This is a genomic window from Nostoc paludosum FACHB-159, assembly GCF_014698835.1.
Taxonomy (GTDB): Bacteria; Cyanobacteriota; Cyanobacteriia; order Cyanobacteriales; family Nostocaceae; genus Nostoc; species Nostoc paludosum.
In genome coordinates, this window is the sequence record NZ_JACJTU010000027.1 from 1 (window position 1) to 57671 (window position 57671).

57 protein-coding genes (1 of these 57 running past the window's edge) are annotated in these 57671 nt (G+C 40.9%); 17 read left to right on the forward strand and 40 right to left on the reverse strand.

The annotated features are described in order from the left end of the window. The first annotated feature begins 92 nt into the window (after positions 1-92). On the forward strand, positions 93-614 hold the full coding sequence (locus H6H03_RS24455; RefSeq protein WP_190957655.1) for a response regulator: 522 nt from the start codon (positions 93-95) through the stop codon (positions 612-614). Between the two features lie 815 nt (positions 615-1429). After that, complete coding sequence (locus tag H6H03_RS24460; RefSeq protein ID WP_190957656.1) at positions 1430-3892, forward strand: beta strand repeat-containing protein; 2463 nt, start codon at positions 1430-1432, stop codon at positions 3890-3892. A 276-nt stretch (positions 3893-4168) separates the two neighbouring features. Here the strand turns inward: H6H03_RS24460 and H6H03_RS24465 are convergent, their stop codons facing one another. Together H6H03_RS24465 and pruA are read right to left on the reverse strand one after the other, a co-directional pair. After that, complete coding sequence (locus H6H03_RS24465) at positions 4169-4603, reverse strand: GNAT family N-acetyltransferase (RefSeq protein ID WP_190957657.1); 435 nt, start codon at positions 4601-4603, stop codon at positions 4169-4171. 61 nt (positions 4604-4664) lie between these two features. Continuing rightward, entirely contained in the window at positions 4665-7649 is a 2985-nt protein-coding gene (pruA, locus tag H6H03_RS24470; RefSeq protein WP_190957658.1) for an L-glutamate gamma-semialdehyde dehydrogenase, read from the reverse strand. A gap of 74 nt (positions 7650-7723) precedes the next feature. On the opposite strand from pruA, the gene H6H03_RS24475 reads away from it, so the two are divergent. Together H6H03_RS24475 and H6H03_RS24480 are read left to right on the forward strand one after the other, a co-directional pair. Continuing rightward, on the forward strand, positions 7724-7891 hold the full coding sequence (locus tag H6H03_RS24475; protein ID WP_190957659.1) for a hypothetical protein: 168 nt from the start codon (positions 7724-7726) through the stop codon (positions 7889-7891). Positions 7892-7991: 100 nt separating this feature from the next. Continuing rightward, on the forward strand, positions 7992-8654 hold the full coding sequence (locus H6H03_RS24480; protein ID WP_190957660.1) for an HD domain-containing protein: 663 nt from the start codon (positions 7992-7994) through the stop codon (positions 8652-8654). 601 nt (positions 8655-9255) lie between these two features. On the opposite strand, the gene H6H03_RS24485 is transcribed toward H6H03_RS24480, so the two are convergent. The 10 genes from H6H03_RS24485 to H6H03_RS24530 all read right to left on the reverse strand — a co-directional run bounded on the left by H6H03_RS24485 (position 9256) and on the right by H6H03_RS24530 (position 17462). Next, positions 9256-9975, reverse strand: a complete 720-nt coding sequence (locus H6H03_RS24485; protein ID WP_190957661.1) for a HEAT repeat domain-containing protein — start codon at positions 9973-9975, stop codon at positions 9256-9258. Between the two features lie 167 nt (positions 9976-10142). Further along, entirely contained in the window at positions 10143-10988 is an 846-nt protein-coding gene (locus H6H03_RS24490) for a HEAT repeat domain-containing protein (RefSeq protein WP_190957662.1), read from the reverse strand. A gap of 20 nt (positions 10989-11008) precedes the next feature. Then, positions 11009-11245, reverse strand: coding sequence for a phycobilisome linker polypeptide (locus H6H03_RS24495; protein WP_190957663.1), 237 nt, complete (start codon positions 11243-11245; stop codon positions 11009-11011). A gap of 176 nt (positions 11246-11421) precedes the next feature. Beyond that, positions 11422-12291, reverse strand: a complete 870-nt coding sequence (locus H6H03_RS24500) for a phycobilisome linker polypeptide (protein WP_190957664.1) — start codon at positions 12289-12291, stop codon at positions 11422-11424. Positions 12292-12415: 124 nt separating this feature from the next. Next, entirely contained in the window at positions 12416-13228 is an 813-nt protein-coding gene (locus H6H03_RS24505) for a phycobilisome rod-core linker polypeptide (RefSeq protein ID WP_190957665.1), read from the reverse strand. A gap of 265 nt (positions 13229-13493) precedes the next feature. Further along, a complete protein-coding gene (cpcA, locus tag H6H03_RS24510) occupies positions 13494-13985 on the reverse strand; it encodes a phycocyanin subunit alpha (protein WP_190957666.1) in 492 nt (163 codons plus the stop codon). An 88-nt stretch (positions 13986-14073) separates the two neighbouring features. Further along, complete coding sequence (locus tag H6H03_RS24515) at positions 14074-14595, reverse strand: phycocyanin subunit beta (RefSeq protein ID WP_190957667.1); 522 nt, start codon at positions 14593-14595, stop codon at positions 14074-14076. A 466-nt stretch (positions 14596-15061) separates the two neighbouring features. Further along, positions 15062-15805 (reverse strand): phycoerythrobilin:ferredoxin oxidoreductase, encoded by a 744-nt coding sequence (locus tag H6H03_RS24520; protein WP_190957750.1) that lies wholly within the window; start codon positions 15803-15805, stop codon positions 15062-15064. A 157-nt stretch (positions 15806-15962) separates the two neighbouring features. Next, the gene (locus tag H6H03_RS24525) at positions 15963-16691 is read right to left on the reverse strand and encodes a 15,16-dihydrobiliverdin:ferredoxin oxidoreductase (RefSeq protein ID WP_190957668.1); all 729 of its coding nucleotides are present in this window, start codon (positions 16689-16691) and stop codon (positions 15963-15965) included. Between the two features lie 189 nt (positions 16692-16880). Then, the gene (locus tag H6H03_RS24530; protein ID WP_190957669.1) at positions 16881-17462 is read right to left on the reverse strand and encodes a phycobiliprotein lyase; all 582 of its coding nucleotides are present in this window, start codon (positions 17460-17462) and stop codon (positions 16881-16883) included. 270 nt (positions 17463-17732) lie between these two features. On the opposite strand from H6H03_RS24530, the gene H6H03_RS24535 reads away from it, so the two are divergent. Next, entirely contained in the window at positions 17733-18557 is an 825-nt protein-coding gene (locus H6H03_RS24535) for a pentapeptide repeat-containing protein (protein ID WP_190957670.1), read from the forward strand. A gap of 180 nt (positions 18558-18737) precedes the next feature. Here the strand turns inward: H6H03_RS24535 and H6H03_RS24540 are convergent, their stop codons facing one another. The 3 genes from H6H03_RS24540 to H6H03_RS24550 form a co-directional block, all read right to left on the reverse strand. Beyond that, the gene (locus H6H03_RS24540) at positions 18738-18938 is read right to left on the reverse strand and encodes a hypothetical protein (protein ID WP_190957760.1); all 201 of its coding nucleotides are present in this window, start codon (positions 18936-18938) and stop codon (positions 18738-18740) included. A 414-nt stretch (positions 18939-19352) separates the two neighbouring features. Then, positions 19353-20015, reverse strand: coding sequence for a HEAT repeat domain-containing protein (locus tag H6H03_RS24545; RefSeq protein WP_190957671.1), 663 nt, complete (start codon positions 20013-20015; stop codon positions 19353-19355). 29 nt (positions 20016-20044) lie between these two features. Further along, positions 20045-20251, reverse strand: a complete 207-nt coding sequence (locus tag H6H03_RS24550) for a hypothetical protein (protein ID WP_190957672.1) — start codon at positions 20249-20251, stop codon at positions 20045-20047. Between the two features lie 25 nt (positions 20252-20276). Here H6H03_RS24550 and H6H03_RS24555 point away from each other — a divergent pair, with 25 nt between their 5' ends. From H6H03_RS24555 to H6H03_RS24585, 7 genes are all read left to right on the forward strand, one after another. After that, on the forward strand, positions 20277-20855 hold the full coding sequence (locus tag H6H03_RS24555; protein ID WP_190957673.1) for a phycobilisome protein: 579 nt from the start codon (positions 20277-20279) through the stop codon (positions 20853-20855). Positions 20856-21244: 389 nt separating this feature from the next. After that, the gene (locus H6H03_RS24560; protein WP_190957674.1) at positions 21245-22108 is read left to right on the forward strand and encodes a phycobilisome linker polypeptide; all 864 of its coding nucleotides are present in this window, start codon (positions 21245-21247) and stop codon (positions 22106-22108) included. A gap of 36 nt (positions 22109-22144) precedes the next feature. Next, entirely contained in the window at positions 22145-22903 is a 759-nt protein-coding gene (locus H6H03_RS24565; RefSeq protein ID WP_190957675.1) for a phycobilisome rod-core linker polypeptide, read from the forward strand. A gap of 173 nt (positions 22904-23076) precedes the next feature. Then, positions 23077-23613 (forward strand): phycobiliprotein lyase, encoded by a 537-nt coding sequence (locus H6H03_RS24570; RefSeq protein ID WP_190957676.1) that lies wholly within the window; start codon positions 23077-23079, stop codon positions 23611-23613. A gap of 144 nt (positions 23614-23757) precedes the next feature. Beyond that, positions 23758-24387 carry a chromophore lyase CpcT/CpeT gene (locus H6H03_RS24575; RefSeq protein WP_190957677.1) on the forward strand — a complete coding sequence of 210 codons (630 nt, stop codon included), beginning with the start codon at positions 23758-23760 and terminating at the stop codon, positions 24385-24387. Then, positions 24381-24719 carry a CpeR family transcriptional regulator gene (locus H6H03_RS24580; RefSeq protein WP_190957678.1) on the forward strand — a complete coding sequence of 113 codons (339 nt, stop codon included), beginning with the start codon at positions 24381-24383 and terminating at the stop codon, positions 24717-24719. The genes H6H03_RS24575 and H6H03_RS24580 overlap by 7 nt, the downstream gene beginning before the upstream one ends. 645 nt (positions 24720-25364) lie before the next feature. After that, the gene (locus H6H03_RS24585) at positions 25365-26369 is read left to right on the forward strand and encodes a phycobilisome rod-core linker polypeptide (RefSeq protein ID WP_190957679.1); all 1005 of its coding nucleotides are present in this window, start codon (positions 25365-25367) and stop codon (positions 26367-26369) included. Positions 26370-26476: 107 nt separating this feature from the next. Here the strand turns inward: H6H03_RS24585 and H6H03_RS24590 are convergent, their stop codons facing one another. The 7 genes from H6H03_RS24590 to H6H03_RS24620 form a co-directional block, all read right to left on the reverse strand. Then, complete coding sequence (locus tag H6H03_RS24590; RefSeq protein WP_190957680.1) at positions 26477-27178, reverse strand: zinc-dependent metalloprotease family protein; 702 nt, start codon at positions 27176-27178, stop codon at positions 26477-26479. 8 nt (positions 27179-27186) lie between these two features. Then, on the reverse strand, positions 27187-28590 hold the full coding sequence (locus H6H03_RS24595; protein ID WP_190957681.1) for a TerD family protein: 1404 nt from the start codon (positions 28588-28590) through the stop codon (positions 27187-27189). A 125-nt stretch (positions 28591-28715) separates the two neighbouring features. Then, the gene (locus H6H03_RS24600; protein ID WP_190957682.1) at positions 28716-29288 is read right to left on the reverse strand and encodes a TerD family protein; all 573 of its coding nucleotides are present in this window, start codon (positions 29286-29288) and stop codon (positions 28716-28718) included. Positions 29289-29454: 166 nt separating this feature from the next. Then, complete coding sequence (locus tag H6H03_RS24605) at positions 29455-30057, reverse strand: TerD family protein (RefSeq protein WP_190957683.1); 603 nt, start codon at positions 30055-30057, stop codon at positions 29455-29457. Positions 30058-30092: 35 nt separating this feature from the next. Next, on the reverse strand, positions 30093-30668 hold the full coding sequence (locus H6H03_RS24610; protein ID WP_190957684.1) for a TerD family protein: 576 nt from the start codon (positions 30666-30668) through the stop codon (positions 30093-30095). Between the two features lie 777 nt (positions 30669-31445). After that, on the reverse strand, positions 31446-32918 hold the full coding sequence (gene dacB / locus H6H03_RS24615; protein ID WP_313931911.1) for a D-alanyl-D-alanine carboxypeptidase/D-alanyl-D-alanine endopeptidase: 1473 nt from the start codon (positions 32916-32918) through the stop codon (positions 31446-31448). Positions 32919-33425: 507 nt separating this feature from the next. After that, positions 33426-33629 carry a hypothetical protein gene (locus H6H03_RS24620; RefSeq protein WP_190957685.1) on the reverse strand — a complete coding sequence of 68 codons (204 nt, stop codon included), beginning with the start codon at positions 33627-33629 and terminating at the stop codon, positions 33426-33428. A gap of 748 nt (positions 33630-34377) precedes the next feature. Between H6H03_RS24620 and H6H03_RS24625 the strand changes: the two genes are divergently transcribed. After that, positions 34378-35187: a PEP-CTERM sorting domain-containing protein gene (locus H6H03_RS24625; protein ID WP_190957686.1), complete on the forward strand. Its 810-nt coding sequence runs from the start codon at positions 34378-34380 to the stop codon at positions 35185-35187. Between the two features lie 199 nt (positions 35188-35386). Here H6H03_RS24625 and H6H03_RS24630 read toward each other — a convergent pair whose 3' ends face one another. From H6H03_RS24630 to H6H03_RS24640, 3 genes are all read right to left on the reverse strand, one after another. Further along, on the reverse strand, positions 35387-37162 hold the full coding sequence (locus tag H6H03_RS24630; protein WP_190957687.1) for an SWIM zinc finger family protein: 1776 nt from the start codon (positions 37160-37162) through the stop codon (positions 35387-35389). 398 nt (positions 37163-37560) lie between these two features. After that, positions 37561-38004, reverse strand: coding sequence for a hypothetical protein (locus H6H03_RS24635; RefSeq protein ID WP_190957688.1), 444 nt, complete (start codon positions 38002-38004; stop codon positions 37561-37563). A gap of 526 nt (positions 38005-38530) precedes the next feature. Beyond that, on the reverse strand, positions 38531-41146 hold the full coding sequence (locus H6H03_RS24640) for a penicillin acylase family protein (RefSeq protein WP_190957689.1): 2616 nt from the start codon (positions 41144-41146) through the stop codon (positions 38531-38533). 217 nt (positions 41147-41363) lie between these two features. On the opposite strand from H6H03_RS24640, the gene H6H03_RS24645 reads away from it, so the two are divergent. Continuing rightward, complete coding sequence (locus H6H03_RS24645) at positions 41364-41831, forward strand: hypothetical protein (protein WP_190957690.1); 468 nt, start codon at positions 41364-41366, stop codon at positions 41829-41831. Positions 41832-42165: 334 nt separating this feature from the next. On the opposite strand, the gene H6H03_RS24650 is transcribed toward H6H03_RS24645, so the two are convergent. Further along, positions 42166-43539 (reverse strand): DUF2252 domain-containing protein, encoded by a 1374-nt coding sequence (locus H6H03_RS24650; protein WP_190957691.1) that lies wholly within the window; start codon positions 43537-43539, stop codon positions 42166-42168. Positions 43540-43782: 243 nt separating this feature from the next. Between H6H03_RS24650 and H6H03_RS24655 the strand changes: the two genes are divergently transcribed. Beyond that, complete coding sequence (locus H6H03_RS24655) at positions 43783-44130, forward strand: winged helix-turn-helix transcriptional regulator (RefSeq protein ID WP_190957692.1); 348 nt, start codon at positions 43783-43785, stop codon at positions 44128-44130. Between the two features lie 14 nt (positions 44131-44144). Here the strand turns inward: H6H03_RS24655 and H6H03_RS24660 are convergent, their stop codons facing one another. From H6H03_RS24660 to H6H03_RS24670, 3 genes are all read right to left on the reverse strand, one after another. Further along, a complete protein-coding gene (locus H6H03_RS24660) occupies positions 44145-44534 on the reverse strand; it encodes a salt stress protein, Slr1339 family (RefSeq protein ID WP_190957693.1) in 390 nt (129 codons plus the stop codon). A 132-nt stretch (positions 44535-44666) separates the two neighbouring features. Then, positions 44667-45272: a vWA domain-containing protein gene (locus tag H6H03_RS24665; protein WP_190957694.1), complete on the reverse strand. Its 606-nt coding sequence runs from the start codon at positions 45270-45272 to the stop codon at positions 44667-44669. A gap of 120 nt (positions 45273-45392) precedes the next feature. Next, positions 45393-45998, reverse strand: a complete 606-nt coding sequence (locus tag H6H03_RS24670) for a vWA domain-containing protein (RefSeq protein WP_190957695.1) — start codon at positions 45996-45998, stop codon at positions 45393-45395. A gap of 1110 nt (positions 45999-47108) precedes the next feature. Here H6H03_RS24670 and H6H03_RS24675 point away from each other — a divergent pair. Both H6H03_RS24675 and H6H03_RS24680 read left to right on the forward strand, forming a co-directional pair. After that, positions 47109-47993, forward strand: coding sequence for a pirin family protein (locus tag H6H03_RS24675; protein WP_190957696.1), 885 nt, complete (start codon positions 47109-47111; stop codon positions 47991-47993). Positions 47994-48202: 209 nt separating this feature from the next. Next, positions 48203-50101 carry a DUF3370 family protein gene (locus tag H6H03_RS24680; protein WP_190957697.1) on the forward strand — a complete coding sequence of 633 codons (1899 nt, stop codon included), beginning with the start codon at positions 48203-48205 and terminating at the stop codon, positions 50099-50101. Positions 50102-50346: 245 nt separating this feature from the next. On the opposite strand, the gene H6H03_RS24685 is transcribed toward H6H03_RS24680, so the two are convergent. The 11 genes from H6H03_RS24685 to H6H03_RS24735 form a co-directional block, all read right to left on the reverse strand. Further along, positions 50347-50493, reverse strand: coding sequence for a hypothetical protein (locus H6H03_RS24685; RefSeq protein ID WP_190957698.1), 147 nt, complete (start codon positions 50491-50493; stop codon positions 50347-50349). Positions 50494-50538: 45 nt separating this feature from the next. Further along, positions 50539-50769 (reverse strand): hypothetical protein, encoded by a 231-nt coding sequence (locus H6H03_RS24690; RefSeq protein ID WP_190957699.1) that lies wholly within the window; start codon positions 50767-50769, stop codon positions 50539-50541. Continuing rightward, complete coding sequence (locus H6H03_RS24695) at positions 50769-50996, reverse strand: type II toxin-antitoxin system MqsA family antitoxin (protein WP_190957700.1); 228 nt, start codon at positions 50994-50996, stop codon at positions 50769-50771. The genes H6H03_RS24690 and H6H03_RS24695 overlap by 1 nt, the downstream gene beginning before the upstream one ends. A 17-nt stretch (positions 50997-51013) precedes the next feature. Further along, the gene (locus H6H03_RS24700; protein ID WP_199339081.1) at positions 51014-51295 is read right to left on the reverse strand and encodes a DUF4258 domain-containing protein; all 282 of its coding nucleotides are present in this window, start codon (positions 51293-51295) and stop codon (positions 51014-51016) included. A gap of 103 nt (positions 51296-51398) precedes the next feature. Then, positions 51399-51611 (reverse strand): type II toxin-antitoxin system HicA family toxin, encoded by a 213-nt coding sequence (locus H6H03_RS24705; protein WP_190957701.1) that lies wholly within the window; start codon positions 51609-51611, stop codon positions 51399-51401. Beyond that, positions 51601-51822, reverse strand: a complete 222-nt coding sequence (locus H6H03_RS24710; RefSeq protein WP_190957702.1) for a type II toxin-antitoxin system HicB family antitoxin — start codon at positions 51820-51822, stop codon at positions 51601-51603. Before H6H03_RS24710 ends, H6H03_RS24705 begins: the two co-directional genes overlap by 11 nt. 293 nt (positions 51823-52115) lie before the next feature. Further along, the gene (locus H6H03_RS24715) at positions 52116-52304 is read right to left on the reverse strand and encodes a hypothetical protein (protein ID WP_190957703.1); all 189 of its coding nucleotides are present in this window, start codon (positions 52302-52304) and stop codon (positions 52116-52118) included. A 103-nt stretch (positions 52305-52407) separates the two neighbouring features. Further along, complete coding sequence (locus H6H03_RS24720) at positions 52408-53556, reverse strand: hypothetical protein (protein WP_190957704.1); 1149 nt, start codon at positions 53554-53556, stop codon at positions 52408-52410. A gap of 253 nt (positions 53557-53809) precedes the next feature. Continuing rightward, on the reverse strand, positions 53810-54253 hold the full coding sequence (locus tag H6H03_RS24725; RefSeq protein WP_190957705.1) for a DUF29 domain-containing protein: 444 nt from the start codon (positions 54251-54253) through the stop codon (positions 53810-53812). A 73-nt stretch (positions 54254-54326) separates the two neighbouring features. Continuing rightward, a complete protein-coding gene (gene acnB, locus H6H03_RS24730) occupies positions 54327-56957 on the reverse strand; it encodes a bifunctional aconitate hydratase 2/2-methylisocitrate dehydratase (RefSeq protein WP_190957706.1) in 2631 nt (876 codons plus the stop codon). Between the two features lie 247 nt (positions 56958-57204). Then, positions 57205-57671 carry the 3' portion of a DUF4351 domain-containing protein gene (locus H6H03_RS24735; RefSeq protein ID WP_190957707.1) on the reverse strand. The gene runs 442 nt beyond the window's last position, so 467 of the gene's 909 nt are visible here — the last part of the coding sequence; its start codon lies beyond the right edge, outside the window; its stop codon occupies positions 57205-57207.

The window sequence follows — 57671 nt, forward strand, 5'->3', positions numbered from 1 at the left end:
TTCAGTTGCAATTAATCCTGGCTGAAGCGTAATTATAGTTGCAGTTAATCCTGGTTTGAAAATCTCTTGATTGCAGGTTTGAGCGATTAGTATTGCAGGTCGTTACAGGTAGCAAGTTTACTTTATTTTTACCAAATCGATTGCATCTGGAAGATGAGGTCGATGAAGGAGAAAATTGTACTGTCTCTACATTGCCTTCTCTAGCCATTCCTCAAAATAAAACTATTTTGCTTGTGGAAGACGAGCAAAATACTGGTATTGTGCTACAAGATTATTTGCAAACAATTGGCTACCAAGTTAAGTGGATCAATAGCAACGATGATTTTTTGAAGCAGGTGCAAATTCTAGAGCCAGATTTAATTTTGGTAGATGTCCAGTTAGTAGGTGATGCCAGTGGCTGGGATTTATTAAATATTCTTAGACAAGAGCTTTCTTTAGAAGATTTGCAGGTGATAATGATGGGCTTTGGGGAACCTTCAGAAGATAAAATTTCTATTTTGCAAGCTGGTGCTAACGACTATCTTCTCAAACCAATTAGAGTATTTCAATTAGAGTCAATGTTAATGCGATATTTGGGTGAGAGTGATTTTGATATCAACCAAACACCAATATAAATGCTTGGCGATCGCACTTACATTTTTAGTCCCCAAGAGGTATTGTAAAATAATACCAAGCGATCGCTTGATGTTGTTCATCCCTTTGGTATAGTCCAACCCAGACATCGCTGCAATTAATATAAAAATATAAAGATTACACAAAGCTCTGTATTTCTATATACAGATATAACTCACAAATATGAAGAGTATGCAAAGATGCCTATTTAAGTATAGACATCTAAGTAATATTCTGTACTTAATTATTATTAGCTTATTCAGATGTTCCCTATTTTCAAGCCAAATACTACGCGCACATAGCTGAAAGCCAGAGCATCAAAATCGCTTTGTTTCCTATGTAAGCTATTTCCTATTCTATTGTCAAGATAGCTGATAGCGGGAAAATACCACAACCAAGAGTAAAAAAGGAATGTAACCTACTCCCTTGGCAAGCTAGTGAGACTTAGGCATTGACAAAAAACTAGTGTGAATTTGAAATATTCAAGGCTGATTCTACGACGCTTTGCCAGCGATGCCTGCGCCAGGCTACTAAATCAAAGATAGTTGAAAAAAGCCTGAACTAGCTATTTTCGTGAATTCACACACTCAAGAATTTGACAGTGCCTAAGACTTAGATAGTCCGAGATAGTTACATAAGCATTACTTACAAGCTACTCAACAGTGCAAATATTTGGGAAAAATTGCTAACTCTCAAAGGTGAGATAAGTATGCCAAAAGCATTAACTCTTGGCGAGTTCATCGTGTCCTAAAACAGCATTCATAGCAAGTTGAGAACTTAAAGTTACTGAAAAAATCGATTCAGGTAGGTAAAAGTTATGGCAAATATCAATGGAACCAGCGGTAATGATACTCTAGTGGGTACTTACGATGCTGACAAGATTAACGGTAAAGCTGGGAACGATATCATCATAGGTTATGGAAATAATGACACCCTAACTGGTGGGGGTGGCAATGATAGATTTATTTTCAGCTCCTCTTTCGACTCCCAGTACGAACCTGACACCATCATTACTGATTTTGGTGGCGTAGGTAAAGGCTCAAATCCCTCGGCAGCAGTCGTAGCCGAAGTGGATACATTGATATTTCAAGGTTCTGGGTTGACTGTCCAAAATCTGCTGCTTACTCAGAATGGCAGTAATCTGGAAATTTCCTTTGGCGGTAAAAAAGTTATCCTGCAAAACTTTACCTTGGAAAACCTAGATAACCTTTCAACGCTGGGCAATATCCTGTTTAATGGACAAATCAGCATCACCGACAGCTTTGATGTCGTCAATGCTAACTCCACCCAACAGAACCCGTTCCGCAAGAACACAGTCACCTTCTTTAACGACCTGAATAACTATGTCAACGGCTTTGACAAATCAGATGATGTTATTAATGGTCAAGGTGGTGATGACTACATCAACGGCAAGAGTGGCAATGACCTGCTCCGTGGCGGCGCGGGTAATGATACTCTCATTGGTGGTGCGGGAAATGATGGTCTCAGCGGTGACGAGGGTAATGATGTTCTCAGCGGTGGTGCGGGGAATGATGGTCTCAGCGGTGGTGAGGGGAATAACACCCTTAATGGTGGCGCTGGTAACGATACCTTTAGTTTTAGCTTTTCAACAGGCGATAACCTACTAAATGGAGATGATGGCAATGATTATTTTTCTGCCTATGTCTTCTATCGCGACGGTGATGGTGCTTCTGGAAATAACACACTCAACGGTGGCGCTGGTAACGATATCTTGAATATTGACAATTCAAGAGGCGATAACCTACTGTTTGGGGGCGATGACGATGATTATCTCTCTGCCTCTGGCGATACAAATAGATACGGCAACTATGCAGCATTTGGCAATAACACCCTAAACGGTGGCGCTGGTAACGATACCTTGAATGTTAACTTTGCAAGAGGCGATAACCTACTGTTTGGGGGTGATAACAATGATTATCTCTCTGCCTCTGACTTGAATTTCCTTGATGGTTATGCCACTTCTGGCAACAATACCCTCAACGGTGGCGCTGGTAACGATTTCTTGGGTGTTGACTTTTCAACAGGCGATAACCTATTGAACGGGGGCAGTGGTAATGATTATCTTAGAGCTTCTGCGTACTATCCCGACGGCTACTTATTCCCCTACGTTGGCCCTACCGGCAAGAACACCCTCAACGGTGGTACTGGTGACGATACCTTGAATGCTGACTATTCAAAAGGCAATAATCTGCTCTCTGGTGGCGATGGCAATGATTCTCTTTCTGCCTCTGGCTACTACCAAGATCAACCAACAGACTCTTATTTTGTTACTGCCTCAGGCAATAACACCCTCAACGGTGGTGTCGGTAACGATAAATTAAATGTTGACTTTTCAACAGGCGATAATTTACTAGATGGAGGGTATGGCAATGATTCTCTGAGTGCCTCTGGTAAATACGGGTATACTCCTGGCTCCTTTGGCAAGAATACTCTTAACGGTGGCGCTGGTAATGATAGGTTGAGTGTTGACTATTCAACAAGCGATAATCTGCTCTCTGGAGGAGATGACGATGATTATCTCTCCGCTTACTATACTGCTTCAGGTAAGAATATTCTCGACGGTGGTGCTGGTGATGATAACTTGAAGGTTGACAATTCAACAGGCAATAATACCCTCAACGGTGGTGCTGGTAATGATGACTTGAGTGCTGACGATGCAAGAGGCAATAATCTGCTCGTTGGGGGCGATGGCAATGATTATCTCTCTGCCTCTGCCTTTGGCAACTACAGCGGGATTGATTTGGGCAATAATACCCTCAACGGTGGTGCTGGGAACGACTTCTTGGATGTTCAGTTTTCAACAGGCCATAATTTAGTTGATGGAGGTAATGGCAATGATTATCTCGTCGCCTCTAACGCCTCAGGCAATAACACCCTCAAAGGTGGTGCTGGGAATGATACCTTGGTCGGTGGAAATGGTAATGATACCCTCTATGGAGGGACTGGTACTGATACCTTTGTTTTCAATGGTTACGGTCAAGGTGTTAGTAGTATTTATGACTTCAACGCAAGTAGCGAACTTATTTGGGTATCGGCTAGTGGTTATGGTGTAGACTTATTACCAATTTACCTCTCAGCTAGTCAATTTACGCTTGGAACATCTGCAACGACGAAGGATCAGCGAATTATCTATGATGACACTACAGGTGCATTATACTTTGACGGAGATGGTAGTGGCGGTGCGTCTACTCTAAGAAAATTTGCCCAACTATCTGCTGGACTGTCATTGACCAATAACAATTTTTATGTGACTGCTTAATAGTAATGAGTGCTTCATGATTATAAGCAGAGAATAATAAGAAATTTGGTAAATGCGAGATGCCTTTAATAGCATCTCGTATTTTATATCATGTCCGGTTAATTACTTACTAAACCCGAAGAATCCCAAAGAGCCAAAGCGGTGCTTTGTCTCCCCTAAGAGCTTGCTCTTAGGGGATTAAGGGGTGGGGTCTAATGATTAGCAAAATCATAACTAATTACCCTAACACGATATTATTTATTAATAAACCGATATAGAAATACTAAATTATGAAACCTATAACATTTTTTTCATTTTTACATGAGGAATACCAGCTTCTTCAAATATTTTTCCTTCTTCTACAAACCCCAATTTTAGATATAAATCTTTGACATATTCTTGAGAATGAATCACAACTTCACGAATATTTTTACTAGCTATATATAAGAGTGCATTTTCCATGATTTTCTTACCAATACCTTGCCCTCTAGCTGTAGACAAAACAGCTAGTCTTTCGATTTTGGCAGTTTTTTCATCTAAATATCTAATTCTGCTAGTGCCCACAGCTTTATCATCTAAATAAGCTATTAAATGGTCGGATGTTTCATCCTTGCCATCAAATTCTAAAGCAGGATCTACGCCTTGTTCTTCCTGAAAAACTGATTTTCTAATTGCGGCGATCGCTGGAAATTCTTCGGGTATTTTAGCAACTTTTATAACTAAATTACTCATGAAACTTTTTCTAGTTTTAGAATAATTAAAAAAGGTGGGTTTCCCCACCTAATTCTATACTTTAATCAACTCCGTCAATTGGTGCAAAACCTTGGCGCTGAATATTTTCTGTGATTGCGCGTGGTTCTAGGAATTGCAATAGGTAATCAGGGCCTCCGGCTTTAGAACCTACTCCCGAAAGTTTGAATCCGCCAAAGGGCTGCCGTGCAACTATAGCACCTGTGATGGTGCGGTTGATGTACAAATTCCCCACTTCAAATTCTGCCTGCGCTTGCTGAATGTGGGAAGGTGTTCGAGAATAAAGTCCTCCAGTCAAGGCGTAGTTAGTTCCATTGGCCACTGCTAAGGCTTGTTGGAAATCTTTCACCCGAATTACCGCCAGCACAGGGCCAAAAATTTCTTGTTGGGAAATTACCGCATTGGGGGATACTTCACTAAAAATCACAGGGCCGATAAAATATCCGTGTTCTGGTGCGGGTAACTCCAAGGCTAATTGTGCTTCTGCCTTACCCTTTTCAATATACTCGCGGATGCGATCGCGGGCATTGGCATCAATTACCGGGCCGACTTGGGTACTAGGTAACTCTGCTTCCCCAATGTTCAGGGATTTTGTTGCTTCCACCAACCGCTGCACAAAGGTATCATAAATCGGTTCCAGCACAACTACCCGCGAACAAGCAGAACATTTTTGGCCGCTGTAACCAAATGCGGACTGCACTACCCCGACAACTGCTTGGTCTAAATCAGCACTTTCGTCGACAATAATTGCATTTTTGCCGCCCATTTCCGCAATTACTCGCTTCATGTGCTTTTGTCCGGGTTTTAGTATGGCTGCATCTGCGTAAATTCGACAGCCCACTTCTTGAGATCCAGTAAAAGCAATCACATGAGTATCTGGATGATTTACCAAATAAGCGCCGACTTGGGAACCCTTACCAGGCACGTATTGAAATACACCTTTAGGAAAACCAGCATCAATTAAGATTTCTGTGAGTTTGGCGGTAATTACAGAAGACGTTTCCGCAGGTTTGAGGAGAGTACAATTCCCAGAAACTAGGGCTGCTACGGTCATTCCACAAGCGATCGCCAGCGGAAAATTCCAAGGAGAAATCACCACAGCAATTCCCCGTGGCTGGTAAATATAACGATTAGTCTCACCTGGTATGTCGTAAATCACACCTTTATCTAACCGTTCCATTTCATCGGCGTAGTAGCGACAAAAATCTATCGCCTCGGAAACCTCTCCATCAGCTTCCTTAACTGGTTTTCCAACTTCCAAAACCATCCAAACTGCAAGTTCAGCACGGCGTTCTTCCATCAAATCAGCCGCTTTTCGCAGAATCTTAGCGCGTTCTTGAACTGGTGTTTTCCGCCACCCAGGAAACGCCGCCTTCGCAGCTTGCATCGCTTGTTCGGCTTGTTCAACATTGATTAATCCGACTTTCCCAACTACCTCACTGAAATTAGAAGGATTGAGAGAATCAACAAATTCCGACGTGTTAACATACTCCCCATTAATCAGCGGTAAATAAGTTTTACCCAACTGCTGACGAACCGCTGCAAAAGCCTCTGCTGCCTTCTTCCTACCCTCCTCCTCAGCATAATCTGTATCTGCCGCCCCAACAAAACCTCTATCTTCCTCTCTGCGCCTCTGCGTCTCTGCGTGAGACACATCCACAACAGGCGCCGCCAACAACTCCTCAATCGGTCGATTCTCCAAATTCTGCCGTAAAAATGAACTGTTAGCCGTATTTTCCAACAATCGCCGAATCAAATATGCCATTCCAGGCAATAATTCACCGTAAGGACAGTAAACCCTAACGCGATAACCCCTATCAACCAAAGCCTTGGCGACTTTATCACCCATACCGTAGAGGACTTGCAACTCAAACCGACGGCGGGGGACATTTAAAGTTTCGGCTATGGCAATGGCACGAGCGTGCGATCGCACATTATGGCTACCAATGGCAGAATACACATATTGATGATTTTCTAGCAATAACTGAGTAATGGTTTCAAAGTTAGCGTCAGTTGCGGCTTTATCATTGTAAACTGGCTGTGGCCAGTGCTTCTGTGCTGCTTTAATAGTTTCCTGATCCCAATATGCGCCTTTTACCAAACGGATTGTTAGGGGATAACCGCGCTGTTTTAACCAAGAAATCACGTTTTTAACATCTTCCTCGCTATCACGCAGATATGCTTGGATTGTGATCCCAATGTCTGTACGTTGCCGAAACTCTTCTTCTAGTAAGAGTTTTTTCAAGATATTAAGAGTTATGTCCTTATAGGCATACTGTTCCATATCAAAATGGACAGCTGCGCCTAATTCTTTGGCACGACGTAAGAGAATACGAATGCGATCGCTAACTCTCTCTTCACTACCTTTAGCATCTAATGGGTCAAATTGAGAATAAAACGCCGTTAATTTAACAGAAACCTGGACTTTTGGTAGTGGTTCGCCATCAGCCTCATCAATAGCTGGGATAGCTGCCCAATTCTTCGATGCTGCCACCAATTGTTGCATTAATTCTAGATAGCGTTCTAGATAAGATTGCGCTTCGGCTTCAGTAATTACCGCTTCACCAAGTAAATCAATGGTGAAAGCCATTTTTTCTTTTCGCAGTCGTTCAACTGTTTTGATGACTTGTTTAATATTTTCCCCAGCAATATATTTATGAGCGAGAGTTTCAACCGCCGTACCAACGGTTGTAGCAGCAACTTGTCCTGGTACAGAGTCGGGGTTAGCAAAGTTTAGCATTCCCTTCAAAGCTGCTGGTAATTCTACAGATTCATCGCCTAAATACTCCTGTAAATGAGAGGCAATTTCTGACTTACTGTGCAAAGCAGGTAGCGTATCTATAAACCGAAATAATTGCACCCGCAACCCAGGATTACTCATTGCCCAAGCTAGCAATTTATCATCCCAGCGCATCTGATCTCGTAGGGAAGCAAAAAACGAACGATTTTCTTGGGTAGCTGCTAGAAGTTGTTTAGCAATTTCTTGAGTTTTAGCTTCGTAGGTGCTTGTTTGTACTTGTAATACCACTGATAATAAACTCCTTATTCAAGACAAGGTTTTTTTATAAAACCTGTGTCTTCTATTTTGACGCTTTAATTATATTGGGGCATTGGATATGGGGAGGTGTGGGAGGAGACGGAGGGGTAGGAGGAAAGGGAAGCATAAATTCTTTTTTTCCCCATCTCCCCACACTCCCCTCTCTCCCCACACTCCCCACACCTCCCCATACCCAATGCCCCATGCCCCATGCCCCATGCCCTATTTACTGACAAGTGTTATCCTTTTGTTGATACATTTTTAACTTGATGGGACAGATGTTGCAGTACAAAATTTTAGCTCAGTCATACTAGGAGTGGGGATACCAACGCTATGTTTACAGAAAACCTCACACGTATCTTATTTTCTAACTGGCAACGCACACTCCAGCCTTTTGGCGTTGACGAAGTAGCGGCTGATAAAGCCTTTAATCAGTTGGTTACAGCTTACTCTAGCAGCGATCGCCATTATCACACGCTAAAACACATTCATCACGTCCTCAACATGATTGAAATTTTGCAAGGTTACACCAATAACCTAACTGCTGTTCAATTTGCTGCCTGGTTTCATGATGTAGTGTATGACACTCAGGCTAAAGATAATGAACAAAAAAGTGCGGACTATGCTCTTGAATTGTTGAGTAGTTTAGGTATTTCAGAAGATACCATAGCTACTGTTACGAATCTCATTCTCAACACCAAAGAACACCAGGCTGCGGTGGATGACTTTGATAGCCAAGTCTTACTTGATGCAGATTTAGCGATTTTTGCTGCTAGTCCAGTTGATTATACAGAATACGTCTATGCTATTCGCAAAGAATATGACTGGGTGTCAAAAGCAGAGTATATTGTAGGGCGGCGGCAAGTTTTAGAAAGATTTTTAAAGCGATCGCATATTTACTTTACACCTTTAATGTTGGAGTTTGCCGAACCATTCGCCCGGAGTAATATTCAGGAGGAAATTAAGTATTTAGCTTCGGAATATGTTTTTGATTAAAGCTATGTAATGCTTGGGAAATTTTTCTTTATATTGTAAGTGCGATCGCACTTTCTAATTCTCTACTGAAATCTTTATTGCTCCATCATTTCATGATATGTAGGAATCCGTTTTGATTACTGAACTGATTTGCGTAGGAAGGCAATAGGCAACAGGCAATAGGCAATAGGGTTTTAGAAAATGAATGTGTACTCAGTTTTGTTCAAAAATCAAATAGGAGTCCTATAGATAAACTCTTGTTCCTTCTAGGGTGAATAGCCCTGTGGAGGAAATAGCAAAAACTATCTGGTGTTTGGGAAGCAAATCTTGGCAGTGGTGGTGTATTTGCCACGCTTAGTGATGCCCCAATGACAGCATCAGACTTTGTAGTGCAAGCATAATTTATTTAGAGGCGTTGCTGAATAATCGGATGATTTAGGCTGACGCGGGGACACAAAGAGAAGTCTGAGCGCCGCAAGCCTGCGCTCAGAACTTCGGGAGACACGGGGATTATGTCTTGATGCAAATTCTCAAATCATCCCGCAATTATGCAACGCCTATTTAGAATAAAAAACTCCAAGCTTGGAGCAAAAAACTTCAAGCTTAGAAGATTGAGCTTTGATTAACGTCTACTACCGCCACGATGAGGCGTTTCAGTTTCTTCTTGTTTTGTTTTAAGGGCAAATACTTGTTGATGCTGTGGCTGCTGAATTTTTTGCAGTGCAAATTTGGCACGGGTACGAACTCCGAGATCTGCATCTGTATCTAACATTTGCTGAAGTCGATCTTTAATACCTGAGGCTCGATCTGGTAAGGTAGTTGCAATCGCCGTTGCTAATGCTTCTAAACTCGTGACTACTGCATAGCGCACCACCCACTCTGGATCTTCAGAAATTAATAGTAGTGCCTCTATTACCTGAGTCTGCACAGATTCGATTTTCTGTGATGGTAATTGATACCAACGCAATGTGCCTAGTCCCCTAGCTGCTGCCCGCCGCACACTCAAGGAAAAATCGGTTTTTGCGGCCTCTAGCAAAGTCTCCAAGCCGCGTAAATCCCCAATTCCCGCCAAGGCGCGAATTGCCCAGGCTCTAGCGCCATAATTGTAGTCATCAATCAGTTCCAATAGCGGTGCGACTGCGGGTTCTCCGATGGCAATCAATCCATCTACCGCCGCCACCGCCGCCCCCGGATTATTGTAGCCCAAAGCTGCAACCAAAGTCGGAACAGATTCTTGTATCCGAGCCGCTGCTAACTCTTGAACTGCATCTAACAAGCGATCTGATGAATCTGCTTCTTCCACAGCACGAATCAATATTTGGGCAAGTTCACTGTTATCCATATTAATTTCACGAGTCATTATCAGTCAGCTAATTGTAGCTTAAGTTATACGTAGTCTGTATTATGTATAAACCCCCTAGCCCAAGTTTGACAATGGGTTGGGGGTTTATATATGGAAAAAATTTGATTTTTAAGTATTAATCACAACTCATTTCTAAGGAATTATGACTACAAAAGCGAATCCATCAAATTCATCACTTTAATAGCACCTGCTGATAAACCTCTTGTTGCTGTATGATTGACTTGATGTTCCAGCAATCCTTTGAGAGAGATGAGTTTGAGGCTATTTTCCGCCAAAGTCTCGGCTATGGCCTCAGCTGCGGGTAGATAGCCGATGGCTCCCAAGTCTGCTAACACAGCTCGACGCAATTGCAGTTTTTCTCCTGCCAAAGCCTTTACTAACCGTTCTCCATAAACTGGTTCTTGGGTTAACTGATACATGGCTCGTGCAGCCGCATATTGCACCAGTTCTATGGGATGCTCTAAGAATGGTTTGACCAAAGGAATGGACTCAGTAGCCTGCAAGCTACCCAAGGCTTCGATAATTGCGTCGTAAGGTTGGGATAAATCTGGTTGCTGTGACTTTAGTTTCTCTCCTTGTAAACCTGCTTTTAATAATTCAATCAGTGCAGGAATACAAACCGGATCACCTAGCATATCTAAAGATTGGGCTGCTGCTTCCCGGACATAAAAATCTGAGCAGTCTAAACAAGCAATTAAGGGTTTTACTGCCTGGCTGTCGCCGATTTTCCCTAATGCTCTAGCTGCGTTGCGCCGCAAAGGATATCCGCCTTCTGGCGTTCTATCATCTTCATCCTCTAAGGCTTTAATTAATCTTGTAACCGCAACTGGTTCGCATATCCGAAACCTACCCAACCACCAAGCGGCATAAAACCGCAAACCCAAATCTGTGCTTTGGAGATTTGCGATCGCCTGTTCTACTGTTAACTGTTCGCCTCCAGGTGAATCCCCTGGAGGGGATAAATCTTCAAATTTCTGCGGATTAGAATTCATCAGAAGGAAGATTTACTCTATTAGCTATCTGTTTTCGGCTCAAAACTTAATGGCTGAATGTTAACTATTCTGCCACCCAAACGAGTAATCCGCTGCATTTCTTGATTCATGCGATTCTCAGGCACTATGATAAATACACTGCCACTAGAACGAATCGGATAGCTAATTTTTTCGGTTTCTTCACTTTGGCGCAAACCAACTACTTCATAGCGGAAGTAGCGACTACTAGTTCTACCACCAATAAATTGTCCAACCATAAATCAATCCAAAATTTATTTCAAAATTTATTTTTTATTAGTCATTTGTCTTTTATTAGTTAACAGACGCGATTAATCGCGTCTCTACTAATAACTATTGTACAGACAAGGGTTAATCGCGTCTCTACTAATGACTATTGTACAGACAAGGGTTAATCGCGTAATGACTAATGGCTCTAAAGTGGCTTGACGCTGGCGATTTTACCACCTTGTTTTACCACTCTTTGGAAGTAGCTAGATAGCTCTTCGTAAGGTATGATTACGGCTTGATTAACACGACGTGTCTTAGGATATCCCGCTCCAAAAACGCCTGCTACTTCAATGCGGTAGAGTCTGCCTTCTTTACCAAAAGTTCCTGCGCCACCAAAAGTGCTGTTGGGGGTAACGCCTTTGGCAGAAGCAACATAGGCAAAGCCTGAGGGGCCACCGGAGGGAGGAATCACAGCTGATGCAGCATTACGACCTAATTCGCTAGCCAAACGGGAAGACTTACCTTTGAGTTGGGAGCGATCGCTACTAGCATACCCGCGATAAAGTTGGAATAGGCGGCTAAATCCGACAGTTTTCTGCCCAGTTTGAGTTTCAAAACCGCGATAGTAAGGCACTATATTTTCCCCAAAGTTGGCTTGATACTCTGGCGAATCAATATAGGAATCAATGTCGGCATCGTAACCTTTATTTTGGTACAAGTCTAAGTGATAAACCACATCAGACTCATCGTAAGGAGCACGACCCAACAAATGTTTGTAGTTCAGTTCAATGACGCGAGTTTGGAAATTGTCGTAGAAAAATTTCTTTTTGTACAGTTCTGATTTAGCTACTTGACGCACAAACTCTTGGACGGTGATTTTGCCATCGCGCAAAATAGATTCGGCACTGATGAGGCGGTCAGCTGCCAATATGTAGTCATTGCCCAATAACTGACGATAGACGGCAGAAATTACTCTTTGTATGTCTTCTTTAGTTGCATTTGGACGCAATTCTACAGGAGCGCTATCGATAAAAGGTTCTGCCCCTAGACGGGACGCTGCTGTTGTAATTGTCATCTTCAAAATTCTCCTTGAGTAATACCTAATTCGCATTAGTTAGGGGAGTAAACAATAGGGAATGGAGAGTAATCAAATTCCCTAACTACTCCCTACTCCCTATTCCCCTAACCCTATTCCTAACTTACACAGCTGTGAGGCTAATCACTTTACTGCCTTTACGATTGAGTTGCTGCAACTTACTAGAAAGTTGTTCGTAGGGAACTATCAACTCGGCAGTACCACGCCGTACTACAGTTGAATTGGGAGAAGCTGCTTGTAGGAATCTAATCCGGTATGCTTCTCCACGACTACCTGTAGACAGACCAGTTAAGGCTCCTGAAGATACTGGGTAGATGGGTGAAGCCAGATTCTTAGCTATTTCCCAGGTTAGCTTTCCTTGTTTTGTCCCTTGAGCGCGATCGCTATTCGCATAACCCCGATACAATTGAAACAGCCGGCCATAGCCAACGTTTTTCTTTCCTACTTGGCTTTTAAAGCCTCGGTAGTAGGGCACAACATTTTCACCAAAGTTCTCTTGATATTCTGATGAGTCAATATAAGAATTTATTTCCGCTTCGTAGCCCTTTGAGTTGTATAACTCAACATGGTAGGAAATTTCCGACTCATCTTCCGGCGCACGACCTAATAAATGCTTATAATTCAACTCGATAAATCGAGTTTGTGAGTTGGAGTGGAAAAACTTCTCACGATAGAGTTCTGATTGAGCAATGGCTGATACAAAACCACGGACTGAAATTGTACCCTGCTGTAGCAATGATTCAGCACTTTCTAAACGCTCGCCTTCCAGTAGATATGCATTACCCAATACTTGACGGTAAGCTGCTCGAATCACCACTGCCACATCTGCTTCTGTTCTATCAGGACGTAGTTCTACTACTCCTGAGCTTTCAAATGGCTCAATTCCTAGTCTTGCTGCTTGTCCCAAAGCCGCCATCTTTAACCTCCTCAGTTTTAAGTACAAAACTGAAAACTTTTTAGAAAGTTTTTTTTAATCTTTTATAGCGGTTGAACCATAGTTTAGGACATCAGCTTACAGTTAAACTCAGAATTCAAGAGCTTTCGCAAGCTTGTTGCCTATTGCCTATTGCCTGTTCCCTGCTATAACTGTCTTTTGAAAATAAAACTGCCCGGAGAGGTAAGCAACTCATAGAACTTACTTGTCATAAGAGCTGATTTCCTCTCCGGGCTAAAGCAACACTCTAGCTCAGAGTATTAATTACGTAGTCGATGTAGGAATTTGCTTCAACAGCTGGGTCGCCGCTCAAACCGTGGTTAGCTTTGATGTACTTGAGAGCTTCAATGTACCAGCTAGGAGACAAATCGAATGTTTTGTTGATTTCAGCTAAGCCAGAAATCAAGAAATCATCCAATGGGCCTGTGCCACCAACAACTAAAGCGTAGGTGATAATCCGCAAGTAGTAGCCGATATCGCGTACACACTTAGCTTTACCGCGTTGGTCGTGCGCGAAGTTGGGGCCTTGTTGTTGGGTGGTGTAGGGGAACTTGTTGTAAACAGCTTGAGCAGCACCTTCTGTCAAGCGTGAGGCATTTGCACTCAAGGATTTTGCTGCTTGCAAGCTAGCAGGCGCTTGGCGAAAACGACCAAAAGCTACTTGAAGTTCGGTGCTGCTGAGGTAGCGACCTTGAGAATCAGCCGCTGAAATTGCTTCGGTTAGAGGTGTTTTTGTCATTTTTGGTACTTCCCTTTAACAAACTTTTCGTTGAAATTTTGTTTTGTCTTGCGGACAATTATTTCACCCAATAGCAGCGGTGCTTGGATTAAGCAACAGCAGCAGCGGCGCGATCGAAGTAGCTAGCGATTTCAGCTGCTAAAGCGCTGCAATCTCCTCTGGTGATGCCATTTGGATCGTTAACAATCTTTAAGGAAGCATCTTTGAGCTTTTGAATACCAACAGCAACGGAAGCTCCAGGAGTTCCCAATGCTAAGTAGGTTTCGCGTAAGCCATTGAGGGCGCGATCGTCTAATACGCTAGAGTCACCAGCAAAAACTGCATAAGTAACATAGCGGAGGATGATGTCTAAGTCGCGGATACAAGCAGCAGCGCGACGGCTGGTGTAAGCATTACCACCAGGAGCGATCAATTGAGGTTGTTCTGCCCACAGATCGCGTACCGCAGCAGCAACAATAGCAGACGCATTGCTGGTAATGCGGTTAACTGCATCTGCACGCTTGTTACCATCTTTGACTAGTTCGCTCAAAGCATCCAATTGTGCATCGGTGAGATATTCCCCACGTGTATCGGCTTGGGAAACTACTTTTGCAAATGCATCTAAAACCATTGCGTTAAACTCCTAATTGGCTTGGTTAAGAATTATTTGATGTCAAAACTGAATGGTTCAGTTTTTCTTTTCTTGATGTCAGATGTCTGACCATCTTTAATGAAAGGTTCACAACGGACATCCAAGGTATAAGTCTACGACCTCTAGGGTTTCGGATTAAAACTTTTGTTACAAAACTTCATCTTAATATGAGAGACCAGAAAACCCGCTAGATTCAGCACCCCATCAACCTTGTACTGTTATTTTGCCTTTCAAATTATTTTTATACTATGATGATGCCTTTTGTTTTATTAAAAATTATTATGTTACCTTGTCTTTTTGTTAATTTAACTTAACAAAAACATTCATTTAAGTAATAATACGATTTCCAAATTAAATACCACTACCAATATTTTTTCAGCCCATAGCAATAGTCTTCGCCGACATACAGATTCGCCGAAGCTCGTTTTATTGGTTTTATGTTTACTTAGGCGAGTAGTAATTTTCTCTCTAAATCAAATAAAAAGCCATGAATATACTCCTCAGTCCATTCATCCCCATAGAACCGCTTGAACATTCCTCGTGCAGGGTCTTTTTCGGCTCGATATCGTAGGTATCGCAGTTGTGCTTGTTCGATATCTGCTAGGCTTTGGGAATCAGTTACGGGTTCTGCTTGCTCTACAAAATCGAGGTAAGCTTTGAGATAGTCTTTAAAGGCAGCAAATACTTGATTTTCCACCACGACAGTTTCCTGGGGACGAGTCCACACAAAAGCAGGAGAAAAGAAGGGTCGTGCTTCTTCTGGAAAATCGCCACCCCAGCTCAGGTGCTGTTGATGGGCATGGAAGATAGGTAGGATGGGTTGGGTATACTTTGCCTGATATGCTGGATCGTCTCGGAATAAGGGTTGCATATCCAAGGCGATGAGGTGTCCTCCTGGTAATGTCACCAAATCAGCCCCAAAGAAGGGTAAGTCATAGTTAAGGTGTGGAAAAATCACGAAATTTAGTACTTGGAGGGAATTACCGCCTTGTACGTGTGCTGCTCTAATTTGCCGTAGTTTTGTCGTTTGAAAGGCATAACTAGTGGTGAGAACCTCTTGTTGGTTCTTGCCTTTACCCACGGTAGCAACCTTAGATTCAAATCCTTCTGGAATAGGATATGGTTGCAAATCTAAACGCGATCGCATGTAGGCGATCGCATAATCGAGAAATGGCTGATAAAGTGTCATTTGATGTATAAATATAAATTTTGGGCATTGGGCATTGGGCATTGGGCATTGGAAGTGTGGCCAGATGGGGTGGTGGGGTGAATCTCTCTCCCCATCTCCCCATCTCCTCATCTCCCCAGTACCTAGTACCCACTCCCCAGTCCCCAGTCACCTTTCGTCATCTTCTGCTGATTGCTAAAGGCACAGCATCTTCAAATAAGAACTCGTGGAGAAAGCGTTCTGCCCATTCATGACCAAAGTAACTGCTAAATAGACCAGATGCTGGATCGCGGTCTGCACTATATTGGTCATAGTCTTTTTGAGCTTTGACAATCCGCTGGATATCTTCTGGATCTTCGAGCGGTTCAGCTTTTGCTAACATTTGCCAATACAAGTTTAAGTAATCCTGAAACGCTTCAAAAACTCGCGTTGCTACTGTTTGAGGATCTGTTTTGGCAAATAATAAGTACTTAGAAAAGTACTGATTAGCATCGTAAAATTTCATTTCTAAGTTTTGCGACAGATCCGGGTATTTTTCATGCAGAGATTTCAGCGGCAGTATGTATTTTTTCTGATAATCTTCATCTTGAAATAAAGGCTGAAAGTCAAGAACGATCAGGTTCTTAATTTTACCAAAGGATAAGAAATCAATCCCTAATAAAGGTAAATCGTAGTGATGGCTGGGATAAATCACGCTGTTAAAAATTTGGGCGCTCTCCCCGGCATCAATATAGGTATAGCGAATTTTTCGCAACTCTTGACATTGGTGACACCAACTACGTATGGTTGCTGGGTTTCTGCCGCGATCGCTAACTTTGAATTCCAAACCAGGGGGAATGTCCCTACTTTGTAAATCAAACCGTTCAAATAGCTCTTTTTCTAAAAATTCCAAGAAAGGCTTATACATACAGCATGACTCATTAACCCTTGCATGAAAATAAAGTATGTCGATCGTGCACGTCTCATTTCTTAGAAACAAAGCAACATTCCTTAATGGGGAATGGGGCATTGGGCATTGGGCATAGGAAGTTAGGAGTTAGGAGTTAAGAATTATTCTCCTTGTCCCTTCATCTCTCTATGCCCCATGCCCCATGCCCTATCCCCTAGCCTGATTTTGAGCGATCATTTGCTCTAGCACTTGTTGGGAAACACAACGACGCTCAGAACAATAAGTCATTAAGTTGATTCCGTTCATCATTCGCACGGTACTAACTCTGACACGAAAATCATCCGTCACAAACCAACAACGTTCTTGTCCTTGGTTGTTGTCATAATCAGTGTTAATGGTCAGCACTCCATCATGAGCAAATCGATATCGGCTGACAACCGGAATGCTCTCTACATAGCCTTGGTTGCGGATTAATTTCCCAGAAAGCCTCGTTTCATCGTCGGGAATGTCAACCAAAATAGCAGCATTGTCGGTATTGGGCGGCCTCGTGTCTAGGTTAGCCTGCCATGCAAAGCTAGCACCCCCGGTTGCTTTATCTGGCTCTATTCCTTGTGCTTTACAGACTTCTTGGACTTTGGGATCGTCTTTTTCTATGACTGTAATGATTAAATTCGACTCACCCGACTCATCTGCGGCTGAGTCAAAGTGATGAACTGAACGCTCTGTAAACCACGTGCCTTCACTTTTACGGAAGAAGTCAATCATTGACAAAGGTGGTATTATATGCATCTATGTGGAAGCCTCTTTTTTAAAACAATACTTTACGACAAAATCTTGTTTGTAATCCTACCCGCCAATATCTGATGCAGACAAGCAATGTGCAATAGGCATCAGAATTTTTGACGAATGATTTTAGGACTTTTGTACTACTTTTTTGTATTATTTGTATTAATTATTTTGTTCTTATCTAAAATTTACAGATGACAGGTTGCATTTTATCTTTTTTGGTTCCTTGAGTGAAAGAATTATTTCAATAGCTATTGTTAGTTTCATATCCTAATGACAAATAGTGAAATTCACCTGATTACCAGAGAACGTCCCAGTCTAACTCCAGAAATCTTAACAGCCCTCAAAGCAGGACTTCCTTTACAAAAAGTAGATTTGAGCGAATTCAATCTACAGGGAGTTGATTTAAAACAAGCTAACTTAAGTCAAGCTAAGCTACTACGAGCCGACCTCAGCGGTATGGTCTTGAGTGGTGTAAATCTCAGTGGAGCTGATTTGCGAGGTGCTAACCTGCAAGGGGCGGATTTGAGTGGAGCGAATTTGCAGGGAGCTTATTTAAACCGCGCTGACCTCCAACAAGCGAATCTCAGTGGCGCAAATTTGCAGGGAGCTAAACTGCAAGTAGCGCGTTATGATAGCCAGACAAAATGGCCTGAAGAATATAACTACAAAGGTTCGGGAGCAGTGGGGCCGAGCGCGAATCTTAATGGCGCCTATCTCAACACAGCTTTTTTACGCAATGCAGATTTACAAGGGGCTAATCTGCGGGGAGCTTACCTCAGCGGTGCTGACCTGACTGGAGCCAATTTACAAGGCGCGGCTTTAAGTGGCGCTGACTTGAGTAAAGCTTATTTGACAGGTGCTTGCTTACGGAATGCTCGATTAACTGGAGCGAATTTGCGGGGTACAGATTTACGAGCAGCTGACCTGACTAACGCAGAAATGGAGCATCTTGAGAGTATTGCTGGGGCAGATTTTAGTTTTGCCCAAGGATTGACACAAGCAACTAAAGTCATGCTTCACAGTCGTCCAGCATCAGAACTGGATGTTTGGAACGCCTACACCCGCAAAACAACTCGTGAAAGTTTAAGTGGGTGAGCAGGAGTTATGGCAGGCAATAGGCAAGAGGCAATAGGCTTGCGAAAGTCTTTTGGTGCTGGGGTTTGACGAGCAGTTTATTTCCTAAACCATGTTTCAACTGCTATATCTTCCCCACTCCGTAGAGACGCTATTAACCGCATCTCTACGTACTCTTCTAACTTAATATTGTGAGTTGTTTTATAAAGCTTGCCACTTCTGTTTGAGAAGGGCTAAAAATGTAGCGTATCCTTCGGAAAAACCGGGCGGATCGGGTAGAACATATTGTGGAAATTCTTTATACGATCGCCAAGGTTCAGAAGCATGATGCCGTAAATATAAGGCACATTCTGAGGAACCAGGTAATCGCCAAGTCATTTGACCAGTTGGTATATCAGTCACAAATCTCTCCCGAAGTCGAAGAAATTGATATTTTATTCTAGATTTTCGCAAACTGTCCGGATATTTTGCTCAAATTTCAGATAAAATAAAACATTACCTCTAAGTAGGTCGATGTTGAAAATTGTCTTTATAACAAGGCAGAAGGCAGGCGGCAGAAGGCAGGAGGAAAAAGCTTTTCGAGCAACTTTGCTTTTCGTTATATATTTTGGTTTTTTCGCACCATGTTATTTATCTAAACCTCGTCTAACTTGAGAACTGGAGTTTTCCAAAAGGAAACGGGGTTGTGAGAAGAGGGGAGGATTTGGGAATAAAACCTGATTCTGAAAATCAGGGTTTGAAAGTAGACGCGGTTTATGTTGAATTGGATTGCATCATTAAGTTTATTGACAATAAATCTTAAAGCAGTTTGTTTACCTATTGTGGCAACAAGTCTTCTAAAGCAGCTCCCACAACTCGGTGATCCTTATCTTGTCTGAGTTGGTTGAGGGCTGCTTTTGCTTCTGGTTGGTCAAATCGTTTGAGGGCGTAGGCAACCCGCACGCGCATCCGCCAAGATTCAGTATTTACCAAGCTGAGTATTTGAGACAATGCTGCAACATTGAGGGTGGAGTCAGCCAGTAAGCCTAGTGCATCAACAGAGGATTCCTGAACTGTAAAATCTTCGTCCTTTAAACCCTGAACGCAGATATCAAATAATTCTTCAGGACAACCCATTTCAGCGATCGCTGCGAGAATAGTACGACGGACTAACCAATGGTCATCCTGATAATACGTCAAAACTAAATGAGAAACTGCGACTCTGCCAAATAGTGATAAAGAATTTGCTGCCTCAGCTCGCACGTTAGGTGTATCGTCGAATTTCATAATTTGGATCAAGGCAGCAAAAGATTCTGCTGATTGTTGGCTACCCAAACCCCTGGCCACAAAGGAACGCACCAAGAATTCTGAGTCATGGAGTTTACTCGTTAGCAAAGGGACTGCAACTTCTGATTGATAATCTTTGAGTGCGGCGATCGCTTTCAAACGATACTGAAAATCTGGATTCTCCAATTCAGCTTTAATTTTATCGATTTCCATCGGTGCATTTATTAGGATTATTTTTTACTTTATTTTACAAATGCCAAAAAATAGCGATCGCATTTGGGAAAATTACTAGGGAATGGGGCATAGGGCATAGGGCATTGGGCATAGGGACTGGGGAGATGGGGAAAAAGAGAATTTATGCTTCCCTTTCCTCCCACCCCTCCCACACCTCCCACCCCTCCGTCTCCTCCCACACCTCCCACCCCTCCCACACTTCCTGCTTGCCCCATGCCCCATGCCCCATACCCAAAACCTATGACTCAACTAACCGAAACTGTTAAGCAATTAATAGCCAAAGCCAGAATCGTCAGCTTTGCACAGTGGGAACAGTCTCATCCTCAAGCAGCGATCGCCATATTCCAAGCTGCGGATGATAATCTTCGGTATCTGAGCGACGAAGATTTATTACAGATCCAAACTTTATCACCTAATTATTCTGCCTTAATTCCTGTTGCACAATTATTACGCGATCGGGCAGCCGAAATCGTAGATGAAGCAAGAGTTCAGGTTTTGCTGACTTATCCTGAAATTATCGAGCCTGGAGGAGGTCTTTATCCAGCTGAACGCGCTCAAGCTTGCTGGCGAGATTTTTGGCATTTTCTCCGTTGCATCACCTATGGCATCGCAGGTAGCCACGCTGAATATACTAGTCCCACAGGACTGCACTATATGAATTTGCTTTATCAAGAATTACAAGTTCCTTTGGATGCAATGGTTTTGGGCTTAAAAAGTATTAAAGCTGCTAGTTTGAAACGCTGCCAAGCCAATGACCAAGAAACTCTTACTCCTTATTTTGACCATTTAATTACCCAACTAGCTGCTTTCCAAATTTAGCGCTAAAAAGTTATGCCATTTTGGATATCAAAAAATTGGCGTTACTGATTTCATCTATGAAAATCCTTGTATAGGCTAGCAATTGCAACGTCTCTGCATCTGGATTCATACCACAATTCTGTCTTAGATACCGATAAAAATACTAAAAAAATCTTAAATTTTTCTGAGGTATCATTTAACTTAACAATTTTTAATAAATATGGTTTCAGCATCGTATCAGAATGTGTAAAGGCATAATGATGTAAAAAACTCAAAAAACTTGAATTATGGACGTTAAGAGCAATTTTTAAGACTCTAGCTCTCCCTCTTGTTTAAAGTCATGTAAAGTTTTTTAACATCTGCTGATATCTTTCTCATAAAATTTAGTTGTTAACTGGGAGATAGTTTGAATGGCTTTCGGACCAGCATCACGATTAGGGGTCGCTTTATTTGAAGACACCGATCCCATTGATCTGTGGCCAGGTCGCTCTAATGAGGAAATTGAAACCATAATTAGAGCTGTCTACAAGCAAGTTTTAGGCAATGCGTATGTGTTGGAGAGTGAGCGGCTAGCCGTTCCGGAATCCCAACTCAAACGGGGTGAAATTAGTGTTCGTGAGTTTGTGCGTCAAGTCGCTAAGTCCGAACTTTATCGATCGCGTTTTTTTGATAGCGTTCCCCGCTATCGGTCGATTGAATTAAATTTCAGACATCTTCTTGGTCGTGCGCCATTGGATCTAGAAGAAACCCGTTCGCATAGCACCATTTTGGATACAGAGGGTTTTGAAGCTGACATTGATTCTTATTTAGACAGCGACGAATACCAAGAGACTTTTGGCGAAAACACTGTACCCTACATTCGAGGCTACAAAACTGAAGCAATTCAGAGCTTGGTTCAGTTTAGCCACTTATTCCAGTTAGTACGTGGTTCGGCTAGCAGCAGTCTTAAGGGTGACTTAGCTGGTAAACAACCAAAATTGAACAGCTTAGTAATTCAAAACACCCCTACTCCCGTAGTTTCACCACTCAGCAAGGGTGCTACATTCCGCAATCCAACATCTACTCCTCGCACCCGTCAAGGTGTAGGAGCAAGTGATGACGGTAAGGTATACCGGATTGAAGTCACTGGCTACAAAGCAAATGTGGTAAATAGCATTTCCAAGTTTCGCCGCAGTAACCAAGTGTATTTCGTACCCTACAATCAACTGTCACAAGAGTATCAAAGGATTCACAAGCAGGGTGGTGTAATTGCTAGTATCACTCCTGTCAATTAGAGAATTTATTCACAAACTAAGCTTGGGAAAAGGTACATGGGAAGCATACTTATAGATTCCCCGAAGGTGGAGCTGTGGTCAACTAGCTCTATTGAAGAAGTAGAAGCAGTGATTCGAGCCGTCTATAAACAGGTTTTAGGTAACGCTCACTTGCTAGAAAGTCAGCGGCTGGTGACTGGAGAATCGCAACTGCGCGATCGCAAAATCAGCGTTCGTGACTTTGTGCGAATCGTCGCTAAATCCGAGATTTACCGTAGTCGGTTTTTTGAAACCACTGCTCCCTATCGGTTCATTGAACTCAACTTTAAACATCTACTAGGCCGCGCTCCCCTAGATCAGACAGAGATTTCTGAGCATATCACTCGTACCATTGAAAACGGTTATGATGCAGAGATCGATTCCTACATCGATAGCCCGGAGTATGAGGCTAACTTTGGCGACAACACTGTACCCTACTATCGGGGAAACACCAGCCAAGTAGGACAGAAGCAAGTCGGCTATAACCGAATTTTTGGTCTTGTGCGTGGTGCAGCTGAAAGCTCAAGTACCCTCAAGTCCTCTCAGTTGGTATACTCAGTAGCAACCAACAGCACTGCTAAAATCAAGTTATCCTCTGCGATCGGTAGTACTGAAAAGAGATTTAAGATCCTCGTTCAGGGTGGAAGCGGAAAATTCAATAATCCCCTCCGCAATGCTACAACCGAGTACATTGTTCCTGCTAGTAAGATGACACCGCAAATTCAGCGGATTAATCGCACTGGTGGCAAGATTGTTAGCATCACAGAGATTGTCTAAAAAATAGGGATTGGGCATTGGGCATTGGGCATTGGGCATTGGGCATAAGTTATTCTCATTGTTTTCTCAGTTCCTAGTACCGAGTACCCAATCCTTAATCCCAGGCTTGATAAAAAGTAAAATAAACTACCATATAGACTGATTGTAAGCTGTTTTTTCAAATCGCTTTTGTAATGAAAATTACTGAATTCTTTGAACTTTCAATTGGACGATGGCGATCGCAACGTAGCGGTCATCACTTAGCATTCGCCCATTTTGAAGAAGTCTTGTCTACCATTGACATTGAATCTCTATCTACCAACGATCCGGCAGTGCGAGAAGTATGTAAATTATATGACGTTGATACTAGCAGTATTACTCATCCCTTTCGCATGACTTGGGAAGGTGAATCAGACTGGGACGATAAACCAATCTCTGGTAGTACAGTGCTTGTACCAATTCCCGATATTGAAAACCCTTCTAGAGGCAAACTCTTGCGGGAAAAGGGATACGCCGAAACAATCCCAGCAGTAGGTAAATACCACCTGAGCGATGATGGTGTTTTTACCCTACTGACACAGTATGACCTCGCTGCGGCTGAAGAACGAATTTGGTTTGCTAACCCAAATCTGCGATTTCGCGTATCGATGATAAAAACCAGCGATGGCAAAGGTGTGACAACCGCTTCCTTTTCTTCAGAAATCCGGTCTTTGTCAAGTTCAACAAGTTAGCAATATTTGGCTAGGAGATTAAATTTTGATAACTGATGACTGATGAGTGTTAACCGTCAATAGTTAACAACCAGAAAGAGTATTTATCCTTTTTTAGCGCACACCAAATTACCTAACTTTGTCTTGTCACTCCTGAGGTTGAATATGACAATAGCACCCAGTGACTCCAACACTAAGTCTAGCGATTTGCTCACCTTAGCTTGTTGGATGGCAGGAGATTTTAGCAACCAAAAGCAATCTTTTGCAAATCCTCAACTTTACGCGCACATCCACATTTTTTTTCGTCCTTTACCATTTGAGTTTTTTTCTGGGGTCGGTTTTTATTCTGAACAAGCATATGACCACGATTTATGGACACCCTATCGCCAGGGAGTACATAAATTAGTAGATTTGGGCGATCGCATTTATATCGAAAATTACAGCTTGAAAGACCCTATACTTTATGCAGGTGCAGGTCGTGAATTAGATATCCTCAAAACCATCACCCCAGCAAGTATTCAACGGCGCTATAACTGCTCAATGGTTTTTGTTCGAGAAGGTGAAATGTTTCGCGGTAATGTAGAACCAGGAAATCAATGTTTAATTCCTCGCAATGGCCGCCAAACATATCTTGTTAGCGAAGTAGAAATAACTGAGCATACTTGGGTAAGTCTAGATAAAGGCATGGATATTGAAACCCACGAACAAATATGGGGTTCAACTGCTGGGCCTTTGCAGTTTGAAAAACGAGAAAGTTTTGCTGATGAATTAAATGCGGTAGGCGCATTATGTTAATTCAGCTCGAATCTGTTAAACCCAAAATGTTACCTCCACTAGCTGAAAAAAAAATGCGCTGCTGGATTCGCAGTCGCCACTTAATTTGTTCGGGTAACTTTTTTATCTTCGAGACATTAGAATATACGACGATTGAAAGGTTTTCTGAATGTGTAGCTTCTTTAGGAGGAACAGTAATATCTGTTGACCCCGTTAATAAAATTTGGATGGGCGATCATCGCCAAGTTATTCTATATCAAGCAAAAGCAAGTTTACACACACCTCATCACACATTGAAACAATACTGGATAAAATACGGTGGTTTCTACACTAGATTTGATGTTCGTGTTTGAGAGATGCTATTGCTAGCTTGCTTTGGGTTAGAGGTAGGCTCTAATTGAAGAAGAATACAGAATACAAAATGGGCTACGCCCCGGTGCGCTAACAGAATTCAATTTCTTTTTCTAGTGGCTGACGCCAATATTGCTGTTTTGTTAACAGTTCAAAAATCAGTCTTCAAAAAGGAAGTCAGCAGTAGGGAATAAGCAAGTAGGGGAGAACCCAGTCACCAAGCCCTTACTTTCCGCGCCTATCCCTACTTTCTGATTCTGGTTTCTGAATTTTAATTCCTCCCTCAGATGGTTGACGGTTAACTGTTAATCTATCATTGCCAATTTTTGATGCGATTAGTTGTTACCTATTAACTGTTGGCCATCTGGGTTTGTTAGAAAATGTAACTAAAAAATCTCCCAAAACTTGATAACTTATATCCTATTGTGAAGGGAATTAAAGTTGTTAGTGCTAAATTTGAGTAAATTATAGAACTTACGCACTGGAGCCTGAAACCTAGATCCCCCCTTAAAAATGGGGGAACTTCTAAAGCCCTCTTTTTAAGGGGGTTGGGGTATCTGATTGCGTAAGTCCTGAAATAAACACTAACAAATACTGGTGTCCCATTACTTTTAAAAATATTGTTTTTTCAAAGGTTGTTGAACAGTATGCCAACTCTTTCAGATGATGAAATTAGACAAAGCCAATATCAAGCATTTTCCCAAACAGAAATTATTGAACTGTGGCCTGGTGGTTCAGTTGATGACATCGAAATTGTGATTCGTGCAGTTTATCGGCAAGTTTTGGGCAATGCTTATGTTATGGAAAGCGAACGCCTCATTGCTCCAGAATCGCAACTCAAGCAAGGCATAATTAGTGTTCGTGACTTTGTGCGTCAAGTTGCCAAATCTGATTTGTATCGCTCTAGATTTTTTGATAACGTTTACCGCTACCGTGCTATTGAGTTGAACTTCAAGCATCTTTTAGGTCGCGCTCCTGATGACTACTCCGAGATGATATATCACAGCAACATTTTAGATGAACAAGGTTTTGAGAGTGATATTGATTCTTATCTCGATAGCGACGAGTATTTCAATTCCTTTGGGGAAAATATAGTACCATATTATCGAGGCTATAAAACCCAAACTGGCAAAAAGATATTGGAATTTACCAATATGCTGCAACTAGTAAGGAGTAAATCTAGCAGCGATAAGAACCTAGCATCAAATAATAAACCTCAGTTGGTGCGATCGCTAATTACTAACACTCCTTACGGTAAACTCAAACCCACAGATGTTGGTGCATTGTTAGCTGAATTGTTCAAACCAAAATCAGAATCTGTTGCTGAGGTTAATACATTTGTTGCATCTAATAAAACAGCCGAACAAAGCTTGCGGCAAAAAATTCAAGAGCAAGAAAGTCAGATTACAACTTTACAACAACAATTAGCAGAGTTACGCCCATTTGCCACCATTGGTACAACACAATTTACTAGTAGTTCAGAGCTTTCTACTTTTCAAAGCGTAGATGAATATTCATCTTTGCAACAGCAAGCCGACGCCCAAGCAAAACAAATTACCGCATTGCAAGAGCAAATTGCTGATGCTCGACGCTTGGCCGCAGTTGGAGAAGCTCGTTTAAATAAGTGGCGCAGTCGCGTTTTTAATGGCTAAATTACGCACATAATAGTTTGTAGTGAGGACTTTAGTCAGGAAATATTTCAGCACTAAAGTGCTGACTACAAACTTATTAAATTAATTTATTTGTGTGTTTGGGTGCATCAACTTTTCAAGTCTGCTTGTCTGCGAATGGCATTATTCATTGCGTTGATTTGTGAAGCGTGAAATGATGGCGGCATTGAGCTATGAATAATATGGTCAAGTCCATCATGCATGACATCTGTTGGTAGTGCAGAGTGATCGAGACCTAATGTGTGTCCAATTTCATGAGCGATGGTATTAGCAATTAAGTTAGACAATTGATTAATATTCAGACTGGCATTATAAGAAGCATAAAATACTTGGTCGATGCGAATAATAGCACGGTCTGTAACCATTCCTAATTTAAAACTAGCTACACCTAAATAACCAACTGGTTGGTTATCAGCAAATATATAGACGTGGGTAAAATTATGACCCCATTCCTTTGGTTCAGGCGCATCTGATGTCAAAAAGACATCAACACCTCTAAATGCACCGTAGACTTTGGAGAAAGCATCAAAGAGAATATTATTGATTGCTTCTCTGTTTTCTTGTTCGACGCACATCCCTGATGCATCGACCCAAATACAGCGCCGAAACTCGCTCTTTTTCTCTATGAGAATTGTGCCGCAGGAAGGGCAAAATTCCCACTGAGATTGGATAGGTAAACGACATCCTTGACAACGGAGTTTCGGAGGTCTAGTTAAATCTATACGTTCCCAAATTGGGACTTTGAGGTTACGATTAGGTCTGGTTAAATTCAGGCGATCGTAGAGGGACATTTATTTTTTTATTGTAATAGATTCTTGGTTTTAGCTAATTTGACCCAGTTAGGATATTCAGTCATCAGTAAATCATAAAGTTCTCGATCTGCTATATTTTCTGGATCTTCCAAGCTGAAAAAATCAGAGTTATCAAGATAGCGATCGCTAATTTCATCAAGTCGTTCTAAAAAACTAAAATCACTTGTAATTGCTTGGGAAAACCAGCCTAAAATTCCTTTACTCTTAACATCTTTACGTGACTTACCAATTGCCATAAATTGCCAAAAAATTGGTTCATAGGAAGATTCTTTAAGATACTGTTGTGTTTGTGCTTCATCAGAAGTTGCTCCATCTGTAACGAACATGACATAAACTGGTTTATTTAACGAACCAGGATTGTTTTGGCTACTTTTTTTAAAGCTTGAAAAATAGAAATTTCTAATCATATTGATAGCTTGACCATAGTAAGTACCACCTTCAAGGGAATATTGTTTTAGGATATTTTGAATAAAGCTTTGAAAATTTTCAATAGTCATTTCACCCACATGATGAGCTTTAGCTCCAAAGAGAAATATATCAATAGAGGCGTTATCGTCAAAACGACATCCTAAAGCAAGAATTTTTTCAGCAAGCCGCTGTATTTTACCTGAACTATAGAGCGAACCCATTGAACCAGAGATATCAAGGCAAAGCACAACCTTGGCTTGATGATTTGTCAAATTTACTTTTTGAAGTGATATATCTGCTGTTTTAGCAAGATTAAAAATATGTGGTGCTTGCTGTTCAAGCTTTTTATCTAATGCTATATTTGCTTGAGTTTTATAGTTTTCTTTTTCATCTTCTTTTTTTTCTTCTTGTTTAGTTTCAACAATATACTTATCTACAAAACTTTGTAGCCCCGAACTATACCCTTCTCCTACCGCCTGAAATCTCCATTGATTATCCTTTTTATATAAACGCCCAAATTCCAAAGCCGTCTCTTGAGAAAAAGCCTCTCTTAAGTTGTACCTAGCTAGAGAATTTTTACTTTCCTGGTTGTAAATCTTGATAAAAGCATTTTTGATTTGACTAAAATTTTGATTTTTTTCTTGCCCTTGATGAATAGTAACAACAAAAACTATTTCATGAATAGCTGGATCGACTTTTGCCAAATCAACATAAATCGTCTCATCATCTCCATTACCTTCTCCGGTTCTATTATCTCCTGAATGTTTTAAAGAACCATCGAATGATTGCAGATTATTGTAAAATACAAAATACTTCTCATCAGGAATTTTACCATCTGCGCCTAACATAAATACCGAAGCATCAATATCATAGGCTTGCCCAGCTTGATTTACTTGCCAACCCAAACCAATAGCCACCTTATTTAAATTGGGAGCTTCTTGAGAAAGATTAAATCTTTCACCTTTAGTTAATTCAATTTCCATTTTCGAGACATCCTTAAAATTTATTATTTTATTAACTTCACAAATTCTCAATTATGGTATTTTTTATGCAAAAAAGGGGGCAACAATAATGAATACCCCCTTTTTATTACTCTCTAAAATAACTACTAAGCTGCATATCGGTCTACAAAACTTTGCAGACCTGCTTTATAACCAGCGCCGACAGCTTGAAATCTCCATTCTCCATCTTTGCGATAAAGCTTACCAAATTCAATTGCCGTTTCTGCGGACGCATCTTCATCTAATTCATATTTGGCAATTTGTTTTTCTGTTTTATTGTCATAAATTCTAATAAACGAGTTTCTGACTTGTCCAAAGTTTTGCTTTCTTTGTTCTGCTTCATGAATAGTGACAACAAAAACTATTTCCTGAACGGAAGCATCAACTTTGCTCAAATCAACTTGAATTGTTTCATCATCTCCGTGACCTTCTCCAGTTCTGCTATCTCCCTCATGTTTCACAGAACCATCTGGTGATTGTGTGTTGTTATAGAATATAAAGAATTTTTCGTTAGGAATTTTCCCGTTAGTACCTAACATAAATATAGACGCATCCAGGTCAAAAGCTGAACCTGTATCTGTGGCGTTAAGATCCCATCCTAAACCAATTCCAGCATTTATTAAGCTTGGTGCTTCTTTTGAGAGATTTATTCTTTCGCCTTTGCTGAGGTTAATTGACATAACTACTACCTATTGTTTCAAAATGAATTTTATCCAGAGTTGTTATTGATTAGCTCAATAACTTAGTCAATCATCAAATGATTTTCACTTGTATCATCCAGAAGGGATGAGATATGAATTAAAACAATCTTGCTTACTAACTCACTAATGCTGCACTGTCAGCCATTTAAGCATAAGCTTTCACAAGTCCTTCTAAACCATTAACATTAATGCCATTACCAATAGCTGCCATTTTCCATTCATTATTATGGTTGTAAATTTCAGCCATAATCATTCCGGTCATTCCTTTATATTCAGAACCGGACAGATTATACTTAGCTAATTCTTGATTGTTAGATGTATTAACCAGGCGTACAAACGCATTTTTAACCTGGGCAAACTCTTGTTTACGAGTAATACAATCGTAAATATTCACCGTAAAAACCAGTTTGACTATCTCTTTTGGTAGGCGAGCTAAATCTACAATAACTTGCTCATCATCACCATCTCCTGCACCTGTGAGATTATCGCCTAAATGAGTAATAGCTCCTGATTTGTGAGATAGATTTCCAAAGTAAATAAGGTTGCTTGTATCTCTGATTTTGCCATTTTCATCTAAGCAAAGAACAGAAGCATCTAAATCACAATCTTGAGTGTTACTGAAAGCGCCAAAAACGCCACCGCCTAAACGTTTTGCTGTATCCCAGCCTAGTCCACACATCAGCTTTGTTAGCCCAGGAGCTTCTTTTGAAAGTGAAATACGTTGCCCTTTTTGTAAGTTGATTCCCATGTTAGTTTATGTTAGTTATATGGATTGATAAACTCTTAGCTATAGCGTTCAAGTAGGGCTTTTAAGCCACCTTGATAGCCTGCACCTACAGCATTTAGACGCCATTCGCCGTCTTTGCGATAAAGTTCTGCCATGATTAATGCTGTTTCTATGGAGTAGTCTTCCACAAGGTCATAGCGGATTGCTTCTTGTTTTGTTTGGGCGTTTACAATACGCACAAAGGCATTTTTAACTTGGCCAAAGTTCTGACCGCGTTGCTGTCCTTCATAGATAGTTACAGTAACAACTATTTTTTGAACTTCTGGTGGTACTTTTGTGAGATTAACTTTGATAACTTCATCATCTCCCTCACCTAAACCTGTGAGATTATCTCCCATATGTTGAAGGGATTTATTAGGGTCAGGACTTGTGAGGTTATTGTAAAAAATAAAGTGATTGTCAGAAAGAAGTTTTTCGTCACTCCCTAACATAAATACTGATGAATCAAGATCGAAATCGTGACCTGTATCTGTAGCTTTTACATCCCATCCAAGCCCAATAAAGACATCTGTTAAGCCAGGAGCAACTTTTTCCAGTGAAACTCGTTGTCCTTTAGCTAGTGAAACTGCCATAATTTTTTTCCTGTTTATAGCGAATAGACGTATAAATTAAGCAAGTTTTTTAATTCGTTTTCTGCAAACAAATGAAACTTTTGGAGATCGCAACAAAATTAATCAGCTAGAGTGCTGATTGCTTAAAAAAGATTTCAATATTAATTATTTAATTTTGGATGTAGCTATTTTTTCAGTTTGAATATGTTTATTCTTCAAAAGTTCGCTTTTAAATACACAAGAATTCAGGAGCGAATGGAGACGCTCCGCCTCTGGTCAGAATGGACTAAGCGGCGATACGCAACAAAATTAAAATAGTCTTTCGCCTTAGCTTAAGACTTAGATATAGCAATCCTAAATGAGTCGTGAAAAATATGGATAAGGAAACGAACCGCCAAGGGCGCAAAGGGCGCAAAGGTAAGAAAGAAGAAAGAGATATATAATTTTCACAAATGATTTAGGACTGCTATATGTACTTAATCAACTTGAAATATGCTGTAATTAATGGCAACCAAGCTATTAAGCTTTATTGTGTAAATCCGATTGTTTGCGAGAATTAATTGTTGAGTAACATGCGATTAAATTGATAGTACTATTCTGCGCTCTATCCTATTCATCTGTAAGGAGCGCTGTAATCAGGAAAAATACTTAAACTCTCAAATTTTTGTTTTGATGTCACATAGTTTATTCATAGCAGTATTGTTATCATATTCAATGACAAACAGGCAGTGGTATTGACTGCGATCGCTTTAACAAATTAAATATCGAGAAGCAAAAATTACAATCTCTCAACATTTGTTAACAATGCTGCAATTGAGCTAACAACACGACAATTTCATCAATTGCTTGACGCACAACTGTTGCAGGCTGTTCGGATTGATTGACAATAATACTAAAAACTAACGTTTCATACTTAGGCGCATTCACATACCCAGATAGAGAAACTACACCAGTTAACGTACCGGTTTTGGCTTGGACAATACCTTCAGCTGGTGTGTTTTGAAAACGTTCTTTTAAGGTTCCACTTTTACCAGCTACAGGTAAAGATGCACGATATATCGATGCTCCTGGCGTCCTTGAGATTCCCCGCAAAACTTGTACAAAAGCTTCTGGTGTGACTAGGTTACGACGTGATAAACCCGAACCATCTATCAAAACATAATTTGCTGGATCGACTCCTAATTGAGTTAAACTTGCTTTGACAACTTCCAAACCGATATGAGCGCTAGTCTGATTTTTCAGTCTGGGTTTTTCCACAGCTAATGCTCTTAATAGTGCCTCAGCATAAAGATTATTACTATTAACATTCGTCTCTGCTAATAATTCAGCTAAAGGTGGCGACTCTACAAATGCTATTTCTTCTTGATTAGTACCACCAGATACGACTAATGCTTTTCCCAAAGGTATTTTTTCTTTTGCTAAAGCCGCACGAAAGCGCCGTAAAAAGTAATAATTAGGATCGACTAGAGGTAAATCTAATAAATAAGGTTCAGAGTTTGCTGTTAACTGTCCTTCAATTCGCAATACTGTTCCTGATAGCTCACGGTTAACGTTAATATAAATTGGTTGATTTTGGTCAACAGTTAATGACTGATTAATTGTCCGCCACTGTCTCGCTTCATTAATATCAGTCCAAACTAATTTTAAAGGTTTACCTACAGCCTGAGGTACTAGTTTTAAGCTAAAAATATTTTGATTGGTAATAAAGCTGTTGACTGGTGCGCCGTAGTCTGACTGGACATCTTCCCATTGCCAAGTGGGGTTAACAATATCCCCTTGGATATAACTATCATCGGCGATTAATTCCTGAATTTGAGTAATACCTTTCTGTTTCAACTGTTGTGCTAATGCTTGCAGTTGGGTATCACTTAAACTCGGATCTCCTCTACCGACAACACGTAAAACACCATTGCCATTTTGATAAATAGAAGTACGAATACGAAAATTACCGCCCAACTGCTGTAATGCAGCTGCTGTTGTCAGCAACTTCATGTTAGACGCTGGAGTAAAATATTTCTCGGCATCTCGATTGTAAAGAGTTAACCCCGCTGATAGAGGTTGTACTAAAATTCCCCAACGCATCCGACTAAATAGGGGACGATTAATAACAGAATCTATAGCTGTTCCCAATTGGGTAGAGCAAATTGCTTTTGTAGTAGTTGTAGGTGGGGTTGGGGTTTGTGCTTTACCAACTCTAGAATTAAATGTTATCTGGGTAGTTAAAAATATTAACAAAACACCCAGCGATCGCTTGAAAATCTTAAGTTTCACCAATATACCTTATCCAATGTTCAATAATTTCACTTTACCAGCAACTTCTTTCTTTAAAAAAGAGCAATTGGGTCAGTAAACTTACTTAACTAGTATAAGAGAGATGTTCACATATTTACAGCAATCTTCATCTATTTCAACCAAAATCCTCATTGCTTGTAGCAACTTAGTCAAAATTTCCATCAAAAATGTAAAATCTCAGGCTATAGCAATCCTATTTGAGTTGTGAAATTAGTAGTGTAGGCAGGCAATAGATTTTTTCACGAATGATTTAGGATTGCTATATATACCATTTCACTTTAATGATACAAATATGTGGTTAGGGGTTTAGCAGTGCTAAACCCCTAAGAAAAATGGCATTGCTGAATCTAGGGATGATTTTTACCTCACGCAAAGGCGCAAAGGCGCAAAGAATCTACCTTTAGCCTTCGTCAAAAATCTTAATTCATCCCGCATTTATGCAACGCCAGAAAAATCTATGTGTATCAAGATTTTTCTGAAATGCTATTAGAAGTATTGACTAATATGATAGTCAATGAATTCACTGCAAGTTAACCATTTATCTTGGGGAAACACTAACTTTTTAGTCTTGGTCATAACCTCATTAAAGAAATTGATATAGTCATCGCCTTGCAAAATTAACTCATCACCTGTTATGTGGTCAGTTAACACTACAGACTGACCTACTTTCATGTATGTGTATCGTTGCATAAGTTGTTGCGCTAGTGGTTGTTTAGTTTAAGTAGCCGCTTTCTAGCTATAAATTTGGACACGAAAACGCTAACCATTCCGCAGTTAGGTGACAGATTTTTGATAAAATTTTCCAGCAAAATTCAGTATTATCAAAATTGGCAAGTTAAACAGCTTTTACGATTGGCTTGGAAACTGAAGTTATGTACTTCAGTTGATTTTAAATTTGCTGTATATGCCAATACATTTATGTGCAGTTTTTCCCCCTTGTTTTCGTTGCAGTTTCTAGTTGCTTATTTATAGCAAGGAAGGATATTTTCAAACTGAATCATATCAGACCAATATTGCGATCGCTAAGAGATATAAAACATAATTTTCTCTCAAATCCAACAATGAAACTTTAATCTTAACTTAACCTGAGAGTTCCCTAACTGAACTTCCAACAATCTCCAAGCCCGTCTTTTTGAAGTGGATTTACAGCAGATTTCAAGGAAAGCTAAGTGTGGTATTTATGTCTGAAAGTTAGACAGAGAGCCTCTTGTAATTACGGATTTCGCTCTAGGTTGAAGCCGATAGTTATTTTGATAATAGACTATGCAGACTAATTTAGTAAATAAAATGTTCCAATTTTTTTCAACAAACTTTTTTGTAATTAATGAAACTTAGATAACTAGTTTGGGAATAATAAATCATGCCAGAGAAACATTTTAAATGGATCTCAGCATACTAGGTGTGTCTTTTTATCGGCGATTACAGGAGCAAATTGTTCATGAAAGTAAGTTCATCAGGGGCTAAGCTGGGTAGTGCAATTATTAGCAGTACTTGTTTAACCGCAGCAATTATAGGCTTGGGTGGTTCCGGTGCATTTGCGGCTCAATTCATTACAATTAAAACCACTGGTACATTATCAGGAACTATCGAACTCCCCAGAAATAATCCCAATTTCAATAACAGTATTACTCGTATTGATACTGATGAGACTGGAACTTATTACCGGAACTTAGGTACTACTAATAATCCTAATTACGTTCCTGTGTATCAATCAGACTATTTGCAGGTAGAAACACGCCCTGATGGAAGTCTGCATTACTTCGTTGACTTTAAAGGTATTCCTTTTGTCTCCTTCGATGGCGTTTTGACATCGCCGGTTCTTTCTGGTGGCCAGCTGACTCCCTTCAAATATCAAGGACAATTAGCGGGAACCACATTTCAGGGAGTTGTTCAAGACGAATTTAATTTCATCAAAGCTTTTTACAGCGGTACTGTCACTGACCCAGACACCGGAAAACAGTATCAGGGCACTTTTGAAGTTTATGGCTATGGTGAACGATATAGCGATCGCAATGGTAGTTTAACTCCTACCGTTTTTGATTTCCAGTCTGATATCCCCGGTTCGCCAACAATAACATCTTTGACTTTGAGTAACACTCCCTTGAAAAATTTGAGTATCAAAGTACCCATACCTGTGGATGAAACTTCTATTCCAGAACCCACCAGTATTTTCGGAACCTTGATGGCGGCTGCTTTTGGTATCATCATCAAAAAGAAAAAAGATATGTCTGCTAAAGATTTAGCTTAATCATACATTTGGCATAATTTTGGCAACACTTAACCATAGTCAAGCGTAATATCTAGCTTGACTATGGTTTTATATATTTTTCCTCAAGGCAGTATTTTAGTTGTATAGCGGTAGTCACATAGGTTAGGACATTTTAAAAACTTGAATGCCATGCATAGTAAGACTTTTACCTCCTGCCTCCTGCTATACAGCCAAAATCTCACTCCATATCCCTTTGTTTAAACATTGCCATCAACTTCCGCTTACGGCTGTGGGTTTGCATCAAATTTTCTCGATAAGTAGACCAGTCAGCCTTTCTCCCAGATTGCAAGTAGGCGGTACGTGCTTTTTTTAGCCATTCTACGGCATAGTAGTAGTATTCTGCTTTACCTGCATCCATAATTTTCTCCGCACGATTACAGGCATTGGCAATTACCCAACCAGGATTATGAGGAATAGCAGCATCCATAACTCGGTGAATTAAGTCAGAATTATAAGAACTGAGTTCACTAACGATCGCAATTGCATCATCAATTAGCCCCTCGTGCAATAAAATATCCACTTTGGCTGATTCTGTTCCCCAACCAACATAACTACGGATGATTCTCAGTAAATCTGTTTTGACACTTTCCCAGTTTTCGCCAGCTAATTCTTGCATCTTCTGATAATCAGAAAACGAGGGCTTGACTTGGAAAGCCGCCTTAATTGCTAATAAAGCAGCTTCATCATTACCCAATTCAACAGCTAAATCACCTGCCCAAGTTCCTAACTCATACTGACAATCACCAGGTAAATTTAATCCACTTTGGGCGATATCTAATGCTTGCTGTAATGCTCCCTTATCGGTGAGTGTTTTCGCTAAGGCAAAAGCTTCTTCCTTTGAGTTCATCTGGGTTTGAGCAGCATCAATGGCTTCTTCTACTCTGCCTAAACGCCCCAGCATTGTGAGATATTGCTGGGTTTGCCCTTCTGCTTCAGCCAAATACAGGTATTCTTGGTAACGTTCTTGACGTTCGAGGATTTTCAGGCGAATTAGTGCCAAATCGTCTGCATAGTCAGGGACATCTTCTTCCCAAGCTCCTCTTTCGGTAATATTACCTTGGAGAACTTCCACCAGGGGTGGATAATCCCAACCTTGGCGTAAAGCCTCCATAATCAGACCAAAATCAGCATTCCATTCATCTTGCCATGCTTCTAAATTTATTTGAATATCAACTTTTTCGTCTGGGGTGAGTTCGGCACTTAGAATTGCTTCACACCAACCCTGATTTAATTCTTGGACAATTTCATCATTTTCGGCACCGTATTCTGCAACATCGTGCCAATTTTCCACACAGGTAAAGGTAATCGCCTCTAAAATAGCGATCGCATTTTCAGCCTCTCCCCGTTGGCAAAAATCCACGGCAATTTGCACCAGACTCAGTAATTCTTCAGCGATGGGGTCTTCTTCGTAACCTTCCTCGAAATACTGCACAGCGCTCCGGAGAATCTGCTTCACTTCGCGGCGAAAGGGAGCCGGATCGATAGTACTGCGCCGCACGCGTTTGATACTTTTTTCTTGGGCAACAGGAGCAATCATCCAGCTGACACGACGTTCAATCGCCTCAATCAGTCGTGGGTATTCTGCTACTAAATCTTGTAGCAGCCTTTGAGTTTGGACATAATCTAAGCGATCGAGTAATTCTTCTAAAGTTGGGCGCTGTTCAATGTGTTCTGAGTGACGCGCACAGACGAGCATCGTCGCCACAATATGTTTGCACCACCCATCAAAGTTGTATGCACAAGTGCAGTTGACAGAAGTCAATCCACTGCTGTCAAAATTCAGGCTGACATGATAAGGTCTGGCTTCACTGCCGACAACATCCGCTTGAAGCACACCGCCACGTTGGGTGATACCATTGACAGCGCCAGCCTGATAGTATGCCTCGCCCCGCTGGAAAGATTTGGCGTTGGCATGGCGGCGGATAGTAAACTCACTAATTTGGGGAATAGACATCGGGCGATCGCCTGCGTAAATCCTCTGGATGAATCCAGCTTAGGTCTTAAACTAACGCTATGTAAAGAATAGACTTCTTGCAGAAGTTGGGAAAAGGGGAAGGGGAAAGGGGGAAAGGTTTGGTATTTTTCCTTTAACATTGAGTCCCTTTTCCTACAAGAGTGCAAAAGTACTTTTTGCACTCTTGTCTAATGCATAACTGTATGTCTAATCATGAGTCATATCCCAAACATAAAGATTTTTCAAACAGATGTAGAGACGTTGCATTGCAACGTCTCTATCAACCATTTTGTGGCTAAACCAGGGATATTACACCAATTCTCTAAAGTCAAGCAACAGATTTAAAGCCACAAACCAGGTTAAATCTTAGTTTCTTAATTGCGAACTGCCAATAGCTATTAACTACCAGAGCAATAGCTATTAATTTCCTTGACTATTGAACTTTCTTCTTGACCACTCTTTTGTAGAGATGCCAAAGAGTTCTTTGCTGCTGGGAGATTCTTTTTATCTATAGCTGTTGCTGCATTCTTCAATTCTTTAGTAATGCCCTGATAAAGTGTGAGGAAACGTCCTTGAAAACCTTGGAGTTTCTCATCTTTAATTTCTAGGGCTTTCATTTCTTGGGTAAGTGGGTCTATCTTGCTGGCGAGTTCAGTTAAAGATTTAGAACCTTTTGCTGGATTGGGATTTTTGCCGAATTCCTGACCTAAAGCGGATGCTTGATTGGCAACCTTGATAATTTTGTTACATTGGGCAACTTTACTTTCTCCACAACTTGCAAATAATAATGCGATCGCAGTTGTGGCTGAGAGTATAAAAGTTTTCTTAACTACGTGTTGCATATATTCCATAATCTCCGACTATATTTTGCTAACGTTGGGCAAAGGAAATTGATAGTCAGCAAAAATACTTTTCTTTTTTTTCAAAAATCTCTATTTCTGCTCCTGATATCACACCCGGTTAATCACTTATGATTCAAATCTCTGTGCCTCAAAACATCAGTCTAAACAATAAGTATTCAATCAGACATGATATGACTTTTATATCCCTGCTACTTTATACTGCATTTTTTCGCAGATGTGTATGTAATTTCACTGAAAATAATAAAAAACTCCATCCCCTTGTGGGTGGAGTTTTTGGGCATGGGGAATAGGGCATAGGGCATGGGAAAGAAGTTATACCAAATCCGTTTTTATAACCGCTCTTTCTTCTCCCCCTGCTTCCCCTGCTTCCCCTGCTTTTTTCAAAAAGAAGGTAGTTAACAAGGATTTAGTATTACCAATGCCCCATGCCCAGTGCCCCAAGCGACGGGGGGAACAACCTCGCCCACCCCCTCGTGGGTGGGGTTTCCCGTCGCTTTTGATAAATTTATTCTGCCAATTTTGGCATTAACTTCAATGTGGCAGTAGTATTTGCTGCAACATTCGTTTTTTGCCACAGCATTGGGTGGTATTCAATCCGACACCAGGAATTAACCATATCTTTGTAATGTCTATGGAACGCATGACCTGATTGTCCAGGGGTATGAATTCCCAATGAATTATCTAAATTTCCCAAATCTACAATCATCCGCAATGAAGGAATATCCGTCACCTCAAAGGATTCATCCGCCCTCCACCGATTAGCATTTACTGTTTCGCCATTCCCAGCCGTGGCAAAGCCACCGCGATTAAACAAAGCTTCAATCGCTGCAACCCCAGATTTACCGAAGGTGGCATTACGAAAAGTGACGGTATGTAGTTTGCCCCAATTCCAGTTTTTTGGGTCTTTACCTTGAAGGCGTTCTAGTTCGTCTACGGCTTTTGTCAAGGATTCTCGAAAAATTTGGTCGCGGTTCTCAACTTTTGGGGTGTTGCGATTATCCCACCAAGAACTATTGGGCTGTTTGACCAGATTTGCCACCACAGCATACCAGCGATCGCCGCCATCAGGAAAGTATCTTTGAGGCAACTGGTCGTGAAATGTGTTTGCTAGCAAGTGTTTCCAGAATACTTCAAACAAAGCCGCAGCCGGGGATGTCATTCCCAACTCCAAATCCCAATTTTGTAGCAGTTTTTGGGCTGCTTGCAAACGGGGTGTATCGACTGCGAGTGATTGCAGTAATGGTACTAGTGTTTGGGCATTGAGATTGCGATCGCTCCCTTGTATCTGCTGTACATCCTGCAAAGAAATCGCCTCGGTTTGTTGTGAAATCATCTCAACAATCTGCTTTGCCCGATAGCCATAAACCCAGTCTGCGGTAATTAAATACGGATATTCACGGGAAACTAAATTATTAGCACTAGCAATAAAACCTTCGGTCGGATTGAAACTTTTGGGTAACTCCTCAAAATCAATATAGCCTTGCCATTCGTATTCATCCGTCCAACCAGGAACCGGATAACGCCCATCTCCCTTGGCTCTGATGGGGAATTTACCAGGCATTTGGTAGCCAATATTGCCATCAATGTCAGCGTAGACTAAATTTTGGGCAGGAACATCATAATTCTTGGCAGCAGTGCGAAATTCCTCCCAATTTTGGGCGCGATTGATTTCAGGAATAGCATAGCCTAGCTTAGAAGGTGCTAATGCTGTCCAGCGCAAAGCTACGGCATAATTTTGCGGCAATTCTAGCGGCTGACTCGATTGTAACTGCTGGAGATTCGGCGAAACATCAGAGAGAATCGGTCCGTGTCGAGTGTACCGAACCGTTTGCACAATTGGCTGACTTCCGGCAACTTGAATCGTTTCTTTCACAAGTTCCATATCAACCCATTTACCATTGACCTCATATTGGTTGGGGTTTTTCGGGTTGATTTTCTCGATGTATAAATCCATCACATCAGATTGAACATTAGTCACACCCCAAGCAATGCGATCGCTATGACCGATAATTACTCCAATCATCCCCGCAAAAGAAAAGCCCGCAACGTTGTAAGGACATTCTGTACTCTCAGACGTACAATGCAAACCAACCTCATACCAAATCGAGGGAATTTGCACACCCAAATGTGGGTCATTCGCCAAAATCGGCTTACCTGTGGTTGTGCGTTTACCAGATATCACCCAGTTATTAGAACCAACACCAATTCCCGTAGAACCAATTAGTTTTTCCAAAGCCATCATCGGCTGATTAATTGACTCTAACGCAGAGAAGAGGGAAGAAGACGCGGGGATCGGGAGACGTGGCGACGCGGGGAAAGAACTCTCTGTATCCTCTTTCACCGCGTCCCCGTGTCCCCATGTCCCCGCGTCCTCTCTCACCGCGTCCGCTTTCTTCCCTAACTCCGGCAAAATCGCTGGCAAGTCCTGAGGATAGGGTGGAAAAAGTTCCTCAACTTCAGCAGGGGTAAGAGTTTTAAGCAGTATTGCGCGTTCAATTTCGCTTTGAAAATTTCTGCCCAAATCGTAAGCCATCACCTTACCCCAAGTTAGAGAATGGAGTATTTGCCAAGGTTCTGGCTGATATGCAGGATTGAGAAATTTTAGTACAGCGTATTCTAAACTCAAGCTGCTGCCTTGATGTTTTGCTAAATAAGCGTTGACACCATCAGCGTAAGCTTCTAGATATGCTTTCATTTGAGCATTGATTTGCGGGATTTCTTGCTGCGCCACCCTCGCCCAACCCATTGTCCGCAAATATTTGTCAGTTTCAACCTGAGAAGAACCAAACATTTCTGAGAGTCGCCCAGAACCGATGTGTCGCCAAAAATCCATTTGCCAAAAGCGGTCTTGGGCGTGAATGTAACCTTGCGCCATGAATAAATCGTGGGAGTTGGCAGCATAAATATGGGGTACTCCCCATTTATCGCGTTGAACGGTTACTTCAGCTTTCAGTCCAGGTATTTGAATTGTGCCACTCTCTTGGGGAAAGGATTGGCGCACAATGTGAGTGGCAAGTCCCATTAACAATAGCCCCAGGACTAACAGGAAAATCACAGTAGCTTTGAGTCTTTCCAGTAACCAAAGTTTCCTAGAGCTTTTGATTTGGTCTTGCCGTGCCATTGTTAAGTTAAATCACGCGAGGTTACCACGTTGATATTACAGTACAGTGAGTAATATTAGACCTGCCTTGAAAATAGGGAACAAGGAACTATTAACAGGGAACAGCAAAGAAATATTTTCATTTTTCCTTGTGAGCGTAGCTGATGGAGTCTCTTGCAAAAGTCCCTAATATCATGTCCGCTTGATTGCTTATTAAACACGAAGAACCCCACCCCGCTTGCGGCTACGGTGTACACACAAGTCTCTTGACCTGCACCTTTGTTGCATCGCCTTGCACCTTTGTTGCATCGCCGGCATTGCTGAATCTAGGGATGATTTTTACCTCACGCAAAGGCGCAAAGGCGCAAAGAATCTACCTTTAGCCTTCGTCAAAAATCTTAATTCATCCCGCATTTATGCAACGCCGCATCGCCTTGCACCTTTGTTGCATCGCCTTGCACCTTTGTTGCATCGCCTTGCACCTTTGTTGCATTGCCTTGCACCTTTGTTGCATCGCCCTGCACCTTTGTTGCATCGCCCTGCACCTTTGTTGCATCGCCCTGCACCTTTGTTGCATCGCCCTGCACCTTTGTTGCATCGCCCTGCACCTTTATTGCATTGCCTTGCACCTTTGTTGCATTGCCTTGCACCTTTGTTGCATCGAAAAGCAAAAATTAACCTTCTGTGTCTTACACAACAACTCTAAAAGACTTGTGTGTACACGGTAGCTTTGCTAAGGGGCTACGGTGTACACACAAGTTATGGAATCACTATCAGTCATTGAATTACCCCTCCCTAACCCTCCCCTTGTAAAGGGGAGGGAATTAGATTTCTTTTTCCCCCCTTGGAAAGGGGGGATTAAGGGGGGTAATTGACTTGTGTGTACACGGTAGTTGCTAAGGTGAAGGGAGCGTTTGCTTTACTCAAATGCGGGGTGGGGTTCTTTATTTTTGATTTATGCAAGACTTAAACGTGGAGAAAAGCCCAAAAGCAAAACAAAAAAGCGATCGCTCCCCATCGCCCAGGCACAAAAGCAAAGTTTAGTACAGTGTCACCCCTCGGTTATAAGCGTCTTTAAAACTCGCATAGTCGTACTCGACTTGAGTTGCATAATCTAGAGCAAAGTTAACAATCTCATCTTTAAATCCACCCTTATTACCGCTGGTAATATCAGTTACTTCCTTATCAACGCTTGCGGGAACAATCCCAGCATCGTAGTCTTTATCTGAGATGGCATGATTCTTAGCAACCACCTTCCCTGCATAGCCCATTGCATCCATGAACTTTGATTTTGTGGTTAGCAAAGTATAGTCAAAATCTACTTGATAGGGTGATTTTTCGCGCAGCATAAAAGGAATACTGCTAACAGTAGTGTAGCCAACTAAAGGGTCAGTATTAGAAAGCATCGCTTTAGTGGCGATTGTTACCCTTGTTCCTTCGTGATTATTATAAACTGAACTCGGCAACAGACCTGGAGATGCGATCGCCACGGCGCTACTATTTTGTTGCTTCATCTCCAAAATTCGGTCATCATCGGTTGCTGAACTTGGCCCTTCAATCAGTGAGTAATACCGATATTTCCCAAGACTACCCGTACCAGAACCTAATTTGAGGCGAATATCTTTTAGGGTATAGTAACTATTGCTATAGCGTTTGCTGCTAGGAATTGAAGCGATGTAGCTACTCATGGCAGTAGCGATCGCCCAATAGGTGCTGCTAGATACAGGCTGGAGTTCCGAAGTTGTTTGAAAAACGCGATCGCTAGTACTATTTAACAGGGTGTACTTATTTAGTAAACTAGAGCGACTCTTAGCCGCTGCCTTTTGAATTAAATCTTTAACCACACCATTGGTATTACTTTCTTCTAGACGGTATGATAGCTCCTCATTAGTCCCTTTAAAGTCGCTTATCTTGTTCAGGTAAGCATCTAGGAAATTGCGGACAATATCTTGAGCATCACCAGAGCTAAAACCGTTCTCTTGAGCTGCCAACAGAATAGAAACTGCCATACGTCGCAAATCCCAAACGTAGGGGCCAAGATAACCTTCATCAAAGTCAGTGGTATCAAAGACGTTATTATCGTTGCTATCCCTCATCCCTCCAAGATTCTGCATATGCATATCTCCCTCTAACCAAATGGCTGATGTCGGAGAATTGACAAATCCTGAACCTGGTAAAGTTTGCATATCACGATAAAAGATGTGAGCCGTCCCTCGATAGAACGCAAACGGGCTAGCTGTCATCTTTTGCATCTTTGTTGCCAGTTCTTGCGGCAATTGGGAAGCAAACGGATGGTTATATTGGTAAATCTCATTTTCCACCCACGTTGAACGGGGAGTTGCCCCTTGAGATCTAGATGGAAACCCTAAAGTTAAAATCAAGATAATGATGATTGCAGATATCTGTTTCAGCATGAAAGCATTTTAAGCGCTAAAAAATTAATTGCTGGACTTTTGTATAGGGACAATCATCCAACAACAATTCTTTTAACACCTTGAGTTATAGCTTATAAAGTAATTTAAAGCACAATGTAATAACTATTTATATAAGACTACTATTTACACCAGAAATCACAATGGTGCTTTTATGCCATTCATGTCCACCATTGACAGAATATAATAATACTGATTTGGAAGTAAATTTCCACAAAAATTTCTATGAAAGCTGAAGCAGAAAACTATACCAGGCTGACTTGTGAAGTAGAAACTACACTCAAGGTCATTGGCGGGCGGTGGAAGGTTTTGATTATTAGAGAATTAATGACTGGCGTCAAACGCTTTGGCCAGATACAAAGGGCTTTACCTGGAATCACTCAAAAGATGCTAACCCAGCAACTTAGAGAAATGGAGGAAGACGGTATTATTCATCGAGAAGTTTATCCCCAAATTCCACCAAAGGTAGAATATTCGCTGACGCCTCTAGGAGAAACTTTGCAACCAATTCTCTACGCTATGCATGAATGGGCTGTTCAACATTTTGGTCGAAATAATGACCATCAATATTAAACTGTTAGGTGTTATTAGTTATTTCGTAAATATTCAATCGCTGCCTCTAATTTCGACGGATAACTTTCAGCAAACCTTTCAAACCAAAGTCCTTCAGGCGAAAATGGATCTATTTTCGCCAGCCATTCTTTTGCTTGCACTTTCAAAGCCTCTAGTTGTTTAGCTTTGAGTTGTTCTTGGCGAATTCGTTCCTGTTCTAATTCCTGCTGTCTTTTTAATTCTTCAGCAGCATCTATTTCTGCAAAATCAGACTGAACTTCTGCCAAAAGATTATCCATGAAAGACGCAGATTTTGGTGAGGCTGGAATAAAAGATTTGGCTGTAGTTGATTTTGGCTGTTGTTTGGGTTGCTCTTCTTTGTATTCAGTTTTAAGTTCAGCTAACAGCTTATCAATAGAATCCATTTTTATAAGTCCTATAAAGCGAAAGCGAAAACCAAGATTATATTTGGCATTTTTTCAAAAGTTAAAAAAATGAAAATAGTTAAACAGTTTCCTGTTAACTATTATTTTTTGCCTTTTGCCTTTTGCCTAATACTAGTCATTAATGGCATTAAGTAGCACTTCTGATAAACTCAAATCTTCCATATCTTCCATAGTAATTGTGTCACAGATATCAAACTTAGCACCAGCGCCTTGGAGTTCATCGTCTAAAACTTTGAGAAAACGGGTAGCTTGCTGGTCTGTACCAACTTGAATGAAAGAAATCCCTAATTCTTCATCTCTATCCATGCGGCGAGAAGCTTCAATAATCACCTTCATGACTGCTTTGCGATCGTCTGGTTCGCCATCAGTAACCACTAAAATTGTTTCACCATTTGGCTTCGTTTGACCAGCGCCTTTGCGTTGAAAATAATCATCAGTTGCATGTTTCAACACACCAGCTAAGTCTGTAGTACCAGAGGGATCGTTTTCTCGAAAAATTTGTGCTACCTTCCCGGATGTCACATTTTCATAGCGCTTAAATTTACCAGAAAATACATAAACTGTGATCCCATCTGGGTCAAATTGCTCACATTTACTAGCTAAAGCTAAAGTTGATTCTTGTGCTGTTACCCATCTGGTTCTACCACCCTTTTGATCTGGGGTGGCCATACTGCCACTTTTGTCAATAATTAAGGTATAATCTCGATTTTCTAGCATTTAGAAGTTCCCCCAATATTTAGTCACAACTTTTATATTAGGAATCAATTTTTGAGCATAGATAATATCTCCAAAAATTGATAATAATTTATTAGATAAAGCTGATAAATTTAGGAATTATCAGTCAGTTATGGCGTTAGTTAATACATCTACAAGACTCATTTCTTCTAGGTCGTCTAAAGTGACTGTATCGCAAATATCAAATTTAGCGCCAACACTTTGCAACTGGTCATCCAAAGCTTTCAAAAACTTAGTGGCTTGACTGTCTGAACCTACTTGAATAATTGAAATTGCCAATTCTTCATCACGCTCCATCTGCCGAGTAGCATGAATGATAACTTCAAACACAGCTTTGCGATCGTCTGGTTCACCATCAGTAATCACTAAAATTGTTTCTCCGTTTGGCTTAGTTTGACCAGCAGCTTTGCGTTGAAAGTAATTATTGATGGCATCTTGGAGTACACCTGCTAAGTTGGTTGTACCAGCAGGATCGTTTTCCAGAAATATTTGGGCAACTTTGGCTGAAGTTACATCATCGTAGCGTTTAAATTTTCCAGAAAACACATAAACAGTAATACCATCTGGGTCAAACTGTTCTGCCTTTCTTGCCAAAGCGAGTGTAGATTCTTGGGCTATTTCCCATCTACTTCTACCACCAACTTGGTCAGGTGTGGACATACTGCCGCTTTTATCAATGATTAGAGTGTAGTCGCGATCGCTCATCATATTTTTCCTGTAATTATTGCCCTGTAGTTCTAGTTTAACGCCGTTTTTTTCTCATTAAGCAAGGGTTTAAGTTTTTGTATCAATTAGGTTATGCAACACAACCCCGCTAGAGCATATTTATGCGGGTGAACACGGTTAATTACGTGTGCTTAGCGTCTTTATCGGTAAAATTTTTTGCAAGTATTGGTAATCAGCAAAAATATTTTAATAAGTATTAACTTTTATTAAAATCAACCTGAATTATACGTTAATTATATTTTTGAGTGTCTTAAAAATAGGGAGAAAAGAATAGGAAGCAGGAAACAAATATTTATATGCAATCTTTGTGTAATTTATTACATATTTATCTTAGTTGAAAAATTCAGAGCCAACAAAGCCCTATGTGTTCACTTTTAAATTTGTGGATGTGGTATTTGCTAATTCTGACTTCTAAATTTTAAATTGCGGTTTATTCTTAGTTTTTGTAATTGCATTAAATTTGGGAATAGTAAATGTTAATTATGCTAACACTTGCCTAATTAAGTAGCTTTCGACAAACTTCAAAGCACCCAGATTCAGTTATTTCAAAGTGAAAAGATGTTTAGTTTGGGCTAACTAGTTGCAGAAGTAGCGCCCTAAATTAACAACCCGATGAATTTTGTTTAATGACCGAACAATTTTTAATATAAAACAGGGCAATCCCCGTAATTCAAATTAGAGGATTTAGATAATAAGCAAACAATCCGCAGTACGGAGAAAGACGGTATTGCGAATTGGTTCGACTAGTATTTCCTAGCGACTTAAAAAGCCCTGAATTATTTTATTTCAGGGCTTGTTTTATATACAGTTTATTAAATGCCAGCGAAAAATCTTTGCCAGCGGTTTCTATACACATAATCATCGCTCAATGGCTTGCAAAAAAATAGCGGGTAACTACCCAATTTCTACCCATCTTTTCTGGGTATTCGCTTAATGTTTTCTTTATATTTGTCTATACCTCTACGATAAATCACTGAAGTATACCTTGTGATGATTACAATACTTATGCTTATAAAAAAAGTTAGCTTTTTTTGCAGCGAATTTACTTATAATAATTTCAGCTATTACCACTCATTCCCTACACGATGACTTATGGCAATACTTCAACTGATTGAACCTGAAGTTAAAGATTTAGGTGGTTTTTTTGCGCGCCGCAGTTTGCCATATCCTCATCGCCAAATGGTAGGGCCGTTTATTTTTTTCGATCATCTTGGGCCGTCCGTTTTGCCACCTAACAAAGGCATTGATGTCCGACCACACCCTCATATCAATCTGGCAACCCTCACTTATTTATTTGATGGTGCTATAATGCACCGCGATAGTTTAGGTACTGTACAGGAAATTCAACCGGGTGCAGTCAACTGGATGACGGCGGGAAAGGGGATTGTACATTCAGAACGCTCTCCCGACAGTGACCGTTACAACGAAGCCACCGTTCATGCTATTCAAACCTGGATTGCTTTGCCTGTTGAACACGAAGAAACCGATCCTTGTTTTATTCACTATCCTGCTCAAACGCTTCCTACCTGGGAAGAAAATGGCGTTACCATTAAACTCATTGCTGGAGAAGCTTATGGTTACACCTCACCTGTGAAAGTTTTTTCACCCGTGCTTTATTTAGATGTGGTGCTATCTAACAATACTCACTTCACTATTCCTCCTGCTTACTCAGAAACAGCGGTATACAGCGTTACAGAGGGATTGAGCATTAACGATCGCCTGCTTGAGCCATATCGCCTTGCCATATTACAGCCAGGTCATGAGGTGAAGGTTTCTGCTGCTGTTGCTGCTAGGTGTATTGTCATTGGTGGTGAACCATTAGGTACACGCCATATATGGTGGAATTTTGTTTCTAGCCGACGGGAGCGAATAGAGCAGGCAAAGGCCGATTGGCGTGAGAACCGCTTTGCTAGGGTGCCAGGTGAAGCAGAATTTATTCCCCTGCCAGAAGTGGTGGCAGAGCCTAATCCTTTATAGTCTCTGATCGCTTCCTTAAAATCCTTAAGTAGCTTTTTTAACAATAAAGCTGGGGAAGGAAATCTTGGTAGAAAATTTAGTACTGATGCGACTGGTATCAATCTACTAGCCAATGTGAGGGCATTTGCTCAAAAGTGCGATCGCTAGTATCAACAGACTTAAACCCTGCAAAATGCTTTAATAGCTTTAGTTTATACTAAAGTTTATTAATGATCCTGGTAACAACTACAGTAACCCTCTTCTCTCTTTTAACTCTGTCAAGCCCCGATGTTGTAGCCTTTTCTGATACCCAAAGCTATTGGGCAAAGCATTGTGTTCAGCAGCTAGGAGACCGTAAACTTATCACAGGCTACCCTGATGGTAGTTTTCGCCCAGATGCAACAGTGACACGTGCCGAAGCAGCGGTGTTAATGCTAAATGCTTTTCCTGATTCCCCAGTCAAACGCACTGCTACGTCATTTAAAGATGTATCTGCTAATTATTGGGCAAATAAAGCAATTTCTACTGCTTACCAAAAAGGATTTTTTTCTGGTTATCCTGGCGGGATTTTCCAGCCTAACCAACCAATTCCTCGCGCCCAAATCATTGGTGTCATAGCTGGTGGTAAAAATTACAGCCCTTTATCCAACCCAATGCAGACATTACAACAGTATTTTAATGATGCGGCAGAAATTCCTAACTATGCCCAAAATGCGATCGCATCTGCCACGATCAATAGTATTGTTGTCAATTATCCCAATGTCAAACAGCTAAAGCCACTACAAAGCGCTACCAGAGGCGAAGTTGCAGCTTTGATGTGTCGGGCGTTAAATATCTACACAGTTCCCCCACAATATATTGCTGGAGTCGAAGTAGACAGCCAAGAAGTACGTCCTTTACCAGGAAAACTCGATCTTATTCCTACTTTTAACAGCAATAGTCCTGAACTAGTAACAACTGAAGGAATTTTACTCTCAACCTTTCCCCCAGATGGCAAACAAGTACAGTCAGCACATTTAAATTATTCCTTTCAAGGCAGATTTGATATATTTGCTCATCATATCGTCAGAGCAGAAACACCAGCCCAAAGCCGTACTGTTTACCAAGGAATAATCGTACATAATCCGGGAAATGAACCTGTAACACTGCAAATATTACAAGCAGCTAGTTATTCCACCAAAGAAGCACAGTTTATTACTTTACCAGATATACTCGAAAATCCCCAAGGTTCAGTTTACTCTGGCCCAGGCGATCGCACAATGAATGATGTACTGCGGGGAGTTCGCCAAGGGATTTTTCCCCAAAAGCTGGTAATAGAACCAAAACAGACTCAAATTTTAGCAAATTTACCCATTTCCGTACAAGCTCCTTCTTCTAACGGTCGCACTACGATGATGCGCTTGGCAAGTAGTGGCCCAGTTTATGTAGCAAATTTAGCCAAAAATAGTAATATTCCGCCCACTTTAGGTGAGTGGCAAAAGCTTCTGGATACAGGCACTTTAGCAGGAAAGCGTGACCCGATTCCCACACCTCTCGATCCTCCCAGAGAACCAACAGTATTTAGTCGTGTTGCTGGCGTATCCCAAGGAACGCAATGGCAAGCACAAATTACGGATAATCCTAATGTATCTGAGTTAACGATACCCCAACCAGGAAAAACATTTTCTTATCCTTTGGGAACTGTACATTTAGTTACTCTTAGCACCGGACAAATTCAAAGTGCAGCCATGTTAAGACGTTATCCTGATACGGCTTACTTTGCTCACAGTAACTATGGTGTTGAATACAATTTAACTTTACCTCTCAGAAATATTACTAATCAAACTCAGGTGATAAATGTATCAATACAGACTCCTTTAAAGGATGAAGGAGGAATAGATAGACTACTGTTTTTAAAGCCAAATATAGAACAAATATTCTTTCGGGGAACGGTGCGGGTAAGTTACATTGATGATAATGGTGTTGAAAAGACGCGTTATGTACATTTGGTACAGCGTCGGGGACAAATGGGCGAAGCGTTGGTGACGCTGAAGATGTTGGCGGGTGAACAGCGACAAGTACAGATAGACTTTTTATATCCTCCAGATTCTACGCCGCCGCAGGTTTTGACAATCAAAACCCAGAGGTGATTTTTTCACGCACAGGAGCCAGCACAGTACTAATTTTGTTCAAAAATCAAACATGATTTTTATATATTGAGATTAAAGGTGAGCTTTTTTAGCTCACCTTATTTTAGACTAGACCAACAAAGCTTGATTGTATTAGTCAGCAGGACTTTTTTAGATATTTTTCCCAAGTATAAGCCAAGGCGATCGCCAATCATATAGCCGATGCAAAGAGCGATCGCAGTTTGACTTATACTTTATTAAACCATTTAATCAAAACTTTGCCATTCACGAGCATCTACAAATAATGACAGATGTTTAACATTAGTAGTAACAATAATAACTTGATGCCCTTTTAATTCTTCAATTTTGGCTTGTGCTGCTAAAAATTTATTGTCATCAATTGCTTGAGTCAAATATTCCCAAGTTTCTGTTTGCTCTTGTTCATCTCCTCCTTCTAATCATTCTTTTGTTAATTGTTTGAGTGCTTGATGTTGTTGATTTAAAATTTCTTGTTCTTGTTTATCTAACTCTTTTTGAGAATAGGTTAATAATTCTTGTTTAATAGTTACACTTTCTCGAAAAACCCGTATAATTGCTAGCAAGTTTGGCCAGTATTCTTTGGGCATTTCTTGGATTTCTTTTAAAATTTCTACCATACAAGTTTCTTCCCGATTATTACTATTATTCATTATCCAAAACTAGCTACTTCTACAGGGCGTTCAACAGCTAATGTTTTACGGTTAGTTTTAATTTGTTCAATTTTGTGAAGAGTTTCAGCAGTTAAATAGCTTTCGCCGCAATGAGAACAAGTTACCACAGGAATATTTTCTATTACTAGCAGATCTTTGCCCTTACCATAAGTTCTAGTAATTCGACGGATTTTGATACCTTCATTTCCACAAATATCACACAACATTTGGCGCTTTCTTAGTGTTAGGGTACATATACAGTAATGATAACAAGCTTTCCAGTCGGACTTAGCTTGGCAATTATCTCAACTTCCCCAGCATCAAGAGTTAAACCTCTAATGCGATATTTAGATTCTGCTGTCACTCGATCTTTTTGACGTTCGAGTATTTCACCTGTGAGTATACCTTGTTCAATGTCATAGATTGTTAGATTGTCATCATTCATTTCTTCTTCAGCGTGTAGCGTCATTAAATATTGACCAGAAGAAACTTTATCTCGCATTCGTTGTAAAATTTCATCGAACAAGGTAGTAATCTCAGACGAATTCAACTTTAATAGTTTACAGCCAGCGATCACACTTGGTAAATTAAGTATGCGTAGGTGTAACTGGTCTTAGACATCGCTTCACTTATCGCAATTGGTTAAACTCTTCCTCCGTAATCCCCAACTGCTTAATAATTTCATAAAATAACCAATTACCAATTTCAGCATTGCCATGAATAGGAATTGTAGTGGCTCGTCCATCTGGATGTTGCCAACGAGCATGACTGCCTTTCTGTCGTATTTTTTCAAAACCAAGTTTCCGTGCAACCCGTTCTAATTCAATCGCTTTAGCTGGCATTTGCAATCACCAGTTCAACATCTTCAGGTAGAGAACGGCCTTGTTCTTCGTACTCTTGTTGAATCATTTCAAAAACATAGACAAGTTCAGTACGGGCTTCATCTGGCGTTTGTCCCCAAGCATGACAACCTGGAATCGCTGGTACATAAGCAACAAAAGTACTGTTGTCATCAGGGCGAATAACAGTGGTGTAGTGTTGTAGGGACTTCATTAGATAGGCAGAAGTTTGAGTTACATCTTTAGTTTAAAGCGATCGTATCCCTATTTCGTCAAGTGTAACTGCCTGAAGTTCTACATTAGTATATACTTAAAGGAAAAACCTGTACTTGTCTTTGCAATAAGCAAATCGTTAGCAGAAGATTAATATTTTTGTTGGCGTTGCTGAATTGATGTATAAAATTGCAAAATCGAGTCTTTAAAACTTTTATCATTGGGTCTTTGGAGCTTTCCATGAGACTGAATTCATACTCTGTAATTTGCAACGCCTTTTTGTTTGTATTGATTCTACATAGGAACGAGGTTGTATCTTATTGCATAAGTTTGCAATTTGCCCATTATATATGCAGCCATTTTAGCAGCCAGACAATTATCTGAACTTAGGTGATGAAACTCTAAGTATATTTCTCTATTTTTTACTTGGGTAATTGCATCAGTGAAGAGTTGCTGTTCACCTGCATCTACTTCATAACCCATTACCTCAAAATCTTCAATATGTTGTTTTAAAAGTTCACATATTGCTGTATTTATTGCCTTGTGTCGCTTAGCAGAAAGTGATTGAATGGTAGCATATGCATTATCAGTAGCTGCCTTTGTTTTTCCCTTTCGGGTAGATGATTAGTTCCGAGACAGTTTGCTCAGTGAGATGTCGATAAAGATCTGTTGATTGTAGTGTCTTTTTCGCATTGATTGTATGTTGTTTAACTCCATTATTTAAAGCAGCATGGCGAAGATCCTCCTCCCCATAGTGAACACAGGCATACGAAACTGCACTGGGACTCATAGTCGTAAGTCGAGCATTGAACAGTGAAATGATATAGGCTAGGTGATGTTCAGATTTCTTAGAACGTTCTTTCCACCATTCTCCAGCATTAGATCGTCCTGAGTAAGCTAGTAGTTCCTCTGCCTTAAGAATATAAGTACCTGCTCGTCGAATTCTGTTAGCTTCACTCGCTACTGTACTACCAGAAGTAACCACGAAAACTAATGATGGTAATTTCTTATATATCTGAACATCAGTAACTCTTTCAGCAATGGTATCGCCTATATACCCAAAAAATTCACCAATTGTATTACTTTTCGTAGCAGTGAATTCTAACATTTTTGTATCGACAGCTAAATCTTCAAAGGACAAATCAAGCTGAATAAGAACTCGTTCAAGTGCTTTTATCCAATCAACGCGAGGAAGACCTTGTATTTGTATATCACTTTGTGAAGGAACAAAATTTGTGCCGCCAATTCTCTGTGCTGTGTCTCTAATTTGGCTATGCCACTCAGGATCAGTTGTTGGCCAGCAGAAAAGTATATCTTTTCTGCCACGAAGAAGTTGGTTAAGACCTGAGAGAAACTCTCTCAAACCTACTCCATCGTCTGTAACTTCTCGACCATCAAAGAGCATTAAGTGAGTTTTTTTACAGGGTGAGGGTAAATTTCCCTTCCTTAACCAACTTAAAACCTCTCGCAGCTCAAGATCAGGGGGTACTGTGTAAACCCTCGTAAATTGTTCAGGCATACAGGCTGCTGTAGAGTAAACAGATGTTGTTTTTCCTATTCCAGATACACCTAATAAAAAGCTCAGAATACCTCCTCCTTGTACGTCTGCTTTACGCCGTAAGAAGTCAAATGCTTTTAAGTCTTCTTCTACTGGTAGAATAAGTGGTGTAGCTTTTAAGTTAGGGTTGGAAAGAACAGATTCAAATCTATTAGGAATATAGATCGTTTGGTTCATAAAATAATCAATTTTATGCTAAGGCTAGTATTAGCAGTATTTTAGACTAGCAAAATCGCGCAAGCAAGCTTTTTCTAGTATAACTACAGGCTATAGCCTGTAGCTATATTATTGTGGTTATTACTACCTAACCGCCGTAACTATGCCCAAAATATCATCAATTGTGGGCATTACTTCCAACGGAATCACTTACCCTTTATTCCCCAAATTGTTTACCTCTCGAAATTATGGTGTTAGGTGGGCGTTGCCCATATTAATTTAAATCGTAGTTAAGAGTTTCTTCTAAAGTAAAAGGAGATTCTTGAGGAAAAAAATTTAATGTAATCCCTGTTTCATTAGATGCTTTCAGACGAGCTTTTTGATAACAATCTTGAAATACTTCTGCAATTAAAGGTTGCAAACTAGGACTATCTTCTAATAAACCTTCAATACAAATGCGTTGTTCTGTAATGGTACTGCGCCAACTTTCACTTCGTTTTTCCGGTTGATATTGCCATTTAATTAAGTGCATTAATAGGACAATTAATCGACTTTTTAGTTCTCGTTTTTCACTTCTCCCCATGCTTTCAATTTCTTCAATTAAATTAGGTATATCTACTTCATTAAATTTTTCTTCCTTTAACTGCTGGACAACTGTTTGTGTCCATAAATAAAAGTCTTTATCGTAGAGATTTTGTGTATTGGCAGAAGCATTCATATAATTTTTGTTAGTTTTCCAACAATATCTATTTAAAGTAAAGGTGAGCTAAAAAAGCCCACCTTATTTGAGATTAAACCAACAAAGCTTGTTCTTCTTTTGAAATCACGCGCCCTTCATCCTCAAAACCAACGATTTGATCAAAGTTTAAATAGCGATACAAATTATCAGCAAAAGGATTAATCTTCTTCGCCACAATATCTAAATATTCTTGCACTGTGGGAATACGTCCTAACAGCGCGCAAACTGCGGCTAATTCTGCCGAACCAAGATACACTCGCGCATCTTTGCCCATGCGATTATTGAAGTTGCGCGTAGAGGTAGAAAACACTGTTGTACCATCAGCAACTCGCGCCTGATTTCCCATACACAAACTGCATCCTGGGATTTCTGTTCTCGCACCCGCAGCCCCAAAAATGGCGTACACTCCTTCTTCTTTTAATTGGTGTTCGTCCATGCGGGTTGGTGGTGCTATCCACAGGCGAGTTTTCACTTCACCAGCACCTTCTAAAACTTTTGCCATTGCTCGATAATGACCGATATTTGTCATACACGAACCCAGGAATACTTCTTGCACTGGGTCATTAGCAACTTCCGATAACAATTTAACATTATCGGGGTCATTAGGAGCAGCAACAATTGGTTCTTTGATTTCGTTCAAATCAATTTCAATTATTTCTGCATACTCGGCATCAGCATCACCTTCTAATAACACGGGATTTGCTAACCATTCTTCCATTTTGGCAATGCGGCGGAGGATGGTACGGGCATCGTGATAGCCCCGTGCTATCATGTTTTTCAAAAGTGCGACGTTGGAACGCAGATACTCAGAAATTGTCTCTACACTCAGCTTAATGGTAGAACCTGCACAAGAACGTTCGGCGGTGGCGTCGGCGAGTTCAAAGGCTTGTTCAACTTTTAAATCTGGCAAACCTTCAATTTCTAAAATTCGCCCGGAGAAGACATTTTTCTTGTTTTGCTTCTCTACTGTCAGCAAACCTTTTTGAATTGCTACGTAGGGAATGGCATTCACGATATCGCGCAGGGTAACGCCGGGTTGCAATTCACCTTTGAATCTTACCAAAACTGACTCTGGCATATCTAAAGGCATGACACCCAATGCCGCAGCAAAGGCTACTAAACCAGAACCCGCAGGGAAGGAAATTCCTAAGGGGAAGCGGGTGTGGGAGTCGCCGCCAGTTCCCACGGTGTCGGGTAGCAGCATCCGGTTTAACCAAGAGTGAATGATACCATCGCCGGGACGCAAGGCGACACCGCCACGTTGGGCAAAGAAGTCGGGGAGGTCGTGGTGAGTTTTAATGTCTACTGGTTTAGGATAAGCTACTGTGTGACAGAAACTCTGCATTACTAAGTCTGCACTGAAACCGAGACAAGCGAGTTCTTTCAATTCGTCGCGGGTCATGGGGCCTGTGGTATCCTGGGAACCAACGGTAGTCATGATGGGTTCGCAAGATGTACCGGGACGAACGCCAGGTAAGCCGCAAGCTTTACCGACGATTTTTTGTGCTAAGGTGTAGCCTTTGCCTGTGTCGTTGGGTTGTTGGGGACGGATAAAAACGGTGCTGGGTTCTAAACCGAGTGCTTGGCGGGTTTTATCGGTGAGAGTACGCCCGATGAGTAGGGGAATGCGTCCACCTGCGCGGACTTCATCGAGGATGGTATCTGGTTTGAGGGTGAAGGTGGAAATTACTTCGCCGGCTTCGTTTGTAATTTCACCTTTGTAGGGATGGATGGTAATTACCATGCCGGTTTCTAGTTTGGTGACATCGCACTGGATAGGCAAAGCACCGGCATCTTCAGCTGTGTTAAAGAAGATAGGCGCGATCACACCACCTAAAATATATCCCCCTGCGCGTTTGTTTGGTACATAAGGTATATCATTTCCCATGTGCCACAACACCGAATTTATAGCAGACTTCCGCGAGGAACCCGTACCAACCACATCCCCCACGTAAGCTACAGGATGTCCTTTCTTTTTCAGTTCGGCAATGGTTTGTAAACTTCCCGGTTGCCGTGACTCTAACATTACTAAGGCGTGTAGGGGAATATCTGGGCGAGTTGTGGCGCTTTGGGCAGGGGATAAGTCATCAGTGTTGGTTTCCCCAGGGACTTTAAAAACTGTAACAGTAATTGCTTCTGGTACAGTGGGGCGGGCGGTAAACCATTCAGCTTCAGCCCAAGAGTCAACTACTAGTTTGGCAAAAGGATTGGTTTTTGATAACTCCAAAACATCATGGAAAGCATCGTACACCAACAAAATTTTGCTTAAGGCATTGGCGGCGTAGGCGGCGATGGGTTCCTTTCCTTGTCCACCCATTACCAGAGGTGTTTCGGAAGAATCAGAAACAGACACGGTGGGGAATTGCAGCAAATCAATTAAAGCTTGTACGTTATAGCCACCCACCATTGTGCCCAGCAATTGTACCGCTTCTATGCGGGAAATTAACGGGCTGGTGATTTCCTTCTTGGCAATAGCTGTGAGAAATCCAGCTTTTACATAGGCAGCGGCATCAACACCAGGGGGGACGCGATCGCTCAATAAATGTAATAATGTATCTTCTTCACCCTTGGGCGGATTCTTCAGTAATTCACATAATTCTGAGGTTTGCTTCGCATCCAACGGTAAGGGGGGGATTCCTAATGCTGCCCTTTCTACAACATGTTGACAGTATTGTTCTAGCATTTTTGTATTCTCCGTTGGGATGTTCTCTCCTTAATTATGAAATATTTTTAGGCAAGACTTAGCCATAAAAGCTTATCTTACTTTTATTACTCAAAGCTTTACTGGCGATCGCTTATTAGGAATTTAGTTTTATACTGAAAGTTTAGTTTTAGTCTCTCAAATATTTTTAACTTTTTATAGACTACAAACTTGTTTAGTGTTGCTGTAGACAGCAACTTTGTTATAAATTAATTAATTTACTGATAATTTATTCTGATTGTTGGTTTAACCAAGCTTCTAAATCAGCAATACCAGAAAAATCTAATAACGCCTCTCCTAAGTTTTCTAATTGTTCAATCGATAATCCTGCAATTCGCTCGATTAATAACGCATCAATTTCACCAATACGGCGATTGAGTAGACGCAGTATTAAGCCTCTTTCTCCTTCTTGTCTTCCTTCTTGTCTGCCTTCTTCTTTGGCTTGTTCTTTGTCTCTTTGATAAAGTGGTTCTAGTCGCATAATTAACTCCCTATCATCTGCTTCTAATTGTTGATTTACTCTTAAATTTTCACGCAAGTTGTAAACTAATTCCAGGGTTGCTTTTTGATATGGATGATCTAATGGTAAGCCCTGCAACTCAATAATTGCTTGTGACTGGACGCTTCCTCTACCCAAAAGTCTCAACCATAAAGTCTCCGGTGTTAGCGCTAGTTGATGTATCGCCACAATTGCTG

Bases quoted from the DNA above. Each gene is read 5' to 3' on its own strand.
- H6H03_RS24460 (WP_190957656.1), top strand. From the start codon at position 1,430: ATGGCAAATATCAATGGAACCAGCGGTAATGATACTCTAGTGGGTACT.
- H6H03_RS24465 (WP_190957657.1), bottom strand. From the start codon at position 4,603: ATGAGTAATTTAGTTATAAAAGTTGCTAAAATACCCGAAGAATTTCCA.
- H6H03_RS24480 (WP_190957660.1), top strand. From the start codon at position 7,992: ATGTTTACAGAAAACCTCACACGTATCTTATTTTCTAACTGGCAACGC.
- H6H03_RS24485 (WP_190957661.1), bottom strand. From the start codon at position 9,975: ATGGATAACAGTGAACTTGCCCAAATATTGATTCGTGCTGTGGAAGAA.
- H6H03_RS24490 (WP_190957662.1), bottom strand. From the start codon at position 10,988: ATGAATTCTAATCCGCAGAAATTTGAAGATTTATCCCCTCCAGGGGAT.
- H6H03_RS24495 (WP_190957663.1), bottom strand. From the start codon at position 11,245: ATGGTTGGACAATTTATTGGTGGTAGAACTAGTAGTCGCTACTTCCGC.
- H6H03_RS24500 (WP_190957664.1), bottom strand. From the start codon at position 12,291: ATGACAATTACAACAGCAGCGTCCCGTCTAGGGGCAGAACCTTTTATC.
- H6H03_RS24505 (WP_190957665.1), bottom strand. From the start codon at position 13,228: ATGGCGGCTTTGGGACAAGCAGCAAGACTAGGAATTGAGCCATTTGAA.
- cpcA (WP_190957666.1), bottom strand. From the start codon at position 13,985: ATGACAAAAACACCTCTAACCGAAGCAATTTCAGCGGCTGATTCTCAA.
- H6H03_RS24515 (WP_190957667.1), bottom strand. From the start codon at position 14,595: ATGGTTTTAGATGCATTTGCAAAAGTAGTTTCCCAAGCCGATACACGT.
- H6H03_RS24520 (WP_190957750.1), bottom strand. From the start codon at position 15,805: ATGACACTTTATCAGCCATTTCTCGATTATGCGATCGCCTACATGCGA.
- H6H03_RS24525 (WP_190957668.1), bottom strand. From the start codon at position 16,691: ATGTATAAGCCTTTCTTGGAATTTTTAGAAAAAGAGCTATTTGAACGG.
- H6H03_RS24530 (WP_190957669.1), bottom strand. From the start codon at position 17,462: ATGCATATAATACCACCTTTGTCAATGATTGACTTCTTCCGTAAAAGT.
- H6H03_RS24535 (WP_190957670.1), top strand. From the start codon at position 17,733: ATGACAAATAGTGAAATTCACCTGATTACCAGAGAACGTCCCAGTCTA.
- H6H03_RS24545 (WP_190957671.1), bottom strand. From the start codon at position 20,015: ATGGAAATCGATAAAATTAAAGCTGAATTGGAGAATCCAGATTTTCAG.
- H6H03_RS24550 (WP_190957672.1), bottom strand. From the start codon at position 20,251: ATGGGGCAAGCAGGAAGTGTGGGAGGGGTGGGAGGTGTGGGAGGAGAC.
- H6H03_RS24555 (WP_190957673.1), top strand. From the start codon at position 20,277: ATGACTCAACTAACCGAAACTGTTAAGCAATTAATAGCCAAAGCCAGA.
- H6H03_RS24560 (WP_190957674.1), top strand. From the start codon at position 21,245: ATGGCTTTCGGACCAGCATCACGATTAGGGGTCGCTTTATTTGAAGAC.
- H6H03_RS24565 (WP_190957675.1), top strand. From the start codon at position 22,145: ATGGGAAGCATACTTATAGATTCCCCGAAGGTGGAGCTGTGGTCAACT.
- H6H03_RS24570 (WP_190957676.1), top strand. From the start codon at position 23,077: ATGAAAATTACTGAATTCTTTGAACTTTCAATTGGACGATGGCGATCG.
- H6H03_RS24575 (WP_190957677.1), top strand. From the start codon at position 23,758: ATGACAATAGCACCCAGTGACTCCAACACTAAGTCTAGCGATTTGCTC.
- H6H03_RS24580 (WP_190957678.1), top strand. From the start codon at position 24,381: ATGTTAATTCAGCTCGAATCTGTTAAACCCAAAATGTTACCTCCACTA.
- H6H03_RS24585 (WP_190957679.1), top strand. From the start codon at position 25,365: ATGCCAACTCTTTCAGATGATGAAATTAGACAAAGCCAATATCAAGCA.
- H6H03_RS24590 (WP_190957680.1), bottom strand. From the start codon at position 27,178: ATGTCCCTCTACGATCGCCTGAATTTAACCAGACCTAATCGTAACCTC.
- H6H03_RS24595 (WP_190957681.1), bottom strand. From the start codon at position 28,590: ATGGAAATTGAATTAACTAAAGGTGAAAGATTTAATCTTTCTCAAGAA.
- H6H03_RS24600 (WP_190957682.1), bottom strand. From the start codon at position 29,288: ATGTCAATTAACCTCAGCAAAGGCGAAAGAATAAATCTCTCAAAAGAA.
- H6H03_RS24605 (WP_190957683.1), bottom strand. From the start codon at position 30,057: ATGGGAATCAACTTACAAAAAGGGCAACGTATTTCACTTTCAAAAGAA.
- H6H03_RS24610 (WP_190957684.1), bottom strand. From the start codon at position 30,668: ATGGCAGTTTCACTAGCTAAAGGACAACGAGTTTCACTGGAAAAAGTT.
- H6H03_RS24620 (WP_190957685.1), bottom strand. From the start codon at position 33,629: ATGCAACGATACACATACATGAAAGTAGGTCAGTCTGTAGTGTTAACT.
- H6H03_RS24625 (WP_190957686.1), top strand. From the start codon at position 34,378: ATGAAAGTAAGTTCATCAGGGGCTAAGCTGGGTAGTGCAATTATTAGC.
- H6H03_RS24630 (WP_190957687.1), bottom strand. From the start codon at position 37,162: ATGTCTATTCCCCAAATTAGTGAGTTTACTATCCGCCGCCATGCCAAC.
- H6H03_RS24635 (WP_190957688.1), bottom strand. From the start codon at position 38,004: ATGCAACACGTAGTTAAGAAAACTTTTATACTCTCAGCCACAACTGCG.
- H6H03_RS24640 (WP_190957689.1), bottom strand. From the start codon at position 41,146: ATGGCACGGCAAGACCAAATCAAAAGCTCTAGGAAACTTTGGTTACTG.
- H6H03_RS24650 (WP_190957691.1), bottom strand. From the start codon at position 43,539: ATGCTGAAACAGATATCTGCAATCATCATTATCTTGATTTTAACTTTA.
- H6H03_RS24655 (WP_190957692.1), top strand. From the start codon at position 43,783: ATGAAAGCTGAAGCAGAAAACTATACCAGGCTGACTTGTGAAGTAGAA.
- H6H03_RS24660 (WP_190957693.1), bottom strand. From the start codon at position 44,534: ATGGATTCTATTGATAAGCTGTTAGCTGAACTTAAAACTGAATACAAA.
- H6H03_RS24665 (WP_190957694.1), bottom strand. From the start codon at position 45,272: ATGCTAGAAAATCGAGATTATACCTTAATTATTGACAAAAGTGGCAGT.
- H6H03_RS24670 (WP_190957695.1), bottom strand. From the start codon at position 45,998: ATGATGAGCGATCGCGACTACACTCTAATCATTGATAAAAGCGGCAGT.
- H6H03_RS24675 (WP_190957696.1), top strand. From the start codon at position 47,109: ATGGCAATACTTCAACTGATTGAACCTGAAGTTAAAGATTTAGGTGGT.
- H6H03_RS24680 (WP_190957697.1), top strand. From the start codon at position 48,203: ATGATCCTGGTAACAACTACAGTAACCCTCTTCTCTCTTTTAACTCTG.
- H6H03_RS24690 (WP_190957699.1), bottom strand. From the start codon at position 50,769: ATGAATAATAGTAATAATCGGGAAGAAACTTGTATGGTAGAAATTTTA.
- H6H03_RS24695 (WP_190957700.1), bottom strand. From the start codon at position 50,996: ATGTTGTGTGATATTTGTGGAAATGAAGGTATCAAAATCCGTCGAATT.
- H6H03_RS24705 (WP_190957701.1), bottom strand. From the start codon at position 51,611: ATGCCAGCTAAAGCGATTGAATTAGAACGGGTTGCACGGAAACTTGGT.
- H6H03_RS24710 (WP_190957702.1), bottom strand. From the start codon at position 51,822: ATGAAGTCCCTACAACACTACACCACTGTTATTCGCCCTGATGACAAC.
- H6H03_RS24715 (WP_190957703.1), bottom strand. From the start codon at position 52,304: ATGGGTTATGAAGTAGATGCAGGTGAACAGCAACTCTTCACTGATGCA.
- H6H03_RS24720 (WP_190957704.1), bottom strand. From the start codon at position 53,556: ATGAACCAAACGATCTATATTCCTAATAGATTTGAATCTGTTCTTTCC.
- H6H03_RS24725 (WP_190957705.1), bottom strand. From the start codon at position 54,253: ATGAATGCTTCTGCCAATACACAAAATCTCTACGATAAAGACTTTTAT.
- acnB (WP_190957706.1), bottom strand. From the start codon at position 56,957: ATGCTAGAACAATACTGTCAACATGTTGTAGAAAGGGCAGCATTAGGA.